Origin of the sequence: Pseudomonas salomonii (genome assembly GCF_900107155.1) — a bacterium.
In the GTDB taxonomy this organism is placed as follows: domain Bacteria; phylum Pseudomonadota; class Gammaproteobacteria; order Pseudomonadales; family Pseudomonadaceae; genus Aquipseudomonas; species Aquipseudomonas salomonii.
The window spans coordinates 1-57671 of record NZ_FNOX01000021.1 but is presented as its reverse complement, the minus strand read 5'-3'; the positions used below and the strand labels follow the sequence as shown (position 1 = coordinate 57671).

At 59.8% G+C, this 57671-nt stretch carries 49 protein-coding genes, 1 tRNA gene and 1 pseudogene; 29 read left to right on the top strand and 22 right to left on the bottom strand.

Annotation, left to right across the window (positions count from 1 at the left end; all coding sequences use genetic code 11):
- Window positions 1-100: 100 nt before the first annotated feature.
- Window positions 101-1135, bottom strand: a complete 1035-nt coding sequence (argC, locus tag BLV67_RS30765; RefSeq protein ID WP_010206935.1) for an N-acetyl-gamma-glutamyl-phosphate reductase — start codon at window positions 1133-1135, stop codon at window positions 101-103.
- A gap of 136 nt (window positions 1136-1271) precedes the next feature.
- On the opposite strand from argC, the gene hemJ reads away from it, so the two are divergent.
- The 6 genes from hemJ to coq7 all read left to right on the top strand — a co-directional run bounded on the left by hemJ (window position 1272) and on the right by coq7 (window position 5747).
- On the top strand, window positions 1272-1700 hold the full coding sequence (gene hemJ / locus BLV67_RS30760; protein WP_017138091.1) for a protoporphyrinogen oxidase HemJ: 429 nt from the start codon (window positions 1272-1274) through the stop codon (window positions 1698-1700).
- 24 nt (window positions 1701-1724) lie between these two features.
- Window positions 1725-2687 carry an NAD(P)H-dependent flavin oxidoreductase gene (locus BLV67_RS30755; RefSeq protein WP_065912487.1) on the top strand — a complete coding sequence of 321 codons (963 nt, stop codon included), beginning with the start codon at window positions 1725-1727 and terminating at the stop codon, window positions 2685-2687.
- A gap of 71 nt (window positions 2688-2758) precedes the next feature.
- Window positions 2759-3724, top strand: coding sequence for a DUF805 domain-containing protein (locus BLV67_RS30750; protein ID WP_069786287.1), 966 nt, complete (start codon window positions 2759-2761; stop codon window positions 3722-3724).
- Between the two features lie 64 nt (window positions 3725-3788).
- Window positions 3789-4577, top strand: a complete 789-nt coding sequence (locus BLV67_RS30745) for an SDR family NAD(P)-dependent oxidoreductase (RefSeq protein WP_065912484.1) — start codon at window positions 3789-3791, stop codon at window positions 4575-4577.
- 46 nt (window positions 4578-4623) lie between these two features.
- Window positions 4624-4962, top strand: coding sequence for a histidine triad nucleotide-binding protein (locus BLV67_RS30740; protein ID WP_003210943.1), 339 nt, complete (start codon window positions 4624-4626; stop codon window positions 4960-4962).
- Between the two features lie 137 nt (window positions 4963-5099).
- The gene (gene coq7, locus BLV67_RS30735; protein ID WP_017138087.1) at window positions 5100-5747 is read left to right on the top strand and encodes a 2-polyprenyl-3-methyl-6-methoxy-1,4-benzoquinone monooxygenase; all 648 of its coding nucleotides are present in this window, start codon (window positions 5100-5102) and stop codon (window positions 5745-5747) included.
- A 60-nt stretch (window positions 5748-5807) separates the two neighbouring features.
- Here coq7 and BLV67_RS30730 read toward each other — a convergent pair whose 3' ends face one another.
- A complete protein-coding gene (locus BLV67_RS30730) occupies window positions 5808-6230 on the bottom strand; it encodes an OsmC family protein (protein ID WP_056857866.1) in 423 nt (140 codons plus the stop codon).
- A 247-nt stretch (window positions 6231-6477) separates the two neighbouring features.
- Between BLV67_RS30730 and crp the strand changes: the two genes are divergently transcribed.
- Window positions 6478-7122, top strand: coding sequence for a cAMP-activated global transcriptional regulator CRP (gene crp, locus BLV67_RS30725; protein ID WP_069786288.1), 645 nt, complete (start codon window positions 6478-6480; stop codon window positions 7120-7122).
- Here crp and BLV67_RS30720 read toward each other — a convergent pair.
- The 4 genes from BLV67_RS30720 to BLV67_RS30705 form a co-directional block, all read right to left on the bottom strand.
- Complete coding sequence (locus BLV67_RS30720; RefSeq protein ID WP_068932169.1) at window positions 7119-7814, bottom strand: lipoate--protein ligase family protein; 696 nt, start codon at window positions 7812-7814, stop codon at window positions 7119-7121. The two genes, crp and BLV67_RS30720, sit on opposite strands and share 4 nt — an antisense overlap.
- Window positions 7815-7886: 72 nt before the next feature.
- Window positions 7887-8723, bottom strand: coding sequence for an indole-3-glycerol phosphate synthase TrpC (trpC, locus tag BLV67_RS30715; RefSeq protein WP_065929370.1), 837 nt, complete (start codon window positions 8721-8723; stop codon window positions 7887-7889).
- Window positions 8720-9769 (bottom strand): anthranilate phosphoribosyltransferase, encoded by a 1050-nt coding sequence (gene trpD, locus BLV67_RS30710; protein WP_065929371.1) that lies wholly within the window; start codon window positions 9767-9769, stop codon window positions 8720-8722. The genes trpC and trpD overlap by 4 nt, the downstream gene beginning before the upstream one ends.
- Before the next feature lie 9 nt (window positions 9770-9778).
- A complete protein-coding gene (locus tag BLV67_RS30705) occupies window positions 9779-10372 on the bottom strand; it encodes an aminodeoxychorismate/anthranilate synthase component II (RefSeq protein WP_053258301.1) in 594 nt (197 codons plus the stop codon).
- 421 nt (window positions 10373-10793) lie between these two features.
- On the opposite strand from BLV67_RS30705, the gene estP reads away from it, so the two are divergent.
- A complete protein-coding gene (gene estP, locus BLV67_RS30700; protein WP_069786289.1) occupies window positions 10794-12716 on the top strand; it encodes an esterase EstP in 1923 nt (640 codons plus the stop codon).
- A 136-nt stretch (window positions 12717-12852) separates the two neighbouring features.
- Here estP and trpE read toward each other — a convergent pair whose 3' ends face one another.
- The 10 genes from trpE to BLV67_RS30650 form a co-directional block, all read right to left on the bottom strand.
- Window positions 12853-14334, bottom strand: a complete 1482-nt coding sequence (trpE, locus tag BLV67_RS30695; protein WP_069786290.1) for an anthranilate synthase component I — start codon at window positions 14332-14334, stop codon at window positions 12853-12855.
- A 68-nt stretch (window positions 14335-14402) separates the two neighbouring features.
- Window positions 14403-15221 carry a phosphoglycolate phosphatase gene (locus tag BLV67_RS30690; protein WP_068931558.1) on the bottom strand — a complete coding sequence of 273 codons (819 nt, stop codon included), beginning with the start codon at window positions 15219-15221 and terminating at the stop codon, window positions 14403-14405.
- Window positions 15218-15892 (bottom strand): ribulose-phosphate 3-epimerase, encoded by a 675-nt coding sequence (gene rpe, locus BLV67_RS30685; protein WP_017138077.1) that lies wholly within the window; start codon window positions 15890-15892, stop codon window positions 15218-15220. Before rpe ends, BLV67_RS30690 begins: the two co-directional genes overlap by 4 nt.
- Before the next feature lie 83 nt (window positions 15893-15975).
- Window positions 15976-17124 carry an iron-containing alcohol dehydrogenase gene (locus BLV67_RS30680; protein ID WP_069786291.1) on the bottom strand — a complete coding sequence of 383 codons (1149 nt, stop codon included), beginning with the start codon at window positions 17122-17124 and terminating at the stop codon, window positions 15976-15978.
- Window positions 17125-17326: 202 nt separating this feature from the next.
- On the bottom strand, window positions 17327-18151 hold the full coding sequence (locus BLV67_RS30675; RefSeq protein WP_017138075.1) for an ABC transporter permease: 825 nt from the start codon (window positions 18149-18151) through the stop codon (window positions 17327-17329).
- A 12-nt stretch (window positions 18152-18163) separates the two neighbouring features.
- On the bottom strand, window positions 18164-19396 hold the full coding sequence (locus tag BLV67_RS30670; RefSeq protein ID WP_068931464.1) for an ABC transporter permease: 1233 nt from the start codon (window positions 19394-19396) through the stop codon (window positions 18164-18166).
- Between the two features lie 197 nt (window positions 19397-19593).
- Window positions 19594-20634 (bottom strand): ABC transporter substrate-binding protein, encoded by a 1041-nt coding sequence (locus BLV67_RS30665; RefSeq protein WP_065929376.1) that lies wholly within the window; start codon window positions 20632-20634, stop codon window positions 19594-19596.
- 43 nt (window positions 20635-20677) lie between these two features.
- On the bottom strand, window positions 20678-21790 hold the full coding sequence (locus BLV67_RS30660; RefSeq protein ID WP_065929377.1) for an ABC transporter ATP-binding protein: 1113 nt from the start codon (window positions 21788-21790) through the stop codon (window positions 20678-20680).
- Between the two features lie 337 nt (window positions 21791-22127).
- Entirely contained in the window at window positions 22128-22757 is a 630-nt protein-coding gene (locus tag BLV67_RS30655; protein ID WP_017138071.1) for a response regulator, read from the bottom strand.
- Window positions 22758-22775: 18 nt separating this feature from the next.
- A complete protein-coding gene (locus BLV67_RS30650) occupies window positions 22776-24770 on the bottom strand; it encodes a PAS domain-containing sensor histidine kinase (RefSeq protein ID WP_069786292.1) in 1995 nt (664 codons plus the stop codon).
- Window positions 24771-24847: 77 nt separating this feature from the next.
- Here BLV67_RS30650 and BLV67_RS30645 point away from each other — a divergent pair, with 77 nt between their 5' ends.
- Entirely contained in the window at window positions 24848-25822 is a 975-nt protein-coding gene (locus tag BLV67_RS30645; RefSeq protein WP_069786293.1) for an alpha/beta hydrolase family protein, read from the top strand.
- A gap of 83 nt (window positions 25823-25905) precedes the next feature.
- Here BLV67_RS30645 and BLV67_RS30640 read toward each other — a convergent pair whose 3' ends face one another.
- Genes BLV67_RS30640 through BLV67_RS30630 form a run of 3 tightly spaced genes read right to left on the bottom strand, consistent with a single transcriptional unit; the run spans window position 25906 to window position 28374 of the window.
- A complete protein-coding gene (locus BLV67_RS30640; protein ID WP_068932280.1) occupies window positions 25906-26673 on the bottom strand; it encodes a TerB family tellurite resistance protein in 768 nt (255 codons plus the stop codon).
- Window position 26674: 1 nt separating this feature from the next.
- A complete protein-coding gene (gene murU / locus BLV67_RS30635) occupies window positions 26675-27352 on the bottom strand; it encodes an N-acetylmuramate alpha-1-phosphate uridylyltransferase MurU (protein ID WP_068932279.1) in 678 nt (225 codons plus the stop codon).
- Window positions 27349-28374: an aminoglycoside phosphotransferase family protein gene (locus tag BLV67_RS30630; RefSeq protein WP_065929383.1), complete on the bottom strand. Its 1026-nt coding sequence runs from the start codon at window positions 28372-28374 to the stop codon at window positions 27349-27351. The genes murU and BLV67_RS30630 overlap by 4 nt, the downstream gene beginning before the upstream one ends.
- A gap of 305 nt (window positions 28375-28679) precedes the next feature.
- On the opposite strand from BLV67_RS30630, the gene BLV67_RS33060 reads away from it, so the two are divergent.
- From BLV67_RS33060 to BLV67_RS30570, 13 genes are all read left to right on the top strand, one after another.
- The gene (locus tag BLV67_RS33060) at window positions 28680-28838 is read left to right on the top strand and encodes a hypothetical protein (RefSeq protein ID WP_159440257.1); all 159 of its coding nucleotides are present in this window, start codon (window positions 28680-28682) and stop codon (window positions 28836-28838) included.
- 843 nt (window positions 28839-29681) lie between these two features.
- Window positions 29682-31382, top strand: coding sequence for a group II intron reverse transcriptase/maturase (gene ltrA, locus BLV67_RS30625; protein ID WP_047542625.1), 1701 nt, complete (start codon window positions 29682-29684; stop codon window positions 31380-31382).
- A 151-nt stretch (window positions 31383-31533) separates the two neighbouring features.
- Complete coding sequence (locus BLV67_RS30620; RefSeq protein WP_069786294.1) at window positions 31534-34344, top strand: LPS-assembly protein LptD; 2811 nt, start codon at window positions 31534-31536, stop codon at window positions 34342-34344.
- Window positions 34325-35659 carry a peptidylprolyl isomerase gene (locus BLV67_RS30615; RefSeq protein WP_065929486.1) on the top strand — a complete coding sequence of 445 codons (1335 nt, stop codon included), beginning with the start codon at window positions 34325-34327 and terminating at the stop codon, window positions 35657-35659. The genes BLV67_RS30620 and BLV67_RS30615 overlap by 20 nt, the downstream gene beginning before the upstream one ends.
- The gene (gene pdxA, locus BLV67_RS30610) at window positions 35656-36645 is read left to right on the top strand and encodes a 4-hydroxythreonine-4-phosphate dehydrogenase PdxA (RefSeq protein ID WP_069786295.1); all 990 of its coding nucleotides are present in this window, start codon (window positions 35656-35658) and stop codon (window positions 36643-36645) included. The genes BLV67_RS30615 and pdxA overlap by 4 nt, the downstream gene beginning before the upstream one ends.
- A complete protein-coding gene (gene rsmA, locus BLV67_RS30605; protein ID WP_065929386.1) occupies window positions 36642-37454 on the top strand; it encodes a 16S rRNA (adenine(1518)-N(6)/adenine(1519)-N(6))-dimethyltransferase RsmA in 813 nt (270 codons plus the stop codon). Before pdxA ends, rsmA begins: the two co-directional genes overlap by 4 nt.
- A gap of 238 nt (window positions 37455-37692) precedes the next feature.
- Window positions 37693-38073, top strand: a complete 381-nt coding sequence (gene apaG, locus BLV67_RS30600; protein WP_065929387.1) for a Co2+/Mg2+ efflux protein ApaG — start codon at window positions 37693-37695, stop codon at window positions 38071-38073.
- A complete protein-coding gene (locus tag BLV67_RS30595) occupies window positions 38073-38921 on the top strand; it encodes a symmetrical bis(5'-nucleosyl)-tetraphosphatase (RefSeq protein ID WP_069786296.1) in 849 nt (282 codons plus the stop codon). Before apaG ends, BLV67_RS30595 begins: the two co-directional genes overlap by 1 nt.
- A gap of 9 nt (window positions 38922-38930) precedes the next feature.
- Window positions 38931-39260 carry a thiosulfate sulfurtransferase GlpE gene (gene glpE, locus BLV67_RS30590; protein WP_069786297.1) on the top strand — a complete coding sequence of 110 codons (330 nt, stop codon included), beginning with the start codon at window positions 38931-38933 and terminating at the stop codon, window positions 39258-39260.
- 285 nt (window positions 39261-39545) lie between these two features.
- On the top strand, window positions 39546-41468 hold the full coding sequence (locus BLV67_RS30585; RefSeq protein WP_026013778.1) for a PrkA family serine protein kinase: 1923 nt from the start codon (window positions 39546-39548) through the stop codon (window positions 41466-41468).
- Between the two features lie 113 nt (window positions 41469-41581).
- Window positions 41582-42853: a YeaH/YhbH family protein gene (locus BLV67_RS30580; RefSeq protein ID WP_065929390.1), complete on the top strand. Its 1272-nt coding sequence runs from the start codon at window positions 41582-41584 to the stop codon at window positions 42851-42853.
- Window positions 42850-44415 (top strand): SpoVR family protein, encoded by a 1566-nt coding sequence (locus BLV67_RS30575; protein WP_017138056.1) that lies wholly within the window; start codon window positions 42850-42852, stop codon window positions 44413-44415. The genes BLV67_RS30580 and BLV67_RS30575 overlap by 4 nt, the downstream gene beginning before the upstream one ends.
- A 63-nt stretch (window positions 44416-44478) precedes the next feature.
- Window positions 44479-45708, top strand: coding sequence for a multifunctional CCA addition/repair protein (locus BLV67_RS30570; RefSeq protein WP_069786298.1), 1230 nt, complete (start codon window positions 44479-44481; stop codon window positions 45706-45708).
- A 180-nt stretch (window positions 45709-45888) separates the two neighbouring features.
- On the opposite strand, the gene folK is transcribed toward BLV67_RS30570, so the two are convergent.
- Entirely contained in the window at window positions 45889-46407 is a 519-nt protein-coding gene (folK, locus tag BLV67_RS30565; RefSeq protein WP_065929392.1) for a 2-amino-4-hydroxy-6-hydroxymethyldihydropteridine diphosphokinase, read from the bottom strand.
- On the bottom strand, window positions 46398-46751 hold the full coding sequence (gene folB / locus BLV67_RS30560; protein WP_017138053.1) for a dihydroneopterin aldolase: 354 nt from the start codon (window positions 46749-46751) through the stop codon (window positions 46398-46400). The genes folK and folB overlap by 10 nt, the downstream gene beginning before the upstream one ends.
- 72 nt (window positions 46752-46823) lie before the next feature.
- Here folB and plsY point away from each other — a divergent pair, with 72 nt between their 5' ends.
- Window positions 46824-47393: a glycerol-3-phosphate 1-O-acyltransferase PlsY gene (gene plsY, locus BLV67_RS30555; protein WP_056857845.1), complete on the top strand. Its 570-nt coding sequence runs from the start codon at window positions 46824-46826 to the stop codon at window positions 47391-47393.
- Between the two features lie 34 nt (window positions 47394-47427).
- Here the strand turns inward: plsY and tsaD are convergent, their stop codons facing one another.
- Window positions 47428-48453 carry a tRNA (adenosine(37)-N6)-threonylcarbamoyltransferase complex transferase subunit TsaD gene (gene tsaD / locus BLV67_RS30550; protein WP_056857844.1) on the bottom strand — a complete coding sequence of 342 codons (1026 nt, stop codon included), beginning with the start codon at window positions 48451-48453 and terminating at the stop codon, window positions 47428-47430.
- Between the two features lie 203 nt (window positions 48454-48656).
- Between tsaD and rpsU the strand changes: the two genes are divergently transcribed.
- The 6 genes and pseudogenes from rpsU to BLV67_RS30520 all read left to right on the top strand — a co-directional run.
- Entirely contained in the window at window positions 48657-48872 is a 216-nt protein-coding gene (rpsU, locus tag BLV67_RS30545; protein ID WP_002551877.1) for a 30S ribosomal protein S21, read from the top strand.
- Between the two features lie 435 nt (window positions 48873-49307).
- Complete coding sequence (gene dnaG / locus BLV67_RS30540; RefSeq protein WP_069786299.1) at window positions 49308-51278, top strand: DNA primase; 1971 nt, start codon at window positions 49308-49310, stop codon at window positions 51276-51278.
- Between the two features lie 67 nt (window positions 51279-51345).
- The gene (gene rpoD, locus BLV67_RS30535; RefSeq protein WP_017138049.1) at window positions 51346-53196 is read left to right on the top strand and encodes an RNA polymerase sigma factor RpoD; all 1851 of its coding nucleotides are present in this window, start codon (window positions 51346-51348) and stop codon (window positions 53194-53196) included.
- A 136-nt stretch (window positions 53197-53332) separates the two neighbouring features.
- Window positions 53333-57076 carry an EAL domain-containing protein gene (locus BLV67_RS30530; protein WP_069786300.1) on the top strand — a complete coding sequence of 1248 codons (3744 nt, stop codon included), beginning with the start codon at window positions 53333-53335 and terminating at the stop codon, window positions 57074-57076.
- A 15-nt stretch (window positions 57077-57091) separates the two neighbouring features.
- A tRNA-Ile gene (locus BLV67_RS30525) sits at window positions 57092-57168 on the top strand.
- A gap of 109 nt (window positions 57169-57277) precedes the next feature.
- Window positions 57278-57671 (top strand): annotated as a pseudogene (locus tag BLV67_RS30520) (transposase); the annotation flags it as partial.

Below are 57671 nucleotides of genomic sequence, written 5' to 3'. Positions count from 1 at the left end.
AAAGCGGTCAACTATTGTTACGGTATATCAATCTGCGCCGCCGCCATTAAAAACACAAAAGGCCCGATCAACGGGCCTTTTGCTTAACCGCCAAACAGCCTTAAGGCAGCATGCCCGCGTGGGACAGGCCCAGCTTCTCGTCCAGGCCAAACAGAATGTTCATGTTCTGCACGGCCTGGCCCGACGCGCCCTTGACCAGGTTATCGATCACCGACAACACCACCACCAAATCACCATCCTGTGGACGGTGCACGGCAATGCGGCATACGTTGGCACCGCGCACGCTACGGGTTTCCGGGTGGCTGCCGGCCGGCATCACATCGACGAACGGTTCATTGGCATAACGCTTTTCGAACAGCGCCTGCAGGTCTACCGAACGGTCGACAACAGTGGCGTAGAGCGTGGAGTGAATGCCACGAATCATCGGCGTCAGGTGCGGCACGAAGGTCAGGCCTACGTCTTTACCGGCGGCACGACGCAGCCCCTGGCGAATTTCCGGCAAGTGACGATGCCCTTTAACCGCGTAGGCCTTCATGCTTTCCGACGTCTCGGAGTACAGCGAACCTACCGCTGCACCACGGCCGGCGCCACTCACACCCGACTTGCAGTCGGCGATCAAGCGCGAAGCGTCGGCCAGACCCGCTTCCAGCAATGGCAGGAAACCCAGCTGCGTTGCGGTCGGATAGCAACCTGGCACAGCAATCAGGCGTGCCTGCTTGATTTGCTCACGATTGACTTCCGGCAGACCGTACACCGCCTCTTCCAGCAACTCAGGCGCGCCGTGTGGCTGGCCGTACCACTTGGCCCACTCATCGGCGTCCTGCAAGCGGAAGTCGGCGGACAGGTCGATGACCTTGGTACCCGCCGCCAGCAGTTCGCCGGCCAGTGCGTGCGCAACCCCGTGAGGCGTGGCGAAGAACACCACATCGCACGCTCCCAGGGTCTTGATGTCCGGGACGCTGAACGCCAGGCCGTCATAGTGGCCTCGCAGGTTCGGGTACATATCGGCCACGGCCAATCCGGCCTCGGATCGGGAAGTGATGACCACCACCTCAGCTTGCGGATGCTGAGCCAACAGACGCAGCAATTCGACACCGGTGTAACCCGTGCCGCCGACGATACCGACCTTGACCATAAACCTGCCCTCAACGAACCCACTGGAAAGCCGTCGATAATAGGGGCCGTATCGTCCTGCGACAACCGTCAACGTGACGTACAGGCGCATGAGCCACTACTATCTTCAGTTACCGTGAACCTGGGAATAACTAGAAATGCTCTATCTATGGATCAAAGCCTTCCATATCGTCAGTATCGTCTGCTGGTTTGCCGGGCTGTTTTACCTGCCACGCCTGTTCGTCTACCACGCGCAAAGTGAGGACACCGTCAGCAAAGAACGCTTCAGCGTCATGGAGCGCAAGCTGTACCGCGGCATCATGGGGCCAGCAATGATCGCTACCCTGATATTCGGCGGCTGGCTGATCTACCTCAACCCGGCCATTTTTCAATCCGGTGCCTGGATCCACGCCAAACTCACCCTGGTGGTGCTGCTGATCGGCTACCACCATATGTGCGGCGCCCAGGTAAAACGCTTCGCCCGTGGCGAAAACACCCGCAGCCATGTCTTTTATCGCTGGTTCAATGAAGTGCCGGTTCTGATATTGCTGGCTATCGTAATTTTGGTCGTGGTCAAACCGTTCTAATTTCAATTACTCGGGGAACCTCCAATGTCACTGCCCGCTTCGCTTGAACAACGTCTGCGCCTGCCCGTGGTAGCTGCGCCGATGTTCCTGATTTCCAACCCGCAACTGGTCCTGGCGTGCTGTCGCAATGGCGTGGTCGGGAGTTTCCCGGCACTCAACCAGCGCGAAAGCAGCGGTTTCAAGGCCTGGCTGGAGGAAATCGAAGCGGGCCTGGCGCAGCTGGACAACCCCGCGCCTTATGCCGTCAACCTGATCGTGCATAACAGCAACCCGAGGCTTGAGGCCGACCTGGCGATCTGCGTCGAGCACAAGGTGCCGATCGTCATTACCAGCCTGGGCGCGGTCAAGGAGCTGGTGGATGCGGTCCATAGCTACGGTGGCCTGGTGTTTCACGACGTCACCACCCGCCGGCATGCCGAGAAAGCCGCAGAGGCCGGTGTTGACGGCCTGATCGCCGTGGCAGCGGGCGCCGGAGGCCACGCCGGCACCTGGAGCCCGTTCGCGCTGATCGCCGAGATTCGCCAGTTCTTTGATAAAACCCTGCTGTTGGCCGGCTGTCTCAACCACGGGCATGAGATACTCGCCGCCCAACTGCTGGGCGCAGACCTGGCGTATTTCGGCACGCGCTTTATCGGCACCACCGAAAGCCACGCCCCGGACGCGTATAAAGAGATGCTGCTCACATCGCGCGCCGCCGACATCGTGCACACTGCTGCGGTGTCCGGCGTACCTGCAAGTTTTATGCGCCAGAGCCTGGAAAACGCCGGTTTCGATCTCGCCGCCCTGCAGGGCAAAGGCGAAATCAACTTCGGTTCCAAGCTCAAGCCGTTGAGCGATGAGGCCAAGGCCTGGAAAACCGTATGGTCAGCCGGCCAAGGTGTCGGCCAGATTGGTGATTTACCCAGCGTCGATGAACTGATTGCCCGCCTGGATGCCGAATACCGCAAGGCACGCGAGCAGGCAGCGCAACTGCGCTGGCCCCGCTGAACTGAACAGCAGGCCTGCCCACGTGTGCAGGCCTGCAAACCCTTCCCTGAACAAGTGACAAGGATGCCCGCATGAGCGACAGCCGTTTCAAGATTGTGTTTGACGGAGCCCTGCTTCCGGGTGTCGAAAGCACCACCGCCAAGCTGAACCTCGCCGAGCTGTTCAAAAGCGATGTGGCAGCCATCGAAAAGCTTTTCACCGGCCGCCCGGTCGCACTCAAGCGCGACCTTTCCCGCGCCGATGCCGAAACCTACCTTACTGCGCTGAAAAACGCCGGCGTCGATGCCCGTATCGAAGCCGAGCAGCCAGTAAGCTTCAACCTGGCCGAAACCCACGAAACCGACGCCAGCGCGCCAGACTTCTCGCGCCCGGCGGCTTCGCCCTATGCACCACCGCGTGCTGCCGTGGGTGAGTACACCGAGGAATACTCAACCCTTAAAGTGTTCACGATCCACGGGCGCATCGGCCGCTTGCGTTATCTGGCCTGGACGCTGGTATTGACCCTGGCGCTGTTGGTGGCCGGTGGCATCATCAGTACCGCAAGCTTCGCCGTGGCAACCGCCTCGCCGACTGCCGGCACCATCCTCGGGGTGCTGCTGGGCTTGGCCTTGTTTGTTGCACTGGTGTGGGTGAGCGTACAAATCGGTGTGCAACGCCTGCACGATCTGGGCTGGTCGGGCTGGCTGTACCTCCTCAACCTTGTGCCATTGGTCAACAGCGTCTTCCCGATCCTGCTGCTGGTACTGCCGGGCAACGCAGGCGCCAACCAATATGGCCCGCCGCCGCCGCGCAACTCCACAGCAGTCAAGGTGTTGGCGACCCTGTGGCTGGCGTTTATCCCGGTAATGCTCGCCATTGTGGTGACGCTGGGCATGAACGGCTACCTGAACCAACTCGAAGCGAATATGGACAGCAGCTACGAAAGCAGCTCCATCACCGCCGATGACGCCACCGATCAAAGCGTCACCGTAGATGAAGAAGAAAGCGTGCAAAGTGCTGAGGACGCAGCCGAACCTGTAGACTCTCCAGAACAGTGAAGAAACGCCCCGCCGCCTGTGATGCCTCTGTCACAGGCTCGGCGGCGTTGCGATGGAGAAAGGCATGACCCGTTACGCTCTGATCACCGGCGCCTCCAGCGGCATCGGCCTGGCTTTGGCCGAAGCACTGGCCCGTCGCGGCCGCAGCTTGATTCTGGTGGCCCGCCAGCGTGATCAGTTGGAAAGCATTGCTATTGAATTGACTCAGCGTTTCGGCGTCGAGGTGCTGTTTCGTGCCTGCGACCTGGGCGAACCTCTGCGTTTGTCCGGGTTCCTGCTGGAACTTGAAGAAGGCGAGCGGCAGATCGACCTGTTGGTCAATTGCGCCGGCATGGGCACCAGTGGGCCGTTCCTCGCCCAGGACTGGATGACCGAGCAAGACCTGATCGAAGTCAACATCCTGGCCCTCACCCGCATGTGCCACGCCCTTGGCAACGCCATGGCGCTGCATGGCGGTGGGCAGATTCTCAACGTAGCCTCGGTCGCAGCCTTTCAACCCGGCCCCTGGATGAGCAGCTATTACGCCAGCAAGGCGTATGTGCTGCACTTCTCCGAAGGCCTGCGCGAAGAGTTGAAGACCTGCGGAATCAAGGTCTCGGTGCTGTGCCCCGGCCCCACGCGCACGGCATTCTTCGGCACCGCGCAAATGGACACTGCCAAGCTCGAGCGCAGCAATCAACTGATGAGCCCGGAAGAGGTGGCGCTCTACACCGTGCGCGCGCTGGAAAAGAACAAAGCCATCATTATTCCTGGGCGACGCAACCGCTGGCTGGCCTTCAGCCCGCGCTTGAGCCCACGCTGGCTGACCCGCAAGATTGCCGGCGCCATCAACAAGGCCTATTGCCCGCGCTGACGGCCTAGGTACACTCGTTCTGCACTTACATAATGGAGAAACAGCTGTGGATACTCTGTTCACCAAGATCATCAACAGAGAAATACCTGCGAAGATCATCTATGAAGATGACCAAGTCCTCGCCTTCCACGATATTGCCCCAATGGCACCCGTGCATTTTCTGGTCATTCCGAAAAAGCCGATCCGTACCCTCAACGACCTCACCGAAGAAGACAAAGCCCTCGCTGGCCATATTCTGTTCACCGCTCAGCGGCTGGCGGTAGAGCAAGGCTGCGAGAAGGGTTTTCGCGTGGTGATGAACTGCAACGAGGATGGCGGGCAGACTGTTTATCACATCCATATGCACGTGTTGGGTCAGCGCCAGATGAACTGGCCGCCGGGCTGATTGTTGCGGGGAGTTTGCGACGGCTACGCCGTCGGACGGGAGCAAGCTCCCTCGCCACAGGGGCAAATTGACACAGCACAAACGCATCGCCTTCTCTTGCGGTAAACTGGCCGCCGAGATTCTTCCCGGAGGTCAGCATGACTACCCAACGTCACTACTCGCCGATTGACCGTCTGTTGCTGCAAGCCGACATGGCCATGCGCACACTGCTGCCCTTCAGCGGCCAACCGTACCGGCCTTCGCCCGCCATCGTGCAACCCGATGCGCAGATGAGCGAGACCGACACCCGCCACGTCGCCGGTCTGATGCGCATCAACCACACCGGTGAAGTCTGTGCCCAGGCGCTGTACCAAGGCCAGGCGCTGACCGCCAAGCTGCCGCAGGTACGCGCAGCGATGGAACATGCGGCCGAAGAAGAAATCGACCACCTGGCCTGGTGCGAGCAGCGCATTCGCCAACTCGGCAGCCATCCCAGCGTGCTCAACCCGCTGTTTTACGGTTTGTCGTTCGGTATCGGCGCCGCTGCCGGCCTGATCAGCGACAAGGTCAGCCTCGGGTTTGTCGCCGCAACCGAACATCAGGTGTGCAAACACCTGGATGAACACCTGGAGCAACTGCCGGCCGAAGATGAAAAGTCGCGGGCGATTCTTGAGCAAATGCGCATTGATGAAGAACACCACGCAGAAAGCGCACTGGATGCAGGCGGCTTCCGCTTCCCGGCGCCGGTGAGGTTCGGCATGAGCGTATTGGCCAAGGTCATGACCAAAAGCACCTATCGAATCTAAAAAACAGCCGCACGAAAAAGGGCGCCCTCAAGGGCGCCCTTTTTTATTGGCGACTCGCAATCAACCCAGCTCGATAATCTCGTAATCATGGGTGATGGCCACACCGGCGGCGCCGAGCATGATCGATGCCGAGCAATACTTCTCGGCCGACAGCTCGATGGCACGCTTGACCTGAGCTTCCTTCAACGCCCGGCCTTTGACCACAAAATGCATGTGGATCCTGGTAAACACCTTGGGGTCTTCAGTGGCGCGCTCGGCTTCCAGGAAGGCTTCGCAGCTTTCGACGGCCTGGCGGGACTTTTTCAAGATGCTGACCACATCGAAATTGCTGCAACCGCCGACACCGAGCAGGAGCATTTCCATCGGGCGTACACCCAGGTTACGGCCACCGGCGTCCGGAGGGCCATCCATAACCACTACATGGCCACTGCCCGACTCACCGAGAAACATGGCCTCGCCCGCCCATTGGATGCGTGCCTTCATCGCCCAGACTCCACTGCTAAAAAAGGGTCGCCAGCTTAGCACAGGGTCTTGAAACCGCAGCGCCCAGCATGAAAACGATCAATGAAAACGTTTGCCCGCTAAATTCCTTAATCGAGGCAGAATGTGTCTGTTAAGCTGGCGCCAATTCAATGGCGTATTGCCATCCTTTTTGCAGCGTGTATCAATGCCATTACCGCTGGATAAAAATAATTCCAACCACACCGTGCAGTCTTTTCGGGATACAACCATGGTTGCTCTTGCTCCCACACCCAAGATCAAGAACCTCGACAAATTGTTGATGCACTGCCAGCGCCGGCGTTACCCGGTTAAGCACAACATCATTTGCGCGGGCGAACGCTCCGAAACACTGTTCTTCATTATCAAGGGTTCGGTCACCATCCTGATCGAAGATGAAGACGGCCGCGAAATGATCATCGCGTACCTCAATACCGGGGATTTCTTCGGTGAGCTGGGGCTGTTTGAACAAGCGGGCAAAGAGCAGGAGCGCAGTGCCTGGGTGCGGGCCAAGGTGGAATGCGAAGTTGCCGAGATCAGCTATGCCAAGTTTCGCGAACTGGTCCAGCATGATCCCGACATCCTCTACGCCTTGAGCGGGCAGATTGCCCAACGCCTGCGCGACACCACGCGCAAAGTGGGTGACCTGGCGTTCTTTGATGTCACCGGCCGCGTGGCCCGCTGCTTGCTGGAACTGTGCAAACAGCCCGACGCCATGACTCACCCGGACGGCATGCAGATCAAGGTCACGCGCCAGGAGATCAGACGCATCGTCGGGTGCTCGCGGGAAATGGTCGGTCGTGTGCTCAAGGACCTGGAAGAACGCAACCTGGTACACGTCAAAGGCAAGACGATGGTGGTGTTCGGTACGCGTTAAGCGGGCAGGAGTCCGGCCAGCATCTGACGGTACAACGCGTCCAATCGGGTGATGGCATCCGGTGCGGGAAAGGCTTCGTGTAGCGCGATATGGCTGTCGGCACGCACCCGCTGGTCGAGGCCGCAGGCTTGATTGAAGCGATTGACCGCCGCAATCAATTCCTCACGGTCGTTATCCAGCAACAATGCACCGTGCACCAAACCCACCGGGCGGCCGCCGCTTTGCCGCCAACGCTGGGCAGTACCAACCATCTTTCGGCCGTTAAGGTTGACGTTGTAGCGACCGTCGCAGAAGGCGCCGTCGATTTCGCCAACAGAAGCGTCACCGCCCAACTCAATCAGCAAATCACAGATCGGCTGGCACAAACGCTGATAGCCGGTTTCGATGCGGCCCTGATCGCCCTCGCTACGCGGTGGCGCGTAAACCAGTGCGATATTGACCGTGGCGGCCGACTGCGGCACCGGCTCTCCGCCGGTTTCGCGCAGCAACACCGGCCAACCGGCAGCAGCCGAAACTTGGCTGGCAGCGTCAAAAGCCGGCAAGCGGCTCAAACGGCGCGGCATCACCAAAGCCTGATCATTTGGCTGCCAGAACAGTAGCCCGAATGCCTGTTCACCGGCGCAAACGGCCGCCAGCAAGTCTTGCTCGGCGGCAAGCCCTGCTTCAACTGTCATCGACACCGGCTCAATCATCGAACACCTGTCATCTGAACAAACACCAAACCAGATGTGGGAGCTGGCTTCCACATTTTTACCGTATTCAAGTCAGTCGAGGGTCGAACCGCTCACCGCCACACCACGCTCCGGGAAGAACAGGCGCTGCAATTCCGCCCCTGGGTTCTCGGCGCGCATAAAGGTCTCACCCACCAGGAATGAAAACACACCGCTGATTTCCATCAGCTCTACGTCGGCGCGGTTGACGATGCCGCTCTCGGTAATCACCAAGCGGTCACGCGGAATACGCGGCAACAGGTCCAGGGTATTTTCCAGGCTGACTTCAAAGGTGTGCAGGTTACGGTTGTTAACCCCCACCAGCGGTGTGTCGAGGGTTTTCAGCGCACGCTCCAGCTCATCACCGTCGTGTACTTCCACCAGTACGTCAAGGCCGACGCTTTTGGCCACGGCCGCCAGTTCGGCCATCTTCACGTCATCCAGCGCGGAGACGATCAGCAGCACGCAATCGGCGCCCAAGGCACGGGCCTCGACGATCTGGTACGGGTCAACCATGAAATCCTTGCGGATCACCGGCAACTTGCACGCCGCGCGGGCTTGTTGCAGGAACAGGTCGGAACCCTGGAAGAAGTCGATATCGGTCAATACGGACAGGCAAGTTGCGCCGCCCTTCTCATAGCTCTTGGCAATGTCTTCAGGAATGAAAACTTCGCGAATCACGCCCTTGCTGGGCGAAGCTTTCTTGATCTCGGCAATGACGGCAGGCTGCTTTTCCTTAGCCTGCTTGATCAGCGCATTGGCAAAGCCGCGCGGCGCGTCGGCAATTTTCGCCTGGGCCTCAAGCTCAGCCAGGCTCACACGGGCGCGGCGCTCGGCGACTTCTTCAGCCTTGCGCGCGAGGATTTTTTCCAGAACGGTCGGGACACTCATCCTTCATTCTCCATTTTGAACACAGCAGTAAAGGCTCCAAGCTCTTCGAGCTTTTCGCGAGCCAGACCGGTGTGCAGCGCATCGTGGGCCAAAGCGACACCTTCCTTAAGGCTATAGGCATGGTCCGCCGCGTAAAGTGCCGCGCCAGCATTCAGAACAATCATTTCTGCGGCTTTTTGACCGTTTTCCGTCTTGCGGCGCCCCAAGGCATCACGGATCAACTCCAGCGAGGCCGCCGGGCTTTCCACCGCCAAGCCATGCAGGCTTTGGCTTTTCATGCCGAGGTCTTCGGGCTCGACCCAATATTCGGTGACCTGGTCATTTTTCAGCTCCGCCACGAAGGTCGGCGCTGCCAGGCTGAATTCGTCCAGGCCATCTTTGGAATGCACCACCAGCACGTGCTTGCTGCCCAGACGCTGCAGCACTTCAGCCAACGGCCGGCACAGCGCCTGGCTGAACACACCGACCACCTGATGTTTCACCCCAGCCGGATTCGTAAGCGGGCCGAGCATGTTGAACAGGGTGCGCAGGCCAAGATCCTTACGCGGGCCGGCGGCGTGTTTCATGGCGCCATGGTGGGACTGGGCAAACATGAAGCCAATGCCCACGCTGTCGATGCAGCGCGCCACTTGCACCGGCGTCAGGTTCAGATAAATCCCGGCCGCCTCCAGCAAGTCGGCGCTGCCGCTTTTACCCGACACCGCGCGGTTACCGTGTTTGGCCACCGTGCAACCGGCTGCCGCCACCACAAAGGAGGAAGCCGTCGACACGTTGAAAATATTCGCACCGTCGCCGCCGGTACCGACCACATCGACCACGCCGTCGAGGGTCTTGAGCTCAACCTTGTCGGCCAGCTCACGCATCACCGACACCGCGCCGACGATTTCGTCGATGCTCTCGCTCTTCATACGCATCGCCATCATGAACGCGCCGATCTGTGCGTCAGTGCATTGGCCGGTCATGATCTCGCGCATCACATCGCTCATTTCAGCGGTGCTCAGGTCCAGATGGCCGACGATACGGCCCAGGGCAGTCTTGATATCCATGGAAAGTCCTTAGCGCGTGCCGCCGCTCTGCTTGAGAAAGTTAGCGAACAGCTCGTAGCCCTGCTCGGTCAGGATTGATTCGGGGTGAAATTGCACCCCTTCGATATTCAGTGTTTTGTGGCGCAGGCCCATGATCTCGTCGACCGAGCCGTCTTCCAGCTGGGTCCAGGCGGTCAGTTCCAGGCACTCGGGCAGGGTTTCACGCTTGACCACCAACGAGTGGTAGCGGGTGACCGTCACCGGCAGGTTAAGGCCATGGAAAACGCCGAGGTCTTTATGGAACACCGGGCTGGTCTTGCCGTGCATCACCTGGCGTGCACGCACCACGTCGCCCCCAAACGCCTGGCCGATGGACTGGTGACCCAGGCACACGCCCAGGATCGGCAATTTACCGGCGAAATACTGGATGGCTTCCAGCGAGATGCCCGCTTCAGTCGGCGTGCAGGGGCCAGGCGAAACCACGATGCGCTCCGGGTTCAGAGCGGCGATTTCGGCGACCGTCAGCTCGTCGTTGCGCACCACCTTGACCTCGGCACCCAGCTCGCCCAGGTACTGCACAACGTTGTAGGTAAAGGAATCGTAGTTATCAATCATCAGCAACATGTGGGTTCAAACCTCTTGAATTCACTGATTTCGAATGACCGCCTTCCAAGAGCGTGTCCCGCTGCCAGACGCACGTTCCGGTTGCCAGGGTGAGCCGGCAAGGGGCGTCAAACAAAGGGTGAAGAAGGCAAATCGGTACAGGTCCGGCCGGGCCGGCAGAGAAAAATGTCAGGCGCGCCAACGCCAACGGGCGTGTGCCTTGACTACTCGCATCAAGAGTTTGCTGATGATCAACACGGGGAGGGTCTCATTCATACGTTCAGGCACAGTAACGTAGCCTCGCCAGCGGTGCAATATGGCGCAGCGATTCCGGGGGTCACCACCGAGTATTTGTAAGAAAAAACTGTTTTCTTCGAAGAAAACCCTCACTACATTGCTAGTGTTTCGCTTCCGACACAAAAACAACTAAATGGAATTTCGCATGCTCAGACCACCGTTTTTTGCGCCCCTTGCCGGCTGCCTCCTGTCACTGGCCTGCGCGCAGGCGTTTGCAGCACCTTCACCTTACTCAACCATGGTCGTATTCGGCGACAGCCTGGCCGACGCCGGCCAGTTCCCCGATGGCTCGGCCGGCGCCACCTTGCGCTTTACCAACCGCACCGGTCCGACATTCCAGGGCGATTACGGCCTGGTGTCATCCACGCTGTTGGGGGCCAGGCTGGGCGTGGCACCCAACGACCTGAATGCCTCCACCTCGCCGGTACGCGCCGCCCAAGGTTTGCCCGATGGCAATAACTGGGCGGTCGGCGGCTACCGTACCGACAATATTCTGGACTCCATCACTTCGGTCTCCAATGCGGCGATCCCGCCCGGCAACGCCGGGGGTGGCACCGTACTGCGCAGCCGTCAGGGTTATCTGCCGGCAAACGGCGGGCGGGCCGACCCGAACGCGTTGTATTTTCTGTCTGGCGGCGGCAATGACTTCCTGCAAGGGCGCGTCCTCAGCCCAGGCCAGGCCGTGGCCGCCGGCGGGCGCCTGGCGGACAGCGCCCAGGCCCTGCAACAGGCCGGCGCACGCTACATCATGGTGTGGATGCTGCCCGACCTGGGCCTGACGCCCGCCATCAACGGCACGCCCGCGCAAGGCGCCAGCTCGGCCCTGAGCAGCATTTTCAACCAGGCACTGGTGCAGCGCCTGTCGCAAATCGACGCCCAGGTCATCCCGCTGAACATCCCGTTACTGCTCAATGAATCCTTCGCCAACCCTGGGCGCTTTGGCCTGGCCACCGGGCAAAACCTCACCGGCACCTGCTTCAGCGGCAACGGCTGCACCGCCAACCCGGTTTATGGCATTGGCGGCGCCACCCCGGACCCGACCAAGCTGATCTATAACGACTCGGTTCACCCCACCATCGCCGGGCAACAGTTGATCGCCGACTACGCCTACTCGCTGCTCGCCGCGCCGTGGGAAGTGACCTTACTGCCGGAGATGGCCCAAGGCACCTTGCGCGCCCATCAGGATGAGCTGCGCAACCAGTGGCAAGCCGACAATCGCAACTGGCAGGCCGTCGGCCAATGGCGCGCGATTGTCGCCGGTGGAGGTCAGCATTTGGACTTTGATGATCAACGCAGTTCGGCCAGCGGCGACGGCAGCGGCTACAACGTGAACCTCGGCGGCAGCTATCGCCTCGACGAAAACTGGCGCGTCGGCGTGGCCGCCGGCTTGTATCGCCAGACACTCGAAGTCGGCGCCCGCGACTCGGACTACACGCTCAACAGCTACATGGGCACCGCTTTCGCCCAATATCAGCAAAACCACTGGTGGGCCGATGCGGCGTTGACCGGCGGCAAGCTGGACTTCGACAGCCTCAAGCGCAAGTTCGCCCTGGGCGTCAGCGAAGGCTCCGAAAAAGGCGACACCGACGGCTGGCTCTGGGCCTTGAGCGGCCGCCTGGGCTATGACATTGCCGGCGCCGGCAGCGATTGGCATTTGTCACCGTTCATCAGCGCCGACTATTCGCGGGTCGAAGTCGATGGCTATTCGGAAAAGGACAACCGCTCCACCGCGCTGACCTTCGATGACCAGCAACGCGACTCCAAACGCCTGGGCGTCGGCCTGCAGGGCAGCTACCGGATTACGCCGCAAACCCAAGTGTTTGGCGAAGTGGCCCACGAGCATGAGTTCGAAAACGACACCCAGAAGGTAAAGATGTCGCTCAACAGCGTGCCAGGCATCGACTTCAAGCTGGACGGCTATACGCCGCGCAGCAATTCGGACCGATTGAGTCTGGGTGTCAGCCACAAGCTGACTCAGGAGCTGGCGCTACGGGCGGCGTATAACGTGAGGAAGGATGACAGCTTTACCCAGCAAGGGGTCAATGTGGGGGTGAGTCTGGATTTCTAAGCGGATCTGAAACGCCCCACAAAACAACTGTGGGAGCGGGCTTGCTCGCGAATGCGGTTTATCAGTTACACATACAGTGACTGACACTCCGCATTCGCGAGCAAGCCCGCTCCCACATTTTGATTTACATCTAATCTCAAGCTTGCGGCGTTTGCTCGGCCAACGCCACGGCCCGGAACATCGCGCGGCGTTTGTTCAGGGTTTCTTCCCATTCCAGGGCCGGCACCGAGTCGGCCACAATCCCGCCTCCCGCCTGCACATGCAGCTCGCCGTCCTTGATCACGGCGGTGCGGATCGCGATCGCGGTGTCCATATTGCCGTTCCAGGCGAAATACCCCACGGCGCCGCCATACACACCGCGTTTAACCGGCTCCAGTTCGTCGATGATCTCCATCGCGCGAATCTTCGGCGCGCCCGACAAGGTGCCCGCCGGCAGAATCGCCCGCAGTGCGTCCATCGCGGTTAACCCGGCTTTCAGCTCGCCGGTGACGTTGGACACAATGTGCATCACGTTGGAATATCGCTCGATGACCATCTTCTCGGTGAGCTTCACCGAACCGATTTCCGACACCCGCCCAGTGTCGTTGCGGCCCAGGTCGATCAGCATCAAGTGTTCGGCAATTTCCTTGTCGTCGCTCAGCAGGTCTTCTTCCAGCGCCAGGTCGGCTTCCTCGGTTGCGCCACGCGGGCGCGTGCCGGCGATCGGGCGCACGGTGATCAGGTTGTCTTCGACCCGCACCAGCACTTCCGGCGAACTGCCCACCACGTGGAAGTCGCCGAAGTTGAAGAAGTACATGTACGGCGTCGGGTTGAAGCACCGCAGCGCGCGGTACAGATCGATCGGCGCGGCCTTGAAGTCGATGGACATGCGTTGCGACGGCACCACCTGCATGCAGTCACCGGCAAGGATGTATTCCTTGATGGTATCGACTGCACGCTCGTAGTCATCCTGGGTAAAGCTTGAACGAAAGATCGGGTCGGCAGCTGGCGGACGGCTGAGGTCCAGGCCACGACGTGGGGTGATCGGCTGACGCAGTTTTTCCAGCAATGCCTCGAGGCTGGCCTGGCCTTGCTCGAAGGCATCCGCCTGGGCCGGGTCGGCGAGAACTATCGCGTGCATCTTGCCGGCGAGGTTGTCGAACACCACCACCGCGTCGGAGACCATCAGCAGAATGTCCGGCACGCCCAGCGGGTCCGGGTTCGGGCATTTGCCCAGGCGTTGTTCCACGTAGCGCACGCAGTCGTAGCCGAAATACCCCACCAGGCCACCGTTGAAACGCGGCAGGCCGGGAATGGTCGGCACGTTGTAGCGCGCCTTGAAGGTTTCGACGAACGCCAGCGGGTCTTCCACGTCATGGCTTTCGATCTCGACGCCATCATGGGTAATGCTCACATGATGGTCATGCACACGCAGCACGGTGCGGCACGGCAAGCCAATGATCGAGTAACGGCCCCACTTTTCGCCGCCCTGCACCGATTCGAGCAGGTAGGAATTGGGCCTGTCGGCCAGTTTGAGGTAGATCGACAGTGGCGTATCGAAGTCGGCCAGGGTTTCGCAGGCCAAGGGGATACGGTTATAGCCGGCAGCGGCCAAACGCAGGAATTCTTCGCGGATCATGAGGTGCCTCGTGGCTTGAGGGTCAAACGGTCAGGTGTGCAAACGTGCCGCAGCGCGGCCAGGATCAGTCAGGCGCGCCAACGCCAGCGGGCCAGGGCCTTGATGACTTTCATCCAGAGTTTGCGAGTGACCACCACGATGGAATTTCCAGAAGGGGTTGATTCGATGTCGGGCAACGTTATCTCAGCGCCCGCTCCCAAGCAACCGGGGATTAACAGTCGCAGATCATCAATCACCAGCGCCGGCGATTCCTCGGCGATCGGTCGGCCGTGATTGTAGCCGTAGCTCAGCGCCACACACTGCACGCCAGCAGCTTTGGCGGCCAGCACATCACTGCGCGAATCGCCGACAAACAACGATTGCGAAGCCGGAATATTGGCCATTTTCATCACAAAGAACAGCGCCGCCGGGTCAGGCTTTTTCTGCGGCAAGGTGTCGCCGCCGATGATCCAGCGGAAATACCGGCCGATTTTCATCTGGTCCAACAGCGGCGCGACAAAACGTTCCGGCTTGTTGGTGATCAGTGCCATCTCCACGCCTTGCTTGTGCAGCCACTTGAGCGTGTCGCGCACGCCGGGGTAAACCACGGTCAGTTCATGACTGCTTTCATAGGCAACATTGAACAGTTCCAGGGCGTGCTCGGCCTCGACCTCATCCACACCTTCGGCATCGATGTGGTTGGCCAGGGCTCGGCGCACCAGCATCTGCGCGCCATTGCCGACCCACTCACGTACCGATTCAATGCCCGCCGGCTTGCGCCCCAGCTTGAGCAGCATCTCATCCACCGCCGCCGCCAGGTCTGGCACCGAATCGATCAACGTACCGTCCAGATCGAACATCACCAGCCGTGGCAGTTTGCCGGGGAACAGCTGCTCAAAACCGCTCATGGACGCGCCAGCGCCAGTTCGGCCCGCATCTTGTCGATGACTTCCTGGTAGTTGGGGGCGTTGAAGATCGCCGAGCCGGCCACAAAGGTGTCAGCGCCGGCGGCGGCGATTTCGCGGATATTGTTGACGTTAACCCCACCGTCGATTTCCAGGCGGATATCACGGCCCGACGCATCGATCAGCGCGCGGGCTTCGCGCAGCTTGTTCAGCGTACCGGGAATGAACTTCTGCCCGCCGAAGCCTGGGTTGACGCTCATCAGCAAGACCATGTCGACCTTGTCCATCACGTACTCAAGCACACTCAACGGCGTGGCCGGGTTGAACACCAGGCCGGCCTTGCAACCGCCTTCGCGGATCAGCTGCAGGGTGCGGTCGACGTGCAGCGTGGCTTCCGGGTGGAAGGTGATGTAGGTGGCGCCGGCCTCGATGAAGTCACCGACGATGCGATCCACCGGGCTGACCATCAGGTGCGCATCGATCGGCGCAGTGATGCCGTACTTGCGCAGCGCCGCGCAGACCATCGGGCCGATGGTCAGGTTGGGCACATAGTGGTTGTCCATGACATCGAAGTGCACGAAGTCGGCACCGGCGGCCAATACCTTGTCCACTTCCTCACCCAGGCGGGCGAAGTCGGCGGAGAGAATCGATGGAGCGATAACGAAGGGCTGCATGACGCACCTTTTTGAGCTAAATCACGATGGCGCGCATTGTATACCTCATGCTTTACCCAGCACACCGTGACCTAACTCAATGGTCAGTAAGCCGCCCGGTAGATTTTCTCGATATCCGCCGCGCTGAGCTTGCGCGGGTTGTTGCGCATCAGGCGCTCGATACCCGCCGCTTCCGTCGCCATGGCGGGGATCGCGTCTTCCGGCACACCAAAGCTGCGCAGCCCTGCCGGGATTTCCACGGCGGCACACAGCCGCGTCATCGCCTCGACCGCCTGGTCGGCGGCGTCGTTGAGGCTGAGCCCGGCGGTATTCACGCCCATGGCTTGGGCAATGTCCTGCATGCGCTCCACGCAAGCCAGTTTGTTCCAGTGCATCACGTAAGGCAGCAAGAGCGCATTGCTCACGCCGTGAGCAATATTGAATCGCCCGCCCAGCGGGTACGCCAAGGCATGCACTGCGCCGACGCCGGCATTGCCGAACGCCATGCCGGCCATCAGGCTGGCGGTGGCCATATCATCGCGGGCCTGCAGGTTGGCCGGGTTGGCGTAGGCCTTGGGCAGCGCATTGGCAATCAGCTTGATCGCGCCGATGGCCAGCGCGTCAGTGATCGGCGAGGCATTCAGCGACAGGTAGGACTCGATGGCATGCACCAGCGCATCCACGCCACTGGCGGCGGTGACACTGCGCGGGCAGGTCAGGGTCATTTGCGGGCTGATCAGCGCAACATCCGGCAATAAGTAATCGCTGACGATGCCTTTTTTCAGTTGTGCGGCCTTGTCGGAGAGAATCGCCACATTGGTCACCTCCGAACCGGTGCCGGCCGTGGTCGGGATCGCGATCAGCGGCGGGCCTTTGCGCGGCACCTGGTCGACGCCGAACAAGTCCGCCAGCGCGCCGTGGTAACCGGCATAGGCCGCAACACTCTTGGCAATGTCGATGGCACTGCCGCCGCCCACGCCGATCAGGCCGTCATGCCCGCCCTCGCGGTACACGCGCATGCAGTCCTCGACGATGGCGATTTCCGGGTCGGGCAGCACGCGATCGAAAATCTCATAAGTGCGCTCACCCAGGTGTGCAAGCGCCAGCGCCACGGTGCCGGACTTGACCAGCGCGGCATCGGTGACGATCAGCGGGTTATCCACATCCAGGCGCGTGAGCTCGGCGGCCAGTTGTTCGATCGCGCCAGCGCCGGTCAGCAGTTTGTGGGCGATCTTGAATGAGGAAGTACTCATGTGCGCGGCCTCTTATTAATGATGGGCTGGCACAAGAATAGCCGGGTATTTCAGGTTGCCCAGCATTCACGCACTGAATGGGCACAGATCCAGTGTGGGAGCGGGCTTGCTCGCGAATGCGGTGCATCAGTTAAACATTCAGTGGCTGACACTCCGCATTCGCGAGCAAGCCCGCTGCCACAGGTTTGATCTCCACTTGGCTTTAGACTTGCGCGGTGCGCAGTTTCTCGCTGCGGCCTCGCAGCCACTCAAGGGTCAGTAACAGCAGCACCGAGAACGCAATCAGCAAGGTTGCCGCTGCAGCAATCGTCGGGCTTAAATTTTCGCGGATGCCGCTGAACATCTGGCGCGGCAAAGTCGCTTGCTCGGGGCCGGCGAGAAACAGCGTCACGACCACTTCATCGAAAGACGTCGAGAAGGCAAACAGCGCCCCGGAGATCACCCCCGGCGCGATCAACGGCAAGGTGACACGGCGAAACGCGGTCAACGGCGAGGCGCCCAGGCTGGCCGCCGCCCGCACCAGGTTGTGGTTGAAGCCCTGCAATGTTGCCGACACGGTGATGATCACAAACGGCACACCCAGCACGGCATGCACCACAATCAGCGAGAGGAAGCTGTTGCCCAACCCTAGTGGCGCAAAGAACAGATAGCTGGCCACGCCGATGATCACCACAGGCACCACCATCGGCGAAATCACCAGGGCCATGACCAACGCCTTGCCGGGGAAGTTGCCGCGCGTCAGGCCAATCGCCGCCAACGTCCCGAACACCATCGCCAGCACCGTGGCCGCCGGGGCCACAATGATGCTGTTCTTCAATGCACGCATCCACTCGGCGGAGGCGAAGAAGTCTTGATACCAGTGCAACGAGAAGCCTTGCAGCGGGTACACCAGGAAACTGCCGCTGTTGAACGACAGCGGGATAATCACCAGCACCGGCAAGATCAGGAACAACAGGATCAAGCCACACAGAATCCGCAAGCTGTAGAACCACACACGCTCCACGGGTGACATATAAGGGCTCAGCATCGCCAACTCTCCTCAGCTCAGGCGCAGGCGACTGGCGCCGACCAGACGGTTGTAGATCAGGTACAGCACGACGGTCGCCAGCAGCAGCAAGCCGCCCAACGCCGTGGCCATCCCCCAATTGATGCTGGTGTTGGTGTAGAACGCGACGAAGTAGCTGACCATCTGGTCGTTCGGGCTGCCGAGCAGCGCCGGGGTGATGTAGTAACCAATCGCCAGGATAAACACCAGCAGGCAACCGGCGCCGACGCCGGCGTAGGTCTGCGGGAAGTACACGCGCCAAAAACTGGCAAACGGGTGGCACCCCAGGGAAATCGCCGCGCGCATATACGTGGGCGAGATGCCTTTCATCACGCTGTAGATCGGCAAAATCATGAACGGCAACAGAATGTGCACCATCGAGATGTAAACGCCGGTGCGGTTAAACACCAGCTCCATGGGTTTATCGATCAGGCCCATGCCCATCAATGCGCTGTTGATCAGCCCACCGGACTGCAGCAATACAATCCATGCCGCCACCCTTACCAGGATTGAGGTCCAGAACGGCAGCAATACCAGAATCATCAACAGGTTACTTTTGCGTGCCGGCAGGTTGGCCAACAAGTAGGCCAACGGATAGGCCAGCAGCAGGCAGATGAAGGTAATCACCAAGCCCATCCAGAACGTGCGGGCAAAGATGTCCAGGTAGATGGCCTGGTCGGGTGTGGCCGGGGCCACTTCGCCAAGGTCATTGATACGGTGATCGACGGCCGCCAGCAGGTAGTACGGCGTGAGGCTGCTGGTATTACGCCGGATCGCCTGCCAGTACGCCGGGTCGCCCCAGCGTTCATCGAGGCTTTCCAGCGCGTCCTTATAAGAGCCGGGCGCTTCGGCAAACGGCAGCGCCCGCGCGGTTTTGGTCAACAGGCTGCGGTAGCCGGCCAGCTCCATGTTCAAGCGTTTGGACAAGTCGCCCAGGGTCTGGTTTTTACGTGCTTCACCCAGGTCTTCGCTGAGCGCCTGATACACCGGTTCACCCGGCAGGCCGCGACCGTCCCAGGCCTTGACCGCCACCACGGTACGCGGCAAACCGGCCACCACTTCCGGGTTGCCGACGCTTTTGTAGAGCAGCGCAACAATCGGCACCAGAAACACCAGCAGCAAAAACAGCACCAGCGGCGCAATCAAGGCCTGGGCCTTCCAACGATTGAGCCGCTCGGCACGCGCCAGGCGCTGCTTGAGGGTGGGGCTGGGAATGGCGATAACCATGGCAAACTCCGGAACTTAAAAATGAATGCGCTCTGCCCAACACAACAGGTCCCAAATGGGAGCGGGGTTGTGTGGGAGCGGGCTTGCTCGCGAATGCGGTGTGACAGTCAGCACATGAAGAGACTGATCCACCGTATTCGCGAGCAAGCCCGCTCCCACACTTACCGGTTCGCACAAGGATTTAGCGGTGTGGCTGGTTACTTGGCCGCCCAGGAATTGAAGCGCTGCTCGAGCTGCTCGCCGTTATCCGCCCAGAAGCTCACATCGATTTGCACCTGGTTGGCGATGTTCTCCGGCGTGGTCGGCATGTCTTTCAGCACATCCTTGGCCAACAACGGTACGGCCTGGGTATTGGCCGGGCCGTAGGCGATGTTTTCCGAGTAGATCTTCTGCTGTTGCGGCTGCACCGAGAAAGCGATGAACTTCTTCGCTGCTTCGGCGCGATCCTTGGCCAGGCCTTTAGGGATGGCCCAGGCGTCAAAGTCGTAGATGCCGCCGTTCCACACCACTTTCAGGTTGCTTTCTTTTTGCACGGCAGCAATGCGGCCGTTGTAGGCCGAGCTCATGACCACATCACCCGAGGCCAGGTACTGCGGCGGTTGTGCGCCGGCTTCCCACCACTGGATCGACGGTTTGAGTTCGTCGAGTTTCTTGAACGCGCGATCCTGGCCGTCTTTGCCAGCCAGCACTTTGTACACGTCTTTGGGGGCCACGCCGTCCGCCATCAAAGCGAATTCCAGGGTGTACTTGGCGCCTTTGCGTAGGCCGCGCTTGCCTGGGAATTTCTTGGTATCCCAGAAATCCGCCCAACTGGTCGGTGCAGTGGTCAGCTTGTCGGCGTTGTACGCAAGCACAGTGGACCACACAAAAAAGCCCACACCGCAGGGCTGAATCGCGCCTTTGACATAATCGGCGCTGTTGCCGAACAGTTTCGGGTCGAGCGGTTCGAACATGTCTTCGTCACAGCCACGGGACAGTTCCGGCGACTCCACTTCCACCAAGTCCCACGACACGCTCTTGGTATCGACCATGGCTTTGACCTTGGCCATTTCGCCGTTGTACTCACCGGCAACGATCTTGCCATTGCCCGCGCTTTCCCACGGTGCGTAAAAGGCTTTGACCTGAGCCGCCTTGTTCGCGCCGCCGAAGGATACGACCGTCAGGTCCGGGCCTGCCATGACCTGTGTCGCGCCCATCAAGCCGATGGCCAGGGCGGAATATTTAAGGGATCTCAACATTGTTGTTCTCTCCACGTGCAGGGTTGGTGAAGCCATGGGGCGATTAATTCGCCTCTAGAAGTGGGTCGAGTGCGCGAACGTGCTCGACTTGCCAGCCAATCGGTACCACGTCGCCGACCGCAAGCGCTGTGTCCAGCTCAGCGATCGGTTGTTTCACAAAAAAATCGGCCTTGCCGCAGACTTCCAGGCGCACACGCACGTGGTCGCCCAGGTAGATAAATTCCGCCACCCGCCCAGAGAAGCGGTTGACGCAGGATTCACTGGAGCCATTGAGGCTGACGCGCTCCGGGCGTACTGACAGGGTCACCGGGCCGCCGAGCTGGCCGACATTCACTGCCAGTGCCTCAACCTTTTCACCGCGCGCTAACTCCACCACACAGCGCTCGCCGGTGTGGCTGTGCAGGCGGCCATTGAGTCGGTTGTTCTCGCCGATGAAGTTGGCAACGAAGGTGTTTTTTGGCTCTTCGTACAGGGTGCGCGGCGCGGCGATCTGCTGGATCTCGCCCTGATGGAATACCGCCACGCGGTCGGACATGGTCAAGGCTTCGCCCTGGTCGTGGGTCACGTACACCACGGTCACGCCGAGACGCTGGTGCAGGTGCTTGATCTCCATCTGCATGTGTTCGCGCAGTTGTTTATCGAGAGCGCCGAGGGGCTCGTCCATCAACACCAGTTGCGGTTCGAACACCAGCGCCCGGGCCAAGGCCACGCGCTGTTGCTGGCCGCCGGAGAGTTGCGCCGGGTAACGCTGGGCGAAGGCATCCAGCTGGACCATGCTCAGCACGCGTTTGACCCGCTCGCTGATATCGGTCTTGCTCAAGCCGCGCACCGACAAGGGGAATGCCAGGTTCTCTGCCACCGTCATGTGCGGGAACAGCGCGTAGTTCTGGAACACCATGCCGATGTCGCGCTTGTGCGGCGGCACATTGTTGATAGCGCGTCCGGCGAGCAAAATTTCCCCGGCGGTCGGCGTCTCGAAACCGGCGAGCATCATCAGGCTGGTGGTCTTGCCCGAACCGGACGGCCCGAGCAGGGTGAGGAACTCGCCCTTGCGAATCTCCAGGTTGAGGTCTTTGACGATCAGGTTCTCGCCGTCGTAGCTCTTCTGCACGCCACGAAAGCTGACCAGCACATCATTTGAATCCACCTCGCTCATACCCGCACCTTTTGTTTTGGACTGCTGTGGCACAAAGCGTAGTCCAGGCGCGAGCCCCCGGAAATCGGGAGCCAGGAGAGAATCACATCAGCCGGATGGAAGGTTGGGGGTAGGGATTGCCCTACACCGATGGCGGGCAGAGAACAGTGCGGCGGCAATCGTCAGCGTCTGCCGGCAAAGCCTATGTCGTAAACAGATACGCGCACCTGGAGGAGCCCGGCTTGATCGTTCCCTCGCTCCGCGTGGGAATGCAGCCCAGGACGCTCTGCGTCCCAAAGCGTGACGCAGAGCGTCACAAGAGGCGTTACCACGCGGAGCGTGGGAACGATCGAGGGGGTTACAAGAGTTTGTGTTCCATGGCGTACTTCACCAATTCAGCCAGTGACGTGATATGGAGCTTTTGCATCAACCGCGCCTTGTGAGTGCTGATGGTCTTGCTGCTCAGCGCCAGTTGCTGGGCGATGTCATTGACGTTGGCGCCCTGGGCCAGGCGCTCGAACACCGAGAACTCGCGCTCCGACAGTAATGAATGCAACGGCCGCGTATCGGTGAGGCCGACCTCAAAGACCATGCGGTCCGCCAAGTCCGGGTCGATGTAACGCCCGCCCGCCGCCACCTTGCGAATCGCCGTCAGTAACAGCGCCGGGTCACTGTCCTTGGTGGCATACCCCGCCGCCCCGACTTTCAGGGCGCGGGCAGCCATTTGCGCTTCATCGTGCATCGACAGCACCAGAATCGCGGGCGGGTTACTCAATGCACGGATGCGCGCAATCGCTTCCAGGCCATTGACGCCCGGCATCGAGATATCCAGCAACACCACCTCACAGGCGATATGGCGCAAGGTCTCCAGCAACTGCTCGCCATTGCTGGCCTCGCCGACCACCAGCAGGTCTTTGGCCAGGCCAATCAATTGCTTGATGCCTTCACGAACAATGGTGTGGTCTTCGGCTACCAATACGCGAATCACAGGGGCTTGCTCCTATCGTTATGCATCCAACGGCACCGTGACACTCAACGTGGTGCCCTCCCCCAGCTCGCTGTGCAGGCTCAATTGCCCGCCCATCATCAGCACCCGCTCACGCATGCCGACTACGCCAAAGGACACCGGGCGGCCTGGGTTCTCGACGAAACCGACGCCGTCATCGCTGATGGTCAGCCGCAAGTCGGCGCTTTCCACCGTCAGGGTCAGTTCGACAGTATGCGCCTGGGCATGACGCATCACATTGGTCAGCGCCTCCTGCAGGATACGGAACAGGCCAATAGCCTTGGCATCGCTGAGGGCCGGCAGGTTATCCGGGACTTGTACCAGGCAGGGAATGTGCGTGCGCGCTTCGAAGCGGCGGGCTTGCCATTCAATCGCCGAGGCGATGCCGGCGTCGAGAATCGGTGGGCGTAGCGCGGTCGCCACATCCCGGACAAGCTGGAACAACTGGGCGATCAGGCGTTTCATGCTGTTCAGGCGCTCGGTCAAGCCCGGGTCCAATTGCGCATAGGCCAGTTCGCACATCGACGTCTCCAGCTTGAGCACCGTGAGCATCTGCCCCAACTCGTCATGCACTTCACGGGCGATACGCGCCTTTTCCTCTTCGCGCACGGTTTCCAGGTGGGCAGACAGCTCGCGCAACTGTGTTTCGCTTTGCTGCAAGGCGGCCACGTAACGACGGCGCTCGGTGACGTCGTTGAGATAAACCACCAGGTATTCGCCCTCGGCAAAGCGCAGGAAGCTCAACGACACATCCGCCGGCAAGATGCTGCCGTCAGCGCGCACGCAATCGGCGGCGAAGGTCTGCGGGCCCTCTTCGCTGGCACGCGCACGCTTCCACACGTCAAGCCAGCGGTCCATATTCAAGGTCGGGTCAAAATCGATCAGCGGTCGCTCGATCAGCGCGCCGGCGGCGTAGCCCAGCATGGTCTCGGCGGCGCGGTTGGCGTAACGCACGTGGCTGTCCCAATTGACCCAAAGAATGCCGACCGTACTTTGATCGATGGAGAACTGCGTCAGCCGCAACGCTTCGGCACCGGCCGCACGCGCGGCGCTTTCTTCCCGGGCGGCCAGTAAGCTGTGTTCCAGCACTCGCTGGTGACGGCGCTGCCAAACCACCACGGCGAGGCTGGCGAGCAGGAACATCGTCAAGAGCAGGCTGAGGTTTTGCCACAGGCCCGGCGACTCCGTCAGCCGTGGGTATTGGGGTTGCAGCCAGCGGCTGTGCAATTGGTCGAGGTCGCGGGCGGGTATCGCGCGCAAGGCACTTTGCATGATGCTCGCCAGTTCCGGCCACTCACGGCGGGTGGCCACACGCAGCAATTGCGGCAGGCCGATATCGCCGACCACCGCCAGCCCGGCAAACTCCGCCTCACCGGACAATCGGCTCAATTGCGCCTCATCCACCACGGCATAACGCGCCTGCTGGCTCACCAACAATTGCAGGGCCTGGCGCTCCAGGGGCACGCCTTGCAGGTTGAGGTTGGGGTAATTGCTGCGCAGGTAATCGGCGACAGCGCTGGGCATGCGCACGGCGACGCGGGACAGCTCGTCAAGCTTTTCCAGCTCCACCGCGCCGCCGCCCTCGCGAATGCCGACGATATGCTGAGGCACGCGCATATAAGGGTCGCTGAATAACCACAGACGCAAGCCGGCCGGGGTTTGCTGCAGGCCCGGGGCGATATCCACCTCGCCATCGCGCACGGCGGCTTCCAGTTGCTCCTGGCTGGGGAAATTGCGCCAGGTCAGGTCGATATTCAGTGCTTTGGCCAGCCATTGCATCAATTCGACATTCGCCCCGGACAAGCGCTGCAGGCGCCGGTCGTATTGGGCGTACGGTGCTTGCAATACCACGCCCACGCGCAACTGTGGGTGCTGCGCCAGCCACTCACGCTGCTGAGCATTGAGCTGCGCCTGCGGCGCGACAGGCGCAGGCGCGGCATTCGCCATCAAGGCAAAGCACACACAGCCGATAACCAGCAGACAGCGAAAACCCATGATCCACGTCTCACATCACTGACAAACACTGACCAACCCATTAGGCTGCTGGAATCACTTCCGGCCGGGAATTAACGATGCCCTTTACCCACCGTTCGGCACTGCCAGCATTGTGCCTATCGCTGCTATTTACCAGCGCCTTTTCTGTTCAAGCCGCCGACACGCCTGCGCCCACCGCCGAAAAACCGGCTGAACGCCAACCGCTGCCCGAGCGCAGCCAGGAAGAAGCCAGCGCCCTGGAGCGTCAACTGCCGGCACAGGAACAGCAACAATTGCAGGCCGGCAGCGATTCATTCCTGGCCCTGTGGAAACCGGCCAACAGCGCCGAGCCTGAAGGTGTGGTGATTATTGTGCCGGGCGCCGGAGAAAGCGCCGATTGGCCACAAGCAATCGCGCCGCTGCGACGCAAGTTACCCGATGCCGACTGGGGCACCCTGAGCCTGTCGTTGCCGGATGTGAACCTCGACACCTTGCCGCCTCGGGTCATGGAGTCGCCCAAAACAGCGGTCGACACCAGCAGCAAAGACGGCAGCACGGCCGCCAAACCGATCGAACAAGCCGCCAGCGCCGAAGCCGAAGGCACTGACCCGGCGGTGGTGCCGGGGGCTGATGAACAGGACAAGACCGACGCCAAGCGCATCTTTGATCGCATCGACGCCGCCGTTGCCTTTGCCCAAACCCAAAGCGCGCGCAGCGTGGTGCTGCTCGGCCACGGCACCGGCGCCTGGTGGGCCGCGCGCTACCTGAGCGAGAAACAGCCGTCCCAAGTGCAGAAGTTGGTGATGGTGGCCGGCAAGACGCCGGCGGCCAGGCAGCCGGACCTGCAAAAACTGGCGCCGGCGCTGAAAGTGCCGACGGCGGATGTGTACTACCAGGACGGCGCCCAAGAGCGCAAAAACGCCCGGGAACGTATGCAGGCCGCCAAGCGGGGGAAGAATGACGGCTATAAACAGGTGTCGCTCAAGACTCTGCCGGGCAACAGTGCGGCTGAGCAAGAGCAGCTGTATCGGCGGGTTCGTGGGTGGTTGAGCCCGGAGCCGGCCTCCAACTGATCCAGCCTGGTCACCCGATCAACTGTGGGAGCTGGCTTGCCTGCTCCCACACTGATTGGGTTGTCACTTCCAAAGTGAGGTGGCTACCTGAAGTCCCGCCGTTCACGAATCAACGCATAAGCATTGTGCAGCTCGCGGGTACGTTCGGTGGCCTCACGCACTTGCGCCAGGCTTGCTCCCGTGCCGGCGATCTTGTCCGGGTGATGGCGGCTGAGCAGGCGGCGATAGGCACGCTTGATCGCCGCCGGTTCGCTGGTGGAGGTCACCCCCAGAATCCGCAGCGCCTCCTGATACGCCCCGCCACGATTGGCCAATGGCTTGCGTTCGGGGGCGTAATCAGACGCCAGCGCCTGCAGTTGTTGCGGCGTCCACCCCAGCCACTTGCCCCACAGGTCAATCAGGTCGCGTTCGGCGTCATCGGCCCTGCCGTCCGCCCACGCCATGCGCCAGCATGCACGCAACACACCTTCTGCCGCATGGGGTTGGGCTTTGAGTACGCGCAGATAATTGCGCACCCGGTCGGATCCCGACTTGCCACGATTGAACGCGGTAATCGCCCGACGCTGGGCCGGTTCGCTCATGTCCAGTGAGCGCATTTCCTGACGCGCTTGCTGGATATGCCCAGCCATCACCCGGCCATTACTCTTGGCCAGGCGCCCCAACAACACAAACAGCAATTCGTCGTTGCGCAATGCCGGGCGCCCGCCCAGGCGCTCGCGCAATTGCGCCCAACTGTGCAACTGCAGGCGGCGATCCAGTGCCTGCCCCAGTAACGCGCCCAACAAGGCCCCCGGAATACTGGCAATGGCAAAGCCAGCCCCGGCACCGATCAGTGTCCCTGGCCACAACATCTTATTGCTCCGCAGTCAGCAAAGTTTCAACCTGCGCCAGACGCTCCAGCGTGCCGACATCAATCCAGCGTCCTGTCATGTGCTCTCCCGTTACCAGACCTTTGGCCATGGCCTCCCGCAACAGCGGCGCCAGTTTGAAGGCACCAGCGCTGCAGCCCGCGAACAACTGCGGGTCGAGCACTGAAATGCCACTGAAGGTCAGGTTATCGGCACCGGGCGCGGCATCATGAAGCAGACCGTTGTCCAAATAAAAGTCGCCTCCCGTTGGCGCATGGGCAGGCATGTCGACCATGACCAAGTGGGCAAGCCCTTCCAGCGCCTTGTTGTGCAGACTGGCAAAATCGAAGTCCGTCCAGATATCGCCGTTGACCAACAGGAAAGGCTCGTCGCCCAGCAGCGGCAAAGCCTTGAAAATCCCGCCGCCGGTTTCCAGTGGCTCGCCCTCGGCTGAATACTGAATGCGCAAGCCAAACTGCGCACCATCACCCAGATAGCTTTCAATCTGCTGGCCGAGCCAGGCATGGTTGATCACGATATCGGTGAAGCCGGCCCTGGCCAGCGCCTCCAGGTGATACTCGATCAAACGCTTGCCGCCCGCCTCCACCAGCGGTTTGGGCGTGTGCAACGTGAGCGGACGCATCCGCTCACCTTTGCCGGCGGCCAGGATCATGGCCTTCATACGCGCACCTCGGTCGGTTCACGCAGGCTGGCGAGCAACTCACCCAACTCGTCCAGCTCAGGCCGGTCGGCCAGTACCGCTTCTATATAAGCAAAGAAACGCGGCACATCGGCCAGGTAACGTGGCTTGCCGTCGCGATGGCAGATGCGCGCAAAAATGCCGATGACTTTGAGGTGGCGCTGCACACCCATCAGGTCGCTGGCTCGCAGGAACTCCTCGAAATCGGTCTGCACCGGGATGCCCAACGCGCCGGCACGCGCCCAGTAGCCGCGCTGCCACTCGCGCACGCGGGCCTTGGGCCAGCTGAGAAACGCATCCTTGAACAGACACGTGATGTCATAGGTAACCGGGCCGTAGACCGCGTCCTGGAAATCCAGCACGCCGGGGTTCGGCTCGCTGATCATCAGGTTGCGCGGCATATAGTCGCGATGCACCAGCACTTTGGGCTGGGCCAGGGCACTGTCGATCAGGTGATCGCTGACGCGCTGCCATAAGGCCTGCTGCCGGGTGTCGAATTCGATACCCAAATGCCGGCGCACGTACCACTGCGGAAACAATTCCAGCTCACGGCGCAACAAGGCGACGTCATAGCTGGGCAGCGGTGCGTCCATCGGCAATTGCTGAAAAGCCAGCAATGCGTCGATGGCATCGGCGAACAATTCGTCGGCGTTTTGTTCGTCAATCACGTCCAGATAGGTTTTTCTGCCCAGGTCATTAAGCAAAAGAAAGCCGCGCGGCAAATCTTCTGCATAAATTTTTGGCACATTTATTCCCGATTTCGCGAGTAAATCAGCGATATCGACGAAAGGTTTGCAGTTTTCCTGGGGCGGTGGAGCGTCCATGACGACGAACGTGCGACCGCCGCCCTCCCAGCGGAAATAACGCCTGAAACTCGCGTCGCTGCTGGCCGCGGTCAATGTGGCCGGAGGTACGACACCCCAGTCCTGAGCGTTGAAAAGGATCGGCAACTGCTCATCCAGCCAAACTTTCAGCTGTTGTAAACGTAGATCTTGCTCGGGCATTACAAGGGTCTCCGACGGCGCTAGCCGTCAAGCGGGTCATGCTTTATTATCACGCATCTTGTGCGACACGCGTAGCGTGTCTCCAGGTTGGCGGTGAGTCGTCATCGTCAAGGGTTTTCCGCAAGGAAACCGATAGCCCGGTAGCCAATCCGGGAAACAAAACAGCCCAGGGGTCCCACTGCTTAGAAGGACTCGTTGTCGCTGCGGCGACAATAGCGAACCCCAAAGCCGCTTAGCACTCAGAAGCGCGGCTATGGTCCGATTTTCGGACTGGGAGTGCCTACTTCACTACTGATGAGGTCGTTATGCATAAACGTCTGGCTCAAAAAGCAGATGTATCTGCAGTTCAGGTAGAAATGCGGAAATTCATTTCAGATACTCTGAACAGAATGACCTGGAACTTCGGCTTGATGACGCTGGTTTCAACCATCGTCATGGTTACTGCCATGTTCCTAATCAGATAGTGCATCCACATAGGTCTCACGACCTACCCATGCGGGAAGAATCCCCGCAGGGATTCCTTCCTCCTGCCTTAAACAGGAGGAAATACTCTTTGAGCGTGCTGCCTTGCAGTCCCCCGCTCATATCAAACCGGAGACACGAGCGAAAACTCTGTCTGTCATTGTCCAACTATCTTGCTCTGAGATAGCAGCGGACTCGTTGTGCGACCAACGATAGCCTAGGAAAACATGCGTCACTGGTAACGGTGGGGTGTGAAGCTTTTCCGACAATGTAGTCCCCATCAGGGTGTGCTTTTGCCGTGAGGCAAAGTACAGACGCTCGGAGCAGTACCGGGTCGAGACGCTAGGCTGGTTGGCATGGGTAACGTAAGTGAACTGCTGATAAACGCCGTAATGATAAACATGCCAAAACTGCTGTTAGGCATGGACCAAAAGGTATGGGGCCAGATATTCCTGTGGGATGTGGGAATACGTCGCTACAAGGCCTCCGGTGAAAAGGCAGACCCTAAACCAATCGTGTGACAGGCAGGGAACGTGGTAAGCCCGTATGGCTGCCTTCGGGCAGGTGAACCGCAAGGGGATCTATTGGCTGTGCGGGTATGGGATCGCAGAAAAAGCGAACGCCGGGCTGTAATGGCGCGGATAGGGGTTGGAACATTACCCCACGGGAAACCGGGCAGACTTCTGCGTGGTCTTTTATCGCATGAACGCTGAGTAAACCTGTCTCAATCATCTTCGAAGTCCGGCAGTAATGGGCTTCTTATTCATCCACTCCTGACGGGAGCGTCCATTCCCGTCAGGGGATGCGTACGTCTTCTGCTCGGGGAAACTTGAGAGGAAGGCAGCATGTTAGTACCTAGCCAACTGGCCGGGTCTGCGCCTTCTGGCGTTCCGCAGCATTGGCATGACATCGATTGGTGTCGTGTGCAGCAGAACGTACGGGCGATGCAGATTCGGATTGCGAAGGCTTGTCGGGAAGGCAATTGGCGCCGGGTGAAAGCCCTGCAACGGATGCTGACCCGCTCTCGTTCGGCCAGATATTTGGCCATACGGAGAGTCACTGAAAACCAGGGCAAGCGCACGGCGGGAGTCGACCGCGTGCTCTGGGATACACCCGATGCCAAGTGGAAGGCGGCAAATGGGTTGAAGCGCCACGGGTATAAACCACGGCCATTACGGCGTGTGTTTATCCCGAAGTCGAATGGAAAGGAACGCCCTCTGGGCATTCCAACCATGACTGACAGAGCCATGCAGGCGCTATACCTGCTAGCCCTGGCGCCTATCGCTGAAACCACCGGCGATCCAAACAGCTACGGCTTTCGGATCGAGCGCTCCACGGCTGATGCGATGGGACAGTTGTTCGTTTGTCTATCCAAGAAGGCTTCGGCCCAATGGGTCTTGGAAGCGGACATTAAAGGCTGCTTTGACCACATCAACCATGACTGGCTGATCGAAAATGTCCCAACGGACAAAGAAATCCTCCGAAAATGGTTGAAAGCTGGAGTGATTCACAAAGGCCAGCTACAGGCAACGAATGCCGGTACACCACAGGGCGGGATTATCTCGCCCACCTTGGCGAATTTGGTGCTGGATGGACTGGAATCACAGCTCAAGCAACACCTGGGCGTGACGAAGGCGAAGAAGCTGAAAATTAACGTGGTGCGATATGCGGATGATTTTGTGATTACCGGTAGCTCGAAAGAGATGCTCGAAAATGAGATCAAACCTTGGGTTGAGCGGTTTCTCGCGGTGCGAGGATTGCAGCTGTCGCTTGAGAAAACCCACGTCGTCCACATAGATGAAGGTTTCGACTTCCTTGGTTGGAATTTCCGCAAATACGGAGGGAAACTCCTGATCAAACCTGCCAAAAAGAACGTGAAAGCGTTCTATAGGAAGGTAAAAGAAGTCATCAGTACTAACAAAGCGGTGAAACAGGAGGAGTTAATCCGCCTGCTTAATCCGATACTGCGAGGCTGGGCGCTGTATCACCAGCCTGTGGTCGCCAAGAAGGCGTACAGCCGCATGGACCACCAAATATTCCAAGCGCTTTGGCGTTGGGCGAAAAGGCGGCATCCAAACAAAAGTCTCGACTGGGTAAGGGAGAAGTATTTCCAAACCTATGAAAGTCGAAGCTGGGTGTTCGCCACCACGGTCATAACGGAGTCAGGAGGCAAAGAGGCAATTCGGTTATACGCCCTAGAGGCCACGCCGATTGAGAGGCACAGGAAGATCAGCGGGGATTTTAATCCGTTTGATCCCTCTATGGAGGAAATGGGAGAGGCATTGCGGATGTCCCGGATGCTCGGGAAATTGAAGTACCGCAAACAAATTCTTCATCTATTTCAATCCCAAAAAGGACTGTGCGTACTATGCAAAAGCCCAATATCTAGGGAGACTGGGTGGCACGACCACCACATCATTTATCGCTCACAAGGCGGTGGTGACTCGCTGGACAACCGGGTACTATTGCATCCCATTTGCCACCAGCAGCTTCACGCTCGTGGACTAACAGTGTACAAACCGGCTCCCCCAAGGGGGGCTTCGTAAAGACTTGAGCCGTATGCGCTGAAAGGCGCACGTACGGTTTTTAGGGGGGAGCAGACCAGAAATGGTCTGTTCCTACCCAACTTTCAGACCATCGAGAGGCGTGCGGCCCAAACCGCGGGCAGATGGCACGCAGGAAGCCCGGACTAATAAGATGGCATTGAAATCCCCCGCGTTTCGTAGAAAATTTCCGTTGCTGGTAACCGGCAGTCTGCTGGCCATGCAACCTTTCGCCACCTCATTCGTGGTCGCCGCGGAACAGTATGACTGCTCAGTCTCTGCTTCGGGTGCCTGGGATTGCGCGCCAAAAACCGCCGCAGCCCCATTACCACCGCGCCCGGTGCACGACGGTGCAGCCGTCAGCGCCGCTGGCAGCACGGCGCAAGCCGATGCTGGCGGCAGCGCTGCGGCCGAGCCGAAGACCACCCTGGTCACCGAGTCCAAGGGCCGTGGCCTGCGTTCGCGCAGTGCCGACTACAGCCACCTGGACTGGGTGCCTCGCGACAAGCTGACCGCAGCCCAACTGGCTGAGACCGGCCCGTATTGCTCCGGCGCGTATATCGAGCCGACCCGTCCTGGCATGAACGACAAGACGGACAAAAGCGATTCGCCGACCTTCATCGGTGCCAAGGTGTCTCGTTACGAGCAGGAACAGCAGGTTGCGACCCTGGCCGGTGACGTCGTCATGCGCCAGGGCAGCATGCAGCTGGAGGCTCAGGAAGCCAACCTGTACCAGGCCGAGAACCGTGGCGAGCTGAACGGCGATGTGCGTCTGCGCGACAACGGCGCCCTGATCGTCGGCGACCACGCCGAGGTGCAGCTCGATACCGGCGCGGCCCAGATCGACAACGCCGAATACGTGCTGCACAAATCGCGCGTTCGCGGTAACGCGCTGTACGCCAAACGTGCCGAAAACGCGATCATCCGTCTCAAGGACGGTACGTACACCACCTGCGAGCCGGACAGCAACGCCTGGCAGCTCAAGGGCAACAACATCACGTTGAACCCGGCCACCGGTTTCGGTACGGCCACCAACGCGACGTTGCGGATCAAGAACATCCCGATCCTCTACACCCCGTACATCTACTTCCCGATCGACGACCGTCGTCAATCCGGCTTCCTGCCGCCAAGCTTCAGCACCGGCAGCGAAACCGGCTTCACACTGGTCACGCCGTACTACTTCAACCTGGCGCCAAACTACGACGCCACGTTGTACCCGCAATACATGACCAAACGCGGCATGATGGTTGAGGGCGAATTCCGCTACCTCACCAAGTCCAGCGAAGGTCAGTTCGGCGGCGCGTACCTGAACGACGACAGCGACGAGCGCAAGAATCAGACTGATTACGAAAAAACCCGTTACATGCTCAACTGGCAGCACAAAGGCGGGCTGGATTCGCGAGTATCGACCCAGGTCGACTACACCAACATCAGCGACCCTTACTTCTTCCAGGACCTCAAGACTTATCAGGAAGGCATCCAGCCTCGAGATTTCGTCAACCAGCAGGGCGCCGTCACTTACCGCGGCGACTCCTATCAGGCGCGCCTGAACCTGCAGGCTTACCAGCTCGCGACGATTTCCCAGATCACCCCCTACAACCGGTTGCCGCAGATCACCTTCAACGGGATGCTGCCGTACCATCCAGGTGGTGTGAACTTCACCTATGAAACCGAAGCTGTTCGGTTTGATCGTGACCTGGAAAACGGCAACTTTACCGATGAGAACAACCTGGTTACGCCTCGCCTCGATACTTTTGTTAGGGGCCTGACCCGTGCCAACGGTACTCGACTGAACGTCGCGCCGGCTGTTGATTACCCGATGAACTGGACCTACGGTTTTATTACGCCGAAGCTCAAGTATGTGTACACCAAGTACGATCTTGACCTGGACAGCACCGGTAAGAACCAGATCATCGCGCAACAAGCGGCATCGACTGCGGCTAATCCTTATGCTGGTGGCGACTTCAAGAGCTCCCAGGACCGCGCTATTCCAATCGCCAGTATCGACAGCGGCCTGTACTTCGACCGCAATACCAACTGGTTCGGCAAGGACTATCGCCAGACGTTGGAACCGCGCGCGTTCTATCTCTATGTGCCTAACAAGGACCAGAGCGATATCCCGGTATTCGACACCAGTGAATACTCGTTCAGCTACTCCTCGCTGTTCCGCGACAACCGCTTCAGCGGCACCGACCGGATTGGCGATGAGAACAAGCTGTCCCTGGGCGTGACCAGCCGCTGGATTGAAGACAACGGCTTCGAACGTCAGCGTGTGTCCGTAGGTCAGGCGGTGTACTTCAAGGATCGCCAGGTTCAATTGCCGGGCGTCCTTGCTTCCGACCGCTCCGACGCACAGTCCGACGTGTCGCCTGTTGCCCTGGAATACGAATACCGCTACAACCGCGATTGGCGCGCCACAGCCGACTTCAACTGGGACACCGAAGAACATAGCACCCGCTCCGGCAGTGCAATGCTTCACTACCAGCCGGAAGACAACCCGAACAAGATCATCAACGTCGGCTATCGCTATCGCAACGACCAAGTGGTCTACAACCAGCTGACCGGCAAATGGCAGTTCGGTGGTGACTACGGGCAACCAGGCGACGCGAACTTCGTGAAGGATTACTACAAAATCCAGCAACACGACTTCTCGATGATGTGGCCGATCATTCCGCAGTGGAACCTGATCACCCGCTGGCAGTATGACTATGCCCGCAACCGTACGCTGGAAGCCTTCGGTGGTTTCGAGTACGACAACTGCTGCTGGAAACTGCGCGTCATCAACCGTTACTGGGTTTCCAACGACGAATACAGCCAGATCGCCCCGCTTAACGAAAAGGGTGACCACGGGCTCTTCTTCCAGATCGTCCTCAAAGGACTCGGCGGCCTGACCGGCGCCAAGGTAGAGAGCTTCCTCGACAAAGGCATTGAAGGTTATCGTGAACGTGAAGACCAAGCTTTCTGATTGCTTGCGCCCGCTAGTGCTGGGCGCGCTGTTCCTGGGGGCCGCATCGGCGCACGCTGCGGTTCAACAGCTGGACAAGGTAGTGGCCATCGTCGATAACGACGTGATCATGCAGAGCCAACTCGACCAACGGGTCAAGGAAGTTCAGCAAACCATCGCCAAACGTGGCGGCGGCGTACCGCCTACCAGCGTGCTGGACCCACAGGTACTTGAGCGCCTGATCGTCGAAAACCTGCAACTGCAGATCGGCGAGCGCTCCGGCATCCGTATTTCGGACGAAGAACTGAACCAGGCCGTCGGCACCATCGCTCAGCGCAATAACATGAGCATTGACCAGTTCAAGGCTGCCCTGGCCCACGACGGTTTGTCTTATGAAGACGCCCGTGACCAGATCAAGCGTGAAATGATCATCAGCCGTGTGCGTCAGCGCCGTGTAGCGGAGCGGGTTCAGGTGTCTGAGCAGGAAGTGAAGAACTTCCTGGCCTCGGACTTGGGCAAGATGCAGCTCTCCGAAGAACTGCACCTGGCCAATATCCTGGTTCCAACCCCGGACAGCGCCAGCTCCGAGCAGCTCAATGCCGCTGCGGCGAAAACCCAGGCTATTTATGATCGCCTGAAAGCCGGTGCTGACTTTGCCCAGACGGCCATCGCCATGTCCGGCAGCGACAACGCCCTGGACGGCGGTGACATGGGCTGGCGTAAAGCCGCGCAACTGCCACCTCCGTTCGACCGTGAGCTGAGCGCCATGAATGTGGGTGACATCACCCAGCCGGCGCGTACGCCAGGCGGTTTCATCATCCTCAAGTTGCTCGGCAAACGCGGCGGCGAGACCTCGCTGAAAGACGAAGTGCATGTTCGTCATATCCTGGTCAAACCAAGCGAAATCCGCACCGAGGCGCAAACCAAGGAGCTGGCCCAGAAGATCTATGAACGCATCGAAGGCGGTGAAGACTTCGCCACCCTGGCCAAGAGCTTCTCGGAAGACCCGGGTTCCGCCCTCAACGGTGGCGACCTGAACTGGATCGACCCGAAAGCGCTGGTGCCGGAGTTCCAGGAAGTCATGGCCAAGACCCCGCAAGGCGTTCTTTCCAAGCCGTTCAAGACTCAATATGGCTGGCACGTCCTGGAAGTCCTTGGCCGTCGCGCCACCGACAACACCACCCAGGCCCGCGAGCAACAAGCCCTGACCGTGCTGCGTAACCGCAAGTACGACGAAGAGCTGCAAACCTGGTTGCGTCAGATCCGTGACGAAGCCTACGTAGAGAACAAGCTGCCAGGCGCCGAGCAAACAGGCACCGACCAGGCAGCACAGTGAAACCCCAGCGTTTCGCGGTAACACCCGGCGAGCCGGCCGGCATTGGTCCAGACCTGTGCCTGCTGCTCGCCTCGCACCCTCAGCCACACCCCCTGATTGCCATTACCAGCCGCGACCTGCTCCTTGAGCGGGCCGCGCAGCTGGGTGTGGCTGTCACCTTGTTGGACGTGGCGCCGGGCAACTGGCCCGACCTGCCCGCCCCGGCCGGCAGCCTGTATGTGTGGAACACGCCGCTGGCAGCCAAGGTGGTAGCCGGGCAACTGGACAAAGCCAACGCGGCATTTGTACTGCAAACCCTGACGCGTGCCGGCCAAGGCTGCATCGACGGCGACTTCGCCGGCATGATCACCGCCCCGGTGCATAAAGGCGTGATCAACGAATCCGGCATTGCCTTTTCCGGCCATACCGAATTTCTCGCCGATCTGACCCATACCGAACAAGTCGTGATGATGCTGGCCACGCGCGGCCTGCGGGTTGCGCTGGTAACCACGCACCTGCCGTTGCGCGATATCGCCGATGCCATCACTGCCGAGCGTGTAGAGCGCGTCACACGCATCCTGCACGCCGACCTGCAACAAAAGTTCGGCATTGCCCAACCGCGCATCCTGGTGTGTGGGCTCAACCCGCATGCCGGTGAAGGCGGTCATTTGGGCCATGAAGAAATCGACATCATTGAACCGACATTAGAGCGCCTGCGCCAAGAAGGCATGGACCTGCGTGGCCCATTGCCTGCAGACACTCTGTTTACCCCCAAATATCTGGAGCACTGCGACGCAGTGCTGGCGATGTACCATGACCAGGGGCTGCCCGTGCTGAAGTACAAAGGCTTCGGCGCCGCAGTCAACGTGACACTGGGCCTGCCGATCATCCGCACCTCTGTCGACCATGGCACCGCCCTGGACCTGGCGGGCAGCGGCAAGATCGATACCGGCAGCCTGCACGTGGCCCTGGAAACCGCCTATCAGATGGCCGAGACCCGTATATGACAGAGCATTACCAACACCGGGCGCGCAAGCGCTTCGGTCAAAACTTCCTGCACGACGCTGGCGTGATCGACCGTATCCTGCGCTCCATCCATGCCAAGCCGGAAGACCGTTTGCTGGAAATCGGCCCGGGCCAGGGCGCCTTGACCCAAGGCCTGCTCAACAGCGGCGGCCAGTTGGACGTGGTTGAACTGGACAAGGACCTGATCCCGATCCTCAACCAGCAATTTGCCGGCATGCCCAACTTCAACCTGCACCAGGGCGACGCGCTGAAGTTCGACTTCAACAGCCTCAACGCCGCGCCCAACAGCCTGCGCGTGGTCGGCAACCTGCCGTACAACATCTCCACGCCGCTGATTTTTCACCTGCTGAACAACGCCGGGATCATCCGCGACATGCACTTCATGCTGCAAAAGGAAGTGGTTGAGCGTTTGGCCGCAGGCCCAGGCGGTGGTGATTGGGGCCGCCTGTCGATCATGGTTCAGTACCATTGCCGCGTAGAGCACCTGTTCAACGTCGGCCCTGGCGCCTTCAACCCGCCGCCGAAGGTCGACTCGGCCATCGTGCGCCTGGTGCCGCACGCGGTGCTGCCGCACCCGGCCAAAGACCACAAGCTGCTGGAGCGCGTGGTACGCGAAGCGTTCAACCAACGCCGCAAGACTCTGCGCAACACCCTCAAGGCGCTGTTGAGCAACGCCGAGATCGAAGCCGCCGGCGTCGACGGCGGCCTGCGCCCCGAGCAGCTGGACCTGGCCGCATTTGTGCGCCTGGCTGATCAGCTTGCGATCCAGCCCGCGCCCGTAGTGGAATAGGCCGTAAGAGCTCGATGCAATCCAATGTGGGAGCGGGCTTGCTCGCGAATGCGCAGTGTCAGTCACCGAATGTGTAACTGATGCACCGCCTTCGCGAGCAAGCCCGCTCCCACATTTGCGCGGCGTTATACCGATAACGCTTGCCGGCTGCCCGACACATGTCTGGCCTAGTGCCCCGCTCATGGCCTAGACTGATCCGCATCTGCTGTCCTCCGCTTTTGCTCTTAAGGCCTCTTGCATGTCCGATCCTCGCTACCAGATCGACGTCAGCGTCGTCACCCGCTTCCTGGCGGACCAATCACACCCCGAAGACAACCGTTATGCCTTTGCCTACACCATCACGGTGAAGAACAACGGGCAGGTGCCGGCCAAACTGCTGTCGCGCCACTGGGTAATTACCGATGGCGACGGCCAGGTCGAGGAAGTGCGTGGTGCCGGCGTGGTTGGTCAGCAGCCGTTGATCGACATCGGCGCCAGCCATACCTACAGCAGCGGCACAGTGATGACCTCCAAGGTCGGCACCATGCAGGGCTCATATCAGATGAAAGCCACCGACGGAAAACTGTTCGACGCCATCATCGCGCCGTTTCGCCTCGCAGTGCCCGGAGCCCTGCACTGATGACGACGTACGCGGTCGGTGACCTGCAAGGCTGCCTGGAACCCCTCAAATGCCTGCTGGAGCGCGTAGCCTTCAACCCGACGAGCGACCGCTTGTGGCTGGTCGGCGATCTGGTCAATCGCGGCCCCGAGTCCCTCGAGACCCTGCGCTTTCTTTATAAGATGCGCGATTCATTGGTGTGCGTGCTGGGCAACCATGACCTGCACCTGCTGGCGGCCGGCAATAACATCGAACGCTTGAAAAAAGGCGACACCCTGCGCGAGATCTTGGAAGCGCCGGACAGAACTGAATTGCTGGACTGGCTGCGCCGCCAAAAGCTCATGCATTACGACGAAGGCCGCAACATGGCCTTGGTGCATGCTGGCATCCCGCCCCAATGGACACTGAAGAAAGCCCTCAAGTGTGCCGCCGAAGTCGAAATTGCCCTGGCCGATGACAACCTGTACACCGCCTACCTCGACGGCATGTACGGCAACGAGCCGGTCAAGTGGGACAATGACCTCACCGGCGTGGCCCGCCTGCGCGTGATCACCAACTACTTCACACGCATGCGCTTCTGCACCGCCGAAGGCAAGCTGGACCTCAAGAGCAAGGAAGGCGCCGACACTGCGCTGCCCGGTTATAAGCCATGGTTTGCCCACAAGGAACGCAAGACCCGTGACACGAAGATCATCTTCGGTCACTGGGCGGCCCTGGAAGGCGAATGCGAAGAACCCGGCGTGTTCGCCCTCGACACCGGTTGCGTGTGGGGTGGCGCCATGACCCTGATGAACATCGACACCGGCGAGCGCCTGAGCTGCCAGTGCGAACCTCCCCCTTCTGTCACACTGCCGGGCGCCAAGCCCTAGGAGCCCGCCATGAGCGAATTCAAACGTATCCCTCCCGAACAAGCCCAGGCCTTGCGCGAGCAAGGCGCCGTGGTGGTCGACATTCGCGACCAGCCGACCTATGCAGCAGGCCACATCAGTGGCGCGCAGCACCTGGATAACCACAACATCCAAGACTTCATCCGCGCGGCCGACCTCGACGCGCCAGTGATCGTGGCCTGCTACCACGGCAATTCCAGCCAGAGTGCAGCGGCCTATCTGATCAGCCAGGGCTTCTCCGACGTCTATAGCCTGGACGGCGGCTTTGAGCTGTGGCGCACGACCTATCCTGCAGAAATTGCCTCTGGCGATTCGCAATAATTTTTTTCACACCCCGCTACCCCGCGTGACGCTTGGGCTTGCGCCGTTTCTGACGAACGGCGCAGCTAAACTAATTGCGCATCGCGCCTTGACCTCCCGGATTCCGAACTATCCTTAAGCGCAGGCCATCCGAATCAGGGGAGAGCCGGTACACCGGCGTGCGGGTCATCGGTAGCGTTTCAGGGTGTTCTGGGGGGAAAACAGCCAGTGGCGATTGCCAAGGGCTGCCAGCATCGACTGATTGATCCGGCGTCGGCTCCACGTATCGAGCGAGGTGACGACGTCATGAGTATCTTTAGCCACTTCCAACAACGCTTTGAGTCCACCCAGCAGGAAGAACTTACCCTGCAGGAGTATCTCGAGCTGTGCAAAAAGGACCGCAGCACCTACGCATCTGCCGCCGAACGCCTGCTGTTGGCGATTGGTGAGCCGGAGCTGGTAGACACCTCGAACAATTCGCGCCTGTCGCGAATATTCTCCAACAAGGTGATCCGCCGCTACCCGGCCTTTGAAGACTTCCACGGCATGGAAGAATGCATCGACCAGATCGTCTCCTACTTCCGGCATGCCGCCCAAGGCCTGGAAGAGAAGAAACAGATCCTCTACCTGCTCGGCCCGGTCGGCGGCGGCAAGTCGTCCCTGGCGGAAAAGCTCAAACAACTGATCGAGAAGGTGCCCTTCTACGCGATCAAGGGCTCGCCGGTGTTCGAGTCGCCTCTGGGGCTGTTCAACGCCACGGAAGATGGCGCGATCCTCGAAGAAGACTTCGGCATCCCACGCCGCTACCTCAACACCATCATGTCGCCATGGGCCACCAAGCGCCTGTCGGAGTTTGGCGGCGACATCAGCCAGTTCCGCGTGGTGAAACTCTACCCGTCGATCCTCAACCAGATCGGCGTGGCCAAGACCGAGCCCGGCGACGAGAACAACCAGGACATCTCGGCGCTGGTAGGCAAGGTCGATATCCGCAAACTGGAAGAATTCCCACAGAACGACGCCGACGCCTACAGCTACTCGGGCGCACTGTGCCGGGCCAACCAGGGCCTGATGGAATTTGTGGAGATGTTCAAGGCGCCGATCAAGGTGCTGCACCCACTGCTCACCGCCACCCAAGAGGGTAACTACAACAGTACCGAAGGCTTGGGCGCGATTCCGTTTACCGGGATCCTGCTGGCCCACTCCAACGAATCGGAATGGCACACCTTCCGCAACAACAAGAACAACGAAGCCTTCATCGACCGGATCTACATCGTCAAGGTGCCTTACTGCCTGCGGGTCAGCGATGAGATCAAGATCTACGACAAGCTGCTCTTCAACAGTTCCCTCGCCAAGGCGCATTGCGCGCCGGACACCCTGAAGATGCTCGCCCAGTTCACCGTGCTCTCGCGCCTCAAGGAGCCGGAAAACTCCAACATCTACTCCAAAATGCGCGTGTATGACGGCGAAAACCTCAAGGACACCGATCCGAAAGCCAAGTCGATCCAGGAGTACCGCGATACGGCGGGCGTGGACGAGGGCATGAACGGTCTGTCGACACGCTTTGCATTCAAGATCCTGTCCAAAGTCTTCAACTTCGACCCACACGAGATCGCCGCCAACCCGGTGCACCTGCTCTATGTGCTGGAACAGCAGATCGAACAGGAGCAATTCCAGGCCGAAACCCGCGAACGCTACCTGCGCTTCCTCAAGGAATACCTGGCGCCGCGCTACATCGAGTTCATCGGCAAGGAAATCCAGACTGCGTACCTGGAGTCCTACAGCGAGTACGGCCAGAACATTTTCGACCGCTACGTGCTGTACGCCGACTTCTGGATTCAGGACCAGGAGTACCGCGACCCGGAAACCGGCGAGATCCTCAACCGCGTGGCCCTCAACGAGGAACTGGAGAAGATCGAAAAACCGGCCGGCATCAGCAATCCGAAGGATTTCCGCAACGAAATCGTCAACTTCGTGCTGCGCGCCCGCGCCAACAACAACGGCAAGAACCCTACCTGGCTCAGCTACGAGAAACTGCGGGTGGTCATCGAGAAGAAAATGTTCTCCAACACCGAGGACCTGCTGCCGGTTATCAGCTTCAACGCCAAGGCCAGCAAGGAGGACCAGCAAAAACACAACGACTTTGTTACACGCATGGTCGAACGCGGCTACACCGACAAACAGGTACGGCTGCTCTCCGAGTGGTATCTGCGGGTGCGCAAATCGCAGTAAGGCAGCGACAGGCGCGTGCTGCCAGGCTTATGGCCTGGCGGCCGACCGCTTGTCTCTAAGCTTCCAGCTCGCGGCTTGAAGCTTGTAACGTGAAGCTGCCCGGAGGGCTCCCCATGAGCTATGTGATCGACCGACGCCTCAATGGCAAGAACAAGAGCACGGTAAACCGTCAGCGTTTCCTGCGGCGTTACCGTGACCACATCAAAAAGGCCGTCGAAGAGGCCGTCAGCCGCCGCTCCATTACCGACATGGAGCATGGCGAGCAAATCAGCATTCCCGGACGCGACATCGACGAACCGGTGCTGCATCACGGTCGGGGCGGCAAACAGACCGTTGTGCACCCCGGCAACAAGGAGTTCACCACCGGCGAGCACATCCAGCGTCCCCAAGGTGGCGGCGGCGGTAAAGGCCCAGGCAAAGCGGGTAATTCCGGCGAAGGCATGGACGAGTTCGTGTTCCAGATCACCCAGGAAGAGTTCCTGGAGTTCATGTTTGAAGACCTGGAACTGCCGAACCTGGTCAAACGCAACCTGACCGGTACCGACACCTTCAAGACCGTGCGCGCGGGGATCAGCAACGAGGGCAACCCGTCCCGCATCAACATCATTCGCACGCTGCGCTCGGCCCATGCACGGCGTATCGCATTGTCCGGTAGCAGCCGCGCCAAACTGAAGGAAGCCAAGGAAGAACTGGTGCGTTTAAAGCGTGAAGAGCCGGATAACTTCGGCGATATCCAGCAAATCGAGGCGGAAATCGAGAAACTCAGCGCGCGCATTCACCGCGTGCCGTTCCTCGACACCTTCGATCTGAAATACAACTTGCTGGTCAAGCAACCCAACCCCAGCTCCAAGGCGGTGATGTTCTGCCTGATGGACGTGTCCGGCTCCATGACCCAGGCCACCAAGGACATTGCCAAGCGCTTCTTTATTCTGCTGTACCTGTTCCTTAAGCGGAACTACGACAAGATCGACGTGGTGTTCATCCGCCATCACACCAGCGCCCGGGAAGTGGACGAAGAAGAGTTTTTCTATTCGCGGGAAACCGGCGGCACCATTGTGTCCAGCGCCTTGAAGCTGATGCAGGAAATCATGGCCGAGCGCTACCCCGCCAATGAGTGGAACATCTACGCCGCGCAAGCCTCCGACGGCGATAACTGGAACGATGACTCGCCGATCTGCCGCGACATCCTGATCAACCAGATCATGCCGTTTGTGCAGTACTACACCTACGTCGAAATCACCCCTCGTGAGCACCAGGCACTGTGGTTCGAATACGAGCGCATCGGCGAAGCCTTCGCCGATACGTTCGCCCAGCAGCAACTGGTCTCGGCCGGCGATATTTACCCGGTCTTCCGTGAACTCTTCCAGCGCAGGTTAGTGACATGACCGCCAAAAAAGAGCATAAGCGCCAACCCATTTCCACCGGCTCCGAGTGGACCTTTGAACTGATCCAGGCCTATGACCGGGAAATCAGCCGCATCGCGGCGGGTTATGCCCTGGACACCTACCCCAACCAGATCGAAGTGATCACCGCCGAACAGATGATGGATGCCTACGCCTCGGTCGGCATGCCCTTGGGCTACCACCACTGGTCCTACGGCAAACACTTCCTCAGTACCGAGAAGTCCTACACCCGTGGCCAGATGGGCCTGGCCTACGAGATCGTGATCAACTCCGACCCGTGCATCGCTTACCTGATGGAAGAAAACACCATCTGCATGCAGGCGCTGGTGGTGGCCCACGCGTGCTACGGGCATAACAGTTTTTTCAAGGGCAACTACCTGTTCCGCACCTGGACCGATGCCAGTTCGATCATCGATTACCTGGTGTTCGCCAAGCAGTACATCATGCAATGCGAGGAGCGCCATGGGATCGACGCGGTAGAGGACTTGCTCGACTCCTGCCACGCGCTGATGAACTACGGCGTCGACCGCTACAAACGCCCGTATCCGATTTCTGCCGAGGAAGAACGGCTGCGCCAGAAGGAGCGTGAGGAGCACCTGCAAAAGCAGATCAACGACCTGTGGCGCACGATTCCTAAAAAGGCCGGTAAAAACAGCGACAAGGACAATGCACGCTTCCCCGCCGAACCTCAGGAAAACATCCTGTATTTTCTGGAAAAACACGCACCGCTGCTGGAGCCATGGCAACGGGAGATCGTGCGGATTGTGCGCAAGATCGCCCAGTACTTTTATCCACAGCGCCAGACCCAGGTGATGAACGAAGGTTGGGCGACGTTCTGGCACTACACCTTGATGAACGACCTGTACGACGAAGGCCTGGTCACCGACGGCTTCATGATGGAGTTCCTTACCTCCCATACCAGCGTGGTGTTCCAGCCAGGTTTCGACAGCCCGTATTACAGCGGCATCAACCCGTACGCGCTGGGCTTTGCCATGTATCGGGACATCCGGCGCATGTGTGAACACCCCACCGAAGAAGACCGCCGCTGGTTCCCGGAAATCGCCGGGAGTGATTGGTTGTCGACCATCAAGTTCGCCATGAGCAGCTTCAAGGATGAAAGTTTTATCCTGCAGTACCTGTCACCCCAGGTGATTCGCGACCTCAAGCTGTTCAGCATTCTCGATGACGACCTCAAGGATGATCTGGTGGTGCCTGCCATCCACGATGAACCCGGCTACCGCACCATCCGTGAAACCCTGGCGGCGCAGTACAACCTGGGCAACCGTGAGCCCAACGTGCAGATCTACAGCATCGACGTACGCGGCGACCGCTCGCTGACCTTGCGTCACCAGCAGCACGACCGCAAACCCTTGGGCGAATCCACCGAAGAAGTGCTCAAACACCTGCACCGGCTGTGGGGCTTCGACATTCACCTGGAAACCCTGCAGGGCGATCAGGTGATGAAAACCCACCATGTGCCACCACGCACCGACCACAACGATAACGACTACGGCCGCCTGGACCTGGCCGTCGTACATCTCTGAAACAGCAAAGCCTCCATTGGCCCGGCACAGGCGGTATCCTGTGCCGCTAATGGAGGCTTTTTCATGAAAATCTACACAGTCGGCGGTGCGGTGCGTGATCGCCTGCTCGGCCTCAAGGTCACCGATATTGACCGCGTTGTGGTGGGGGCGACCACTGAAGAAATGCTCGCCAAAGGCTACAAGCCGGTCGGCGCTGACTTTCCGGTATTTCTGGACCCCAGGAACGGCGACGAATACGCCCTGGCCCGCACCGAACGCAAGAGCGGTCGAGGTTATGGCGGCTTTGTGTTTCACGCCAGCCCCGAGGTGACGCTGGAAGAAGACCTGATTCGCCGCGACCTGACCATCAACGCCATGGCCGAGGATGATGACGGCAACCTGACCGATCCTTATGGCGGTCAGAGCGACCTTGAAGCGCGCATTCTTCGCCACGTTTCCCCTGCGTTCGCCGAAGATCCCTTGCGAGTGCTGCGTGTTGCGCGCTTCGCTGCGCGTTATGCCCACCTGGGTTTTACCGTGGCCCCGCAAACCCTGGAATTGATGCGCCAACTCAGCGAGTCCGGCGAACTGCAAGCCTTGACTCCGGAGCGCATCTGGAAAGAAATTTCCAGGGCGCTGATGGAGGATCAGCCTCAAGTGTTTATTCAGGTAATGCGCGACTGCGACGCGCTGAAAACCCTGATGCCCGAAGTGAATGCGCTATTTGGCGTGCCGCAACCTGCCGCCCATCACCCGGAAATAGACACCGGCATCCATACCTTGAGCGTGCTCGAACAGGCCGCCTTGCATCACCAGCCGCTGACCGTGCGCTGGGCCTGCCTGCTGCACGACTTGGGTAAAGGCCTGACGCCTGTGGATAAATTGCCGCAGCATATTGCCCACGAACACACGGGTTTGAAGCTGATCAAGGCAGTCAACGAACGCTTCAAGGTGCCGAAGGATTGCCAGGAACTGGCGCTGCTGGTCGGCCAATATCATACCCATGGCCACCGCGCGCTGGAGCTCAAAGCCTCGACATTGCTGGAGTTGCTGCAGAGTTTTGACGTGTATCGCCGGCCGCAGCGCTTTGAAGAGTTTGTGGTGAGTTGTGAAATGGACGCCCGGGGCCGCAAGGGCCTGGAGCAGAGAAGTTATCCACAGGCGGATTATTTACGCGGCGCAGCCAAGGCGGCTCGCGAAGTACCGGTGGCGCCCTTGCTGGAGAAAGGTTTCAAAGGCCCGGAGCTGGGCGAGGCGCTCAAGCGTGAGCGGCTTAAGGTACTCAAGGCCTACAAAGAACACCACAACCTGTAGTCGTTACTCTGTGTGGCAGACGGGCTTACATCAATGCCATTCAGTTAAGCGCAAAACGTGTGGGAGGGGCCTTGCCCGCGAAGACGTCGGCACAGTAAACATTGATGCTGACTGACCCACCGCTTTCGCGGGCAAGCCCGCTCCCACAGTTGAATCCGGTCAAGCCAGGCGCATCGGCGGCTACAGCAGACCCGCCGGGGTCAACTGCTGGCCCTGCCATTCAAACCCGACAGGCGCCAGCACCTGGTCGATCTGGGCATCGCGCCATAACTCGGCCATTGTCTTATCGACTTCAGGGTGTACACGATCCGGCGCCATCAACGACAACGGCCACAGCACAAAAGCATTCTTCAGGATCTCTGCGCGTGGCAGGATCAAACCGTCGAAATTCCCCACCAGGTCACCGTACAGCAGCACATCGATATCCAACGGCAGCCCTTTGCGGTCCGGGGCATAACGACCGTTGTCGGCCTCGATGAATTTCAACCGGCGATCGAGCTCCATCAACGGCAGGTCGGTATACGCCGACACGACAAGGTTGAAGAATGGCCCGCTCTTGATGCCCACAGGCTGGCTTTCAAATACCGCGGAGCAGCGTACGTCGGTCAAGAAACCCGCCAACGCGTCCAGGCCGGCACGCAGGTGCGGCTCTCGCTCGATATTGCTGCCAAGGCCAAGGTAAACCTGAGTTAGCGACATCCGCGCTCGATCTCCACGCCCACGCCTTTGGCCGCCGGTACGGCGCCGGGCTTGGTCAATTTGAGGTGCAGCCAGGGAATCTGGAATTCGTTCATCAGCACTTCGGCCAACCGCTCGGCAAAGGTTTCCACCAACTGGTACTGGGATTGCTCGGCAAAGGCCTGGATACGCGTGGACACACTGGCGTAATCCAGCGCCAGGGTCAGGTCGTCACCGGCGGCGGCCGGGCGATTGTCCCAGGCGAAGCTAAGGTCCAGGCGCAGGCATTGCTTGATGCCGCGCTCCCAGTCGTAGGCCCCGATTACGGTGTCGACTTCCAGGCCTTCGATAAACACTCTGTCCAAGCTCTTCTCCGCAGCACGACAAGGGCGCATTGCCCCGTTAGAATCAGGGCGTCCTCGCCCGGAATAGTTAGCATGTTTTGGTTACTGGCGATTCTCGCCTACCTGCTCGGCTCGCTGTCCTTCGCCATTTTGCTCAGCCGCCTGACGGGAAATCCCGACCCGCGAATGAGTGGCTCAGGCAATGCCGGCGCCACCAATATGTTGCGCCTGGCCGGCAAGAAACTTGCCGTACTGACGCTGTTGGGCGACCTCTGCAAGGGTTTGTTGCCCGTACTGATCGCCAGCTTCGCCGGCCTTACCTTGCAACAGCAGGCCTGGGTGGGCGTGTGCGCCGTCCTGGGCCATCTGTTTCCGCTGTACTTCCGTTTTCGCGGCGGCAAAGGCGTCGCGACCGCGGCCGGTATGCTGCTGGGGGTTTACCCTCCGGCAGCGCTGCTGGCCGTGCTGGCCTGGCTGCTGACGTTCTACCTGACCCGAACCAGCTCGCTGGCCGCCCTGATCGCCACACCACTCACCCTGCCGTTGCTGGCCTGGCAGGCACCGGCGGCGTTGCTGCCGATGAGCGTACTGACACTGCTGATCGTGTGGCGCCACCGCGGCAATTTACGCGACCTGTTTGCCGGGCGCGAACGGCATTTTTAAATACCGTTGATGAGCCCGGTTCAGATCAAACCGCCTAAAGCGGTGAAAGCTGCTCCATCGGCCAGCGTGCCTGCACGCTGATCGCCAGGCTTTCGTGCTGCCCGGCCTGCAGGCGCTGGCAACCGGCGTAGGCAATCATCGCGCCATTGTCGGTGCAGAACTCAGGGCGCGCATAGAACACATCGCCCTTCATGTCGCCGAGCATTTTTTCCAGCGAGGCGCGCAACGCCTTGTTGGCACTGACACCGCCTGCGATCACCAGGCGCTGCATGCCTGCCTGTTTCAGGGCGCGCTTGCACTTGATGGTCAAAGTCTCTACCACGGCCTGCTGGAACGCCAGCGCGATGTCGCAACGGGCTTGCTCACTGTCGTCCCCGGCGCTGACGCTTTGCTGCCACGTGTTCAGCGCGGAGGTTTTCAAGCCGCTGAAGCTGAACATCAGGCCTGGGCGATCGCACATCGGGCGCGGGAAGGTGTAGCGCCCCGGCACGCCTTTTTCGGCCAGCCGCGCGATTTCCGGGCCACCGGGATAATTGAGGCCCATCATCTTCGCGGTTTTGTCGAAAGCTTCGCCGGCGGCGTCATCCAGCGACTCCCCCAAAAGCGTGTATTGGCCGATGCCATCCACCTGAACCAACTGCGTATGACCACCGGAAACCAACAAAGCGACGAACGGGAACTGCGGCGGTGTTTTTTCCAGCATCGGTGCCAGTAAATGGCCTTCCATATGGTGCACACCGAGGGCGGGAATACCCCAGGCAAAGGCCAGCGCCTGGGCGCAAGAGGCCCCAACCAGAAGGGCTCCAACCAATCCGGGGCCTGCGGTGTAGGCAATTGCGTCGATCTCGGTCGGCACGCAACCGGCCTCGTCCAACACCTGGCGAATCAAGGGCAGCATGCGCTTGACGTGATCGCGGCTGGCCAGCTCCGGCACCACCCCGCCATAGGCGCGGTGCAAGTCGATCTGACTGAACAGTGCATCGGCCAAAAGCCCGCGTTCACTGTCGTAAAGTGCGACACCGGTTTCGTCGCAGGAGGTTTCAAGTCCCAGTACTAGCATGGGTTTGCGCCTTGTAGAGGCTGAATTCGAAGGCGCGCATAATAGTCGCCACTCCCCCTCCCGACTAGCGGTTTTCGATCAGAGGCTTTGCATTCCGGTCAATGAGGGGTTAACATCCGCAACCCTTAAAAACCGACGACCTCAGCCGCGAATTTTTTGCGACGAGAACGTTGATTCCCGGTAATGAAAGAAGGTAGCTCTGGATGCCAGCCGTCAAAGTAAAAGAGAACGAACCCTTCGACGTAGCTCTGCGTCGTTTCAAGCGCTCCTGCGAAAAAGCCGGTGTTCTGGCTGAAGTTCGTAGCCGCGAATTTTATGAGAAGCCAACTTCTGAGCGTAAGCGTAAAGCAGCAGCCGCTGTTAAGCGTCACGCCAAGAAAGTTCAGCGCGAACAGCGCCGCGCCGTTCGTCTGTACTAATACACAGACTTACGTAGCAAGCTTCTGCCAAGCCCGGCCCTCAGCCGGGCTGTTGGCATTTGCGGATATCGCTTGATGCTTCACCGTCGACGCCGCACACGCGACCGAGACACTGCTTCACACGTCAGGACTGGCGCTTCTGCCAGCGGTGCGCGTCTCTTCTGACGAGCCTAACAAGGCTACTGACGAGCACACTTAATTTTACAAACAGACGATCAACTGTGTCGGCTGTGCCCATCAAGGCGTTTCCGAGGCCACTACTGGCCAACACCGGACGCCAGGGCAACATTTCAAAGCCGAAGACTGATAGAAACTAACGTCAGTGAATGCTCGGCAGATACACTCCCCATGCAGACAACAGATGTTCAAGCACTCGATACGTGCGCTTGAACGCTTCACGGGCCCTCATTTACACGCAGTGATGACGAGAACGCCATGGCCGGGCTGATTCCCCAGAGTTTTATTGACGACCTTCTTAACCGCACCGACATCGTCGATGTTGTCAGCTCACGCGTGCAAATGAAGAAGGCCGGCAAGAACTACACTGCCTGCTGCCCGTTCCACAAAGAAAAAACCCCGTCATTCAGCGTCAGCCCAGACAAGCAGTTCTACTACTGCTTCGGCTGCGGCGCAGGCGGCAATGCCCTCGGTTTTATCATGGACCACGACAACCTGGACTTCCCCCAGGCCGTCGAGGAACTGGCCAAAGCCGCCGGCATGGAAATCCCCCGCGAAGAAAGTGGCCGCGCGCACAAACCGCGACAACCCACCGATTCGCCGCTGTACCCACTGCTGACCGCCGCTGCCGACTTCTATCGCCAGGCGCTTAAAAGCCATCCGCAGCGCAAGGCCGCCGTCGAGTACCTCAAGGGCCGCGGCCTGACCGGTGAGATCGCCCGGGATTTTGGCCTGGGTTTCGCCCCGCCGGGCTGGGACAACCTGTACAAGCATCTGAGCAGCGATACGCTGCAGCAAAAGGCCATGATCGATGCCGGCCTGCTGGTGGAAAACGCCGAGACCGGCAAGCGCTATGACCGCTTCCGCGATCGCGTGATGTTTCCGATCCGCGACAGCCGTGGCCGTATCATCGCTTTTGGTGGCCGGGTACTCGGGGATGACAAGCCTAAATACCTGAACTCCCCGGAAACCCCGGTATTTCACAAGGGCCAGGAACTTTACGGCCTGTTTGAAGCGCGCAAAAACAATCGCAACCTCGATGAAATCATCGTGGTGGAAGGCTATATGGACGTGATCGCGCTGGCCCAGCAGGGCCTGCGCAATGCCGTCGCCACCCTGGGCACCGCCACCAGCGAAGAACACATGAAGCGCCTGTTTCGCGTGGTGCCCAGCGTGCTGTTCTGTTTCGACGGCGACCAGGCCGGTCGTAACGCCGCCTGGCGTGCGCTCGAAGCCACGCTGTCGAGCCTGCAGGACGGGCGCCGCGCGCGCTTTCTGTTTCTGCCCGAAGGCGAAGACCCGGACACCCTGGTGCGCTCCGAAGGCACCGACGCCTTCCGCGCCCGCATCAATCAACACGCGCAGCCGCTGGCGGACTATTTCTTCCAGCAACTGACCGAAGAAGCCGACCCGCGCTCCCTCGAAGGCAAGGCCCACATGGCCACCCTCGCAGCGCCGCTGATCGACAAAGTGCCGGGCGCCAACCTGAAATCACTGATGCGCATGCGCCTGCTGGAAATCACCGGCCTGAGTGGCGAGGCCGTCAGCCAGCTGGTGCACAGCGCACCGCAGGAAGCGCCACCGGCCTACGACCCAGGCATGGACTACGACGCCATGCCGGACTATTCCGACTTCCACCAACCGCAGGAGGCCTACGCGCCCCAGCAGGAGTGGACACCGAAGAAGCCCGGCGCCGGCGGTAAAAAATGGGACAAGAAACCCTGGAACAAGAACGGCAAACGCGGTGACCGCGACGAGGCATACGCGCCGCGAACTCCTGTCGCCGTCGAAGCTCCAACGCTCATTGCACTGAGAACACTTATTCACCACCCGCAATTGGCAAAAAAAGTTGAGAGCGCCGATCACTTTGCCAACGAGAGCAACACTTACGCTCAGGTACTGATCGCCTTGATCGAGGCGGTGCAGAAAAATCCTAAGCTAAACTCAATTCAATTGATGGCTCGTTGGCACGGCACCGAACAGGGACGCTTGCTTAAAGCACTGGCGGAAAAGGAGTGGCTAATTGACGGCGACAACCTTGAACAACAGTTTTTAGACACCATTACTAGGTTATCCGCAGGTCAGCACACGCAGACCCTGGATGAGCTGATCAAGCGTGCAAGGCAGCCGGGTTTATCGGCTGAAGAGCAAATTCAGATAGCAAAACAGATGCGCGACCTCTTAAAACAGAATGTTTGTACATCTAACCCGACCTCAGCTGGCGTGTGAGGTCATAGCTCGGGTATAATCCTCGGCTTGTTTTTTGCCCGCCAAGACCTTCAGTGGATAGGGTGTTATGTCCGGAAAAGCGCAACAACAGTCTCGTATCAAAGAGTTGATCACCCTTGGTCGTGAGCAGAAGTATCTGACTTACGCAGAGGTCAACGATCACCTGCCTGAGGATATTTCAGATCCAGAGCAGGTGGAAGACATCATCCGCATGATTAATGACATGGGGATCCCCGTACACGAGAGTGCTCCGGATGCGGACGCCCTTATGTTGGCCGACTCCGATACCGACGAGGCAGCTGCTGAAGAAGCGGCGGCCGCGCTGGCAGCGGTGGAGACCGACATCGGTCGCACGACTGACCCTGTGCGCATGTATATGCGTGAAATGGGTACCGTCGAGCTGCTGACACGTGAAGGCGAAATCGAAATCGCCAAACGTATTGAAGAGGGTATCCGTGAAGTGATGGGCGCAATCGCGCACTTCCCTGGCACGGTTGACCACATTCTCTCCGAGTACACTCGCGTCACCACCGAAGGTGGCCGCCTGTCTGACGTTCTGAGCGGTTACATCGACCCGGACGACGGCATTGCGCCGCCTGCCGCCGAAGTGCCGCCGCCTGTCGATGCGAAAGCCGCGAAAGCCGACGACGACACCGAAGACGACGATGCTGAAGCCAGCAGCGACGACGAAGATGAAGTTGAAAGCGGCCCGGACCCGATCATCGCAGCCCAGCGTTTCGGTGCGGTTTCCGATCAAATGGAAATCACCCGCAAGGCCCTGAAAAAGCACGGTCGCTCCAACAAGCTGGCGATTGCCGAGCTGGTGGCCCTGGCTGAGCTGTTCATGCCGATCAAGCTGGTACCGAAGCAATTCGAAGGCCTGGTTGAGCGTGTTCGCAGTGCCCTTGAACGTCTGCGTGCGCAAGAACGCGCAATCATGCAGCTGTGTGTACGTGATGCACGTATGCCGCGTGCCGACTTCCTGCGCCAGTTCCCGGGCAACGAAGTCGACGAAAGCTGGACCGACGCGCTGGCCAAAGGCAAGGCGAAATACGCCGAAGCCATTGGTCGCCTGCAGCCGGACATCATCCGTTGCCAGCAGAAGCTGACCGCGCTTGAGACCGAAACCGGTCTGACGATTGCTGAAATCAAAGACATCAACCGTCGCATGTCGATCGGTGAGGCCAAGGCCCGCCGCGCGAAGAAAGAGATGGTTGAAGCGAACTTGCGTCTGGTGATCTCGATCGCCAAGAAGTACACCAACCGTGGCCTGCAATTCCTCGATCTGATCCAGGAAGGCAACATCGGCTTGATGAAGGCGGTGGACAAGTTCGAATACCGTCGCGGCTACAAGTTCTCGACTTATGCCACCTGGTGGATCCGTCAGGCGATCACTCGCTCGATCGCCGACCAGGCCCGCACCATCCGTATTCCGGTGCACATGATCGAGACGATCAACAAGCTCAACCGTATTTCCCGGCAGATGTTGCAGGAAATGGGTCGTGAACCGACCCCGGAAGAGCTGGGCGAACGCATGGAGATGCCTGAGGATAAAATCCGCAAGGTATTGAAGATCGCGAAAGAGCCGATCTCCATGGAAACGCCGATTGGTGATGACGAAGACTCCCATCTGGGTGACTTCATCGAAGACTCGACCATGCAGTCGCCAATCGATGTCGCCACTGTTGAGAGCCTTAAAGAAGCGACCCGCGACGTACTGTCCGGCCTCACTGCCCGTGAAGCCAAGGTACTGCGCATGCGTTTCGGCATCGACATGAATACCGACCACACCCTTGAGGAAGTCGGTAAGCAGTTTGACGTGACCCGCGAGCGGATCCGTCAGATCGAAGCCAAGGCGCTGCGCAAGTTGCGCCACCCGACGCGAAGCGAGCATCTACGCTCCTTCCTCGACGAGTGATACCAGAACCCCCGGCCCAGCCCGGGGGTTTTGTTTTCTATAGATTAATTTCTACAGATTAACTTCCCCCGCAGCCCCCCTCCCCCTAAATGCCCGTCTACACTCGACAGATTCCCCGTGCCATAACGAGACCGTTATGCCCAGACTGCCGACCGTGATGCTGCTGTCGCTGCTCGCCTGGACCGCAACGGCTGGCGCGTTGACTCTTACTGATGATGAGCGTGGCTGGCTGGCGGACCATCAGGAGCTGCGCCTGGGGGTGGACGCTTCTTGGCCGCCCTTCGAATACCGTGATGAAAATGGCCGTTATCAAGGCCTCGCTGCCGACTATGTACGCCTGATCCAGGACCGCCTGGGCGTGCGGATCAAGCTGATCGAACCGGCAAACTGGACCGCTGTCCTCGAACAGGCGAAAAACAACCAGCTCGACCTGCTCCCCGGCATCATGTCGACGCCCGAGCGCCAGAATTACGTGGCCTTTACGCGCCCGTACCTGGACTTCCCGATCGTCATCCTTGCCCATGAGGGTGGCGCAAAACCGCGCAACCTCAAAGACCTGTACGGCCTGAAGATCGCGGTGGTGGAAAACTACGCGCCGCACGAATTACTGCGCACTCACCACCCCGACCTCAACCTGGTGGCCATGCCGAACGTCAGCTCAACGCTGCAAGCCCTGGCCACCGATGAAGTGGATGCGGTTGTCAGCGACCTCGCTTCCAGCGTCTGGAGCCTGCGCCAACTCAAGCTGGACGGTTTATACGTCAGCGGCGAAACACCCTACCGCTATCAATTGGCTATGGGCGTGCCACGCGATCAGAAAATACTGGTGGGCATTCTGGACAAAGTCCTCGCCGACCTCAGCTCCGACGAAACCGATGCGATCCAGCAACACTGGGTCGGCAGTTTCACCGATCACCGCACCTTCTGGGCCGACTTGCTGATGTACGGCCTGCCGGCGGTGCTGCTGTTGAGCACTGTGTTGGCCATCGTGATTCGCATCAACCGCCGGCTCAGCTCGGAAATTGCCCGGCGGGTCGCCCTTGAGCAAGAGTTGCGCAGCAGCGAATACCACTATCGCGGCCTGGTAGAGAGCCTGTCCGCGATTGCCTGGGAAGCCAGCATCACCGACTTCACCTACAGCTACGTGTCGCCCCACGCCGAAGACCTGCTGGGCTATCCCCGCGCCCATTGGTTGATTCCAGGTTTCTGGCGCAACATCATCCACCCCGCCGACCTGACCCGTGCCGAGGCATTCTGCTACCAGGAAACCCGCGCCAACCGCGATCACAGCCTCGATTATCGGGTGATTACCGCCGACGGCCGCTGCTTGTGGGTGCGTGACATCGTCAGCCTGATCGAGCACGGCCATGAGCCGGTGTTACGCGGTTTGATGATCGATATCAGCGAAGCCAAACGCACTGAAGAGGCGTTGCAGCTTTCCGAAGAGAAGTTTGCCTCGGTGTTTCAGCAATGCCCGGACATCCTGGTCATCGCCCGCCTCTCTGATGGCTGCCTGCTGGAGGTGAACAAGGCATTCGAGGACCAGATTGGGTTAAGCGCCGAACAAGTCGTGGGTAAAACCGCCACCGAGCTGAATATCTGGGGCGTTCAAGGCGTCGGCCCCGACCTGTTGCGACGTGTGCAGACCACCAGCATCCGCAACCTGGAAATGCCGTTTCTGCGCAGCAATGGCCAGGCGTTTACCGGGCTGATCTCCGCCGAACCGTTCCAGCTCGACACCACCGAAGCCTTGGTGGTGGCGGTGCGTGACATCACCCAACTCAAGGAAACCCAGCAACTGCTGCAAACCTCCGAAGAGAAATTCGCCAAGGCCTTCCACGCCTCACCCGACGGTCTGCTGCTCAGCCGCCAGCGCGATGGGCTGTTGATTGAAGTGAACGAAGGCTTCACCCGCCTGACGGGCTTTAGCAGTGCGAACTCGCTCGACCAGTCGACCCTGGACCTGGGCATCTGGGTCGACCTCAACGAACGCAAACACCTGCTGGAATTGATGCAACGCGACGGTTTTGTGCGTGACTTCGTCTGCCGTATCCGCCGCGCCGACGGCTTGATTCGCCTGTGCGAAGTGTCCAGCCGCCCGCTGCCCATCGGCGAAGAAGACTGCATGTTGACCATCGCCCGCGACATCACCGAACGCCAAGTGATGCAGGAAAAACTGCAACAGGCCGCCACCGTGTTCGAGAGCACCGCCGAAGGCGTATTGATCACCGACACCCGGCAGAACATCAGCGCCGTCAACCGCGCTTTCAGCGAGATCACCGGCTACAGCGAAGCCGAAGCCCTTGGCAGCACGCCGCGCCTGCTCGCCTCCGGCCTGCATGACAGCGCGTTCTATGCGGCGATGTGGCATCAATTGACAGCCCACGGCCACTGGCAGGGCGAGATTTCCAACCGTCGCAAAAACGGCGAGCTGTACCCCAGTTGGCTGACCATCAGCGCCGTGCGCAACCGCGACCAGTTGATCACGCATTTTGTTGCCGTATTTGCCGATATCTCCAGCCTCAAGCACGCCCAGGCTCGCCTCGACTACCAGGCGCACCACGATCCCCTGACCGGCCTGCCCAACCGCACCCTGTTTGAAAGCCGGCTGCAAGCCGCCCTCATTAGCCAGGAAGAAACCGGTAGCCAGGGCGCCGTGCTGTTCCTCGACCTGGACCGGTTCAAGCATATCAACGACAGCCTCGGCCACCCCGTCGGCGACCTGCTGCTCAAGGACATCGCCGTGCGCCTCAAGGAGCAACTGCGCGACATCGACACCGTGGCACGCCTGGGCGGCGACGAATTCATCATCTTGCTGCCCGGCCTGCAACAAGCCAGCGATGCCGAACACCTGGCCAATAAACTGCTCGCCTGCTTCACCCCGCCGTTCCAGGCCGGCGAGCATGAGTTCTTTATCAGCGCCAGCATCGGCACCAGCCTTTACCCACAGGACGGTACCGACGTCGCCACCCTGGTCAAAAACGCCGATGCCGCGATGTACCGCTCCAAGGCCAAAGGCCGCAACCGTGTCGAGAGCTACACCCGCGACCTCACCGCCCAGGCCAACGAACGCGTGGCCCTCGAGCACGAACTGCGTCGCGCCATCGAACGTGAAGAGCTGTTTTTGTACTACCAACCCAAGCTCAGCCTGGCCACCCAGGAACTGATCGGCGCCGAAGCCTTAATTCGCTGGCACCACCCGACGTTTGGCGACGTGCCGCCGGAACACTTCATCGCCCTGGCCGAAGAGAACGGCACAATCCTGCAGATTGGCGACTGGGTACTGGAACAGGCCTGCCGTCAGATGCACACCTGGAAACACGCCTTCAACGACTTCGGCCCCCTGTCAGTCAACCTCGCCGGCGCCCAACTGCGTCACCCCAACCTGCTCGCGCGCATCGAACAACTGCTGCACGACTACCACCTGGAGCCCGGCTGCCTGCAACTGGAGATCACCGAAAACTTCATCATGAGCCAGGCCGAAGAAGCCCTCGAAGTGCTGCACCAACTCAAGCACCTGGGCGTGCAACTGGCCATCGATGACTTTGGCACCGGCTACTCATCCCTAAGCTACCTCAAGCGCCTGCCACTGGATTTCCTCAAGATCGACCAGTCCTTCGTGCGCGGCCTGCCCGACGACCCCCACGACGCCGCCATCGTGCGCGCCATCATCGCCCTGGGCCACAGCATGCAATTCACCATCATCGCCGAAGGCGTGGAAAACCCCGCACAACAAGCCTTCCTGGCCGCCGAAGGCTGCGAACAGATGCAAGGCTACATCGTCAGCCTGCCACTGCCGCCGGAGCTTTTTGCCGAGACTTTTCTTCATATGCGGGTTTCAGACTTTTCGGATGGCACAGCACGGAAACCGTCGCTATAATCCGCGTCCTACTGAGGGCCTATAGCTCAGTTGGTTAGAGCAGGGGACTCATAATCCCTTGGTCGTAGGTTCGAGTCCTACTGGGCCCACCAAACAAGAAAGCCGCGCACTGCGCGGCTTTCGTGTTTCTGGCGGAATGTAGTGGTCTAATGATTCCGGACACCCATTTAGGCGAGAATGCTCGCCACAGAGAGGTGTCTGATGACCAAGCAACGCCGTACCTTTTCCCCTGAATTCAAACGCGAGGCTGCCGACCTCGTTCTCAAGCAGGATTACAGCTTCATTGAGGCCAGCCGCTCGCTTGGTGTCGGCGAGTCGGCTTTGCGCCGATGGGTCGACCAGGTGCAGCAAGAACGCACGGGCGTCACTCCGCAGAGCAAAGCGCTGACCCCGGAGCAGCAGAAAATCCAAGAGCTGGAAGCCCGAATTGCTCGCCTTGAGCGGGAAAAGTCGATCTTAAAAAAGGCTACCGCGCTCTTGATGTCGGAAGATCTCGAGCGTTCGCGCTGATTGACCAGTTGAGCATCCACGAGCCGGTTGATTGGCTGTGCAAGGTGTTTGAAGTGACCCGCTCGTGCTACTACGCTCGGCGCCT

Coding starts and splice junctions, on each gene's coding strand:
- BLV67_RS30530 (WP_069786300.1), top strand. CDS start 53,333: ATGCCCAGACTGCCGACCGTGATGCTGCTGTCGCTGCTCGCCTGGACC.
- trpE (WP_069786290.1), bottom strand. CDS start 14,334: ATGATCCGCGAAGAATTCCTGCGTTTGGCCGCTGCCGGCTATAACCGT.
- tsaD (WP_056857844.1), bottom strand. CDS start 48,453: ATGCTAGTACTGGGACTTGAAACCTCCTGCGACGAAACCGGTGTCGCA.
- rpoD (WP_017138049.1), top strand. CDS start 51,346: ATGTCCGGAAAAGCGCAACAACAGTCTCGTATCAAAGAGTTGATCACC.
- trpD (WP_065929371.1), bottom strand. CDS start 9,769: ATGGATATCAAGACTGCCCTGGGCCGTATCGTCGGCCATCTGGACCTG.
- dnaG (WP_069786299.1), top strand. CDS start 49,308: ATGGCCGGGCTGATTCCCCAGAGTTTTATTGACGACCTTCTTAACCGC.
- estP (WP_069786289.1), top strand. CDS start 10,794: ATGCTCAGACCACCGTTTTTTGCGCCCCTTGCCGGCTGCCTCCTGTCA.
- BLV67_RS30630 (WP_065929383.1), bottom strand. CDS start 28,374: ATGCCCGAGCAAGATCTACGTTTACAACAGCTGAAAGTTTGGCTGGAT.
- BLV67_RS30750 (WP_069786287.1), top strand. CDS start 2,759: ATGAGCGACAGCCGTTTCAAGATTGTGTTTGACGGAGCCCTGCTTCCG.
- BLV67_RS30745 (WP_065912484.1), top strand. CDS start 3,789: ATGACCCGTTACGCTCTGATCACCGGCGCCTCCAGCGGCATCGGCCTG.
- hemJ (WP_017138091.1), top strand. CDS start 1,272: ATGCTCTATCTATGGATCAAAGCCTTCCATATCGTCAGTATCGTCTGC.
- BLV67_RS30755 (WP_065912487.1), top strand. CDS start 1,725: ATGTCACTGCCCGCTTCGCTTGAACAACGTCTGCGCCTGCCCGTGGTA.
- BLV67_RS30640 (WP_068932280.1), bottom strand. CDS start 26,673: ATGTTGTGGCCAGGGACACTGATCGGTGCCGGGGCTGGCTTTGCCATT.
- BLV67_RS30660 (WP_065929377.1), bottom strand. CDS start 21,790: ATGAGCGAGGTGGATTCAAATGATGTGCTGGTCAGCTTTCGTGGCGTG.
- plsY (WP_056857845.1), top strand. CDS start 46,824: ATGTTTTGGTTACTGGCGATTCTCGCCTACCTGCTCGGCTCGCTGTCC.
- BLV67_RS30650 (WP_069786292.1), bottom strand. CDS start 24,770: ATGGGTTTTCGCTGTCTGCTGGTTATCGGCTGTGTGTGCTTTGCCTTG.
- BLV67_RS30575 (WP_017138056.1), top strand. CDS start 42,850: ATGACCGCCAAAAAAGAGCATAAGCGCCAACCCATTTCCACCGGCTCC.
- BLV67_RS30730 (WP_056857866.1), bottom strand. CDS start 6,230: ATGAAGGCACGCATCCAATGGGCGGGCGAGGCCATGTTTCTCGGTGAG.
- BLV67_RS30665 (WP_065929376.1), bottom strand. CDS start 20,634: ATGTTGAGATCCCTTAAATATTCCGCCCTGGCCATCGGCTTGATGGGC.
- BLV67_RS30645 (WP_069786293.1), top strand. CDS start 24,848: ATGCCCTTTACCCACCGTTCGGCACTGCCAGCATTGTGCCTATCGCTG.
- folK (WP_065929392.1), bottom strand. CDS start 46,407: ATGTCGCTAACTCAGGTTTACCTTGGCCTTGGCAGCAATATCGAGCGA.
- BLV67_RS30580 (WP_065929390.1), top strand. CDS start 41,582: ATGAGCTATGTGATCGACCGACGCCTCAATGGCAAGAACAAGAGCACG.
- BLV67_RS30595 (WP_069786296.1), top strand. CDS start 38,073: ATGACGACGTACGCGGTCGGTGACCTGCAAGGCTGCCTGGAACCCCTC.
- BLV67_RS30675 (WP_017138075.1), bottom strand. CDS start 18,151: ATGCTGAGCCCTTATATGTCACCCGTGGAGCGTGTGTGGTTCTACAGC.
- BLV67_RS30680 (WP_069786291.1), bottom strand. CDS start 17,124: ATGAGTACTTCCTCATTCAAGATCGCCCACAAACTGCTGACCGGCGCT.
- BLV67_RS30585 (WP_026013778.1), top strand. CDS start 39,546: ATGAGTATCTTTAGCCACTTCCAACAACGCTTTGAGTCCACCCAGCAG.
- BLV67_RS33060 (WP_159440257.1), top strand. CDS start 28,680: ATGCATAAACGTCTGGCTCAAAAAGCAGATGTATCTGCAGTTCAGGTA.
- BLV67_RS30705 (WP_053258301.1), bottom strand. CDS start 10,372: ATGTTGCTGATGATTGATAACTACGATTCCTTTACCTACAACGTTGTG.
- rsmA (WP_065929386.1), top strand. CDS start 36,642: ATGACAGAGCATTACCAACACCGGGCGCGCAAGCGCTTCGGTCAAAAC.
- BLV67_RS30570 (WP_069786298.1), top strand. CDS start 44,479: ATGAAAATCTACACAGTCGGCGGTGCGGTGCGTGATCGCCTGCTCGGC.
- coq7 (WP_017138087.1), top strand. CDS start 5,100: ATGACTACCCAACGTCACTACTCGCCGATTGACCGTCTGTTGCTGCAA.
- crp (WP_069786288.1), top strand. CDS start 6,478: ATGGTTGCTCTTGCTCCCACACCCAAGATCAAGAACCTCGACAAATTG.
- BLV67_RS30690 (WP_068931558.1), bottom strand. CDS start 15,221: ATGAGCGGTTTTGAGCAGCTGTTCCCCGGCAAACTGCCACGGCTGGTG.
- BLV67_RS30720 (WP_068932169.1), bottom strand. CDS start 7,814: ATGATTGAGCCGGTGTCGATGACAGTTGAAGCAGGGCTTGCCGCCGAG.
- BLV67_RS30670 (WP_068931464.1), bottom strand. CDS start 19,396: ATGGTTATCGCCATTCCCAGCCCCACCCTCAAGCAGCGCCTGGCGCGT.
- rpe (WP_017138077.1), bottom strand. CDS start 15,892: ATGCAGCCCTTCGTTATCGCTCCATCGATTCTCTCCGCCGACTTCGCC.
- murU (WP_068932279.1), bottom strand. CDS start 27,352: ATGAAGGCCATGATCCTGGCCGCCGGCAAAGGTGAGCGGATGCGTCCG.
- trpC (WP_065929370.1), bottom strand. CDS start 8,723: ATGAGTGTCCCGACCGTTCTGGAAAAAATCCTCGCGCGCAAGGCTGAA.
- ltrA (WP_047542625.1), top strand. CDS start 29,682: ATGTTAGTACCTAGCCAACTGGCCGGGTCTGCGCCTTCTGGCGTTCCG.
- glpE (WP_069786297.1), top strand. CDS start 38,931: ATGAGCGAATTCAAACGTATCCCTCCCGAACAAGCCCAGGCCTTGCGC.
- BLV67_RS30620 (WP_069786294.1), top strand. CDS start 31,534: ATGGCATTGAAATCCCCCGCGTTTCGTAGAAAATTTCCGTTGCTGGTA.
- apaG (WP_065929387.1), top strand. CDS start 37,693: ATGTCCGATCCTCGCTACCAGATCGACGTCAGCGTCGTCACCCGCTTC.
- argC (WP_010206935.1), bottom strand. CDS start 1,135: ATGGTCAAGGTCGGTATCGTCGGCGGCACGGGTTACACCGGTGTCGAA.
- rpsU (WP_002551877.1), top strand. CDS start 48,657: ATGCCAGCCGTCAAAGTAAAAGAGAACGAACCCTTCGACGTAGCTCTG.